Source organism: Bradyrhizobium sp. 1, from assembly GCF_023073315.1.
Taxonomy (GTDB): Bacteria; Pseudomonadota; Alphaproteobacteria; order Rhizobiales; family Xanthobacteraceae; genus Bradyrhizobium.
Genome location: NZ_JADPJH010000014.1, coordinates 226580 through 282249, shown reverse-complemented (window position 1 = coordinate 282249; position 55670 = coordinate 226580). Strand labels below are relative to the sequence as shown.

At 64.1% G+C, this 55670-nt stretch carries 54 protein-coding genes and 2 tRNA genes (2 of these 56 running past the window's edge); 28 read left to right on the top strand and 28 right to left on the bottom strand.

What is annotated here, in order from left to right:
* A protein-coding gene (locus tag IVB29_RS09945; RefSeq protein WP_247503217.1) for an acetamidase/formamidase family protein crosses the window boundary here: on the bottom strand, positions 1–827 show its 5' portion. Its footprint begins 115 nt before the window's first position; only the first 827 of its 942 coding nucleotides appear in the window; its start codon is at positions 825–827; its stop codon lies off the left edge, out of view.
* Between the two features lie 132 nt (positions 828–959).
* Between IVB29_RS09945 and IVB29_RS09940 the strand changes: the two genes are divergently transcribed.
* Genes IVB29_RS09940 through IVB29_RS09925 form a run of 4 tightly spaced genes read left to right on the top strand, consistent with a single transcriptional unit; the run spans position 960 to position 4984 of the window.
* Complete coding sequence (locus IVB29_RS09940; protein WP_247503525.1) at positions 960–1763, top strand: YdcF family protein; 804 nt, start codon at positions 960–962, stop codon at positions 1761–1763.
* Between the two features lie 60 nt (positions 1764–1823).
* On the top strand, positions 1824–2606 hold the full coding sequence (locus tag IVB29_RS09935; RefSeq protein WP_247503216.1) for a DUF169 domain-containing protein: 783 nt from the start codon (positions 1824–1826) through the stop codon (positions 2604–2606).
* A gap of 10 nt (positions 2607–2616) precedes the next feature.
* Positions 2617–3795, top strand: coding sequence for a saccharopine dehydrogenase NADP-binding domain-containing protein (locus IVB29_RS09930; RefSeq protein ID WP_247503215.1), 1179 nt, complete (start codon positions 2617–2619; stop codon positions 3793–3795).
* A 13-nt stretch (positions 3796–3808) separates the two neighbouring features.
* On the top strand, positions 3809–4984 hold the full coding sequence (locus IVB29_RS09925; protein WP_247503214.1) for a saccharopine dehydrogenase NADP-binding domain-containing protein: 1176 nt from the start codon (positions 3809–3811) through the stop codon (positions 4982–4984).
* A gap of 12 nt (positions 4985–4996) precedes the next feature.
* On the opposite strand, the gene IVB29_RS09920 is transcribed toward IVB29_RS09925, so the two are convergent.
* Together IVB29_RS09920 and IVB29_RS09915 are read right to left on the bottom strand one after the other, a co-directional pair.
* Positions 4997–5437 carry a hypothetical protein gene (locus IVB29_RS09920; RefSeq protein ID WP_247503213.1) on the bottom strand — a complete coding sequence of 147 codons (441 nt, stop codon included), beginning with the start codon at positions 5435–5437 and terminating at the stop codon, positions 4997–4999.
* Positions 5438–5588: 151 nt separating this feature from the next.
* Positions 5589–5957, bottom strand: coding sequence for an antibiotic biosynthesis monooxygenase family protein (locus IVB29_RS09915; RefSeq protein WP_247503212.1), 369 nt, complete (start codon positions 5955–5957; stop codon positions 5589–5591).
* Between the two features lie 103 nt (positions 5958–6060).
* Here IVB29_RS09915 and IVB29_RS09910 point away from each other — a divergent pair, with 103 nt between their 5' ends.
* Entirely contained in the window at positions 6061–6534 is a 474-nt protein-coding gene (locus IVB29_RS09910; RefSeq protein WP_247503211.1) for a MarR family winged helix-turn-helix transcriptional regulator, read from the top strand.
* Between the two features lie 67 nt (positions 6535–6601).
* On the opposite strand, the gene IVB29_RS09905 is transcribed toward IVB29_RS09910, so the two are convergent.
* From IVB29_RS09905 to IVB29_RS09895, 3 genes are all read right to left on the bottom strand, one after another.
* Positions 6602–7558 carry a zinc-binding alcohol dehydrogenase family protein gene (locus IVB29_RS09905; protein WP_247503210.1) on the bottom strand — a complete coding sequence of 319 codons (957 nt, stop codon included), beginning with the start codon at positions 7556–7558 and terminating at the stop codon, positions 6602–6604.
* Positions 7559–7562: 4 nt separating this feature from the next.
* On the bottom strand, positions 7563–8459 hold the full coding sequence (locus IVB29_RS09900) for an SDR family oxidoreductase (protein WP_247503209.1): 897 nt from the start codon (positions 8457–8459) through the stop codon (positions 7563–7565).
* Between the two features lie 151 nt (positions 8460–8610).
* Entirely contained in the window at positions 8611–9807 is a 1197-nt protein-coding gene (locus IVB29_RS09895; RefSeq protein ID WP_247503208.1) for an FAD-dependent monooxygenase, read from the bottom strand.
* 147 nt (positions 9808–9954) lie between these two features.
* Here IVB29_RS09895 and IVB29_RS09890 point away from each other — a divergent pair, with 147 nt between their 5' ends.
* Positions 9955–10431 carry a MarR family transcriptional regulator gene (locus IVB29_RS09890; RefSeq protein WP_247503207.1) on the top strand — a complete coding sequence of 159 codons (477 nt, stop codon included), beginning with the start codon at positions 9955–9957 and terminating at the stop codon, positions 10429–10431.
* Here the strand turns inward: IVB29_RS09890 and IVB29_RS09885 are convergent.
* The 3 genes from IVB29_RS09885 to IVB29_RS09875 all read right to left on the bottom strand — a co-directional run bounded on the left by IVB29_RS09885 (position 10400) and on the right by IVB29_RS09875 (position 14627).
* Entirely contained in the window at positions 10400–11656 is a 1257-nt protein-coding gene (locus tag IVB29_RS09885) for an O-antigen ligase family protein (protein ID WP_247503206.1), read from the bottom strand. The genes IVB29_RS09890 and IVB29_RS09885 overlap by 32 nt on opposite strands.
* 169 nt (positions 11657–11825) lie before the next feature.
* Positions 11826–13373: an undecaprenyl-phosphate glucose phosphotransferase gene (locus tag IVB29_RS09880; RefSeq protein WP_247503205.1), complete on the bottom strand. Its 1548-nt coding sequence runs from the start codon at positions 13371–13373 to the stop codon at positions 11826–11828.
* Between the two features lie 120 nt (positions 13374–13493).
* Positions 13494–14627 (bottom strand): glycosyltransferase family 4 protein, encoded by a 1134-nt coding sequence (locus IVB29_RS09875; protein WP_247503204.1) that lies wholly within the window; start codon positions 14625–14627, stop codon positions 13494–13496.
* 200 nt (positions 14628–14827) lie between these two features.
* On the opposite strand from IVB29_RS09875, the gene IVB29_RS09870 reads away from it, so the two are divergent.
* Positions 14828–17059 carry an exopolysaccharide transport family protein gene (locus tag IVB29_RS09870; RefSeq protein ID WP_247503203.1) on the top strand — a complete coding sequence of 744 codons (2232 nt, stop codon included), beginning with the start codon at positions 14828–14830 and terminating at the stop codon, positions 17057–17059.
* Between the two features lie 55 nt (positions 17060–17114).
* On the opposite strand, the gene IVB29_RS09865 is transcribed toward IVB29_RS09870, so the two are convergent.
* Positions 17115–18296: a GNAT family N-acetyltransferase gene (locus IVB29_RS09865; protein ID WP_247503202.1), complete on the bottom strand. Its 1182-nt coding sequence runs from the start codon at positions 18294–18296 to the stop codon at positions 17115–17117.
* 141 nt (positions 18297–18437) lie between these two features.
* On the opposite strand from IVB29_RS09865, the gene IVB29_RS09860 reads away from it, so the two are divergent.
* Positions 18438–19481: a polysaccharide deacetylase family protein gene (locus IVB29_RS09860; protein ID WP_247503201.1), complete on the top strand. Its 1044-nt coding sequence runs from the start codon at positions 18438–18440 to the stop codon at positions 19479–19481.
* Here IVB29_RS09860 and IVB29_RS09855 read toward each other — a convergent pair.
* Positions 19471–19692 carry a DUF2842 domain-containing protein gene (locus tag IVB29_RS09855; RefSeq protein WP_247503200.1) on the bottom strand — a complete coding sequence of 74 codons (222 nt, stop codon included), beginning with the start codon at positions 19690–19692 and terminating at the stop codon, positions 19471–19473. The two genes, IVB29_RS09860 and IVB29_RS09855, sit on opposite strands and share 11 nt — an antisense overlap.
* Positions 19693–19786: 94 nt before the next feature.
* Between IVB29_RS09855 and IVB29_RS09850 the strand changes: the two genes are divergently transcribed.
* Positions 19787–20869 carry a COX15/CtaA family protein gene (locus IVB29_RS09850; protein WP_247503199.1) on the top strand — a complete coding sequence of 361 codons (1083 nt, stop codon included), beginning with the start codon at positions 19787–19789 and terminating at the stop codon, positions 20867–20869.
* A gap of 5 nt (positions 20870–20874) precedes the next feature.
* Here the strand turns inward: IVB29_RS09850 and IVB29_RS09845 are convergent, their stop codons facing one another.
* The 4 genes from IVB29_RS09845 to IVB29_RS09830 form a co-directional block, all read right to left on the bottom strand.
* Positions 20875–21219 carry a hypothetical protein gene (locus IVB29_RS09845; protein WP_247503198.1) on the bottom strand — a complete coding sequence of 115 codons (345 nt, stop codon included), beginning with the start codon at positions 21217–21219 and terminating at the stop codon, positions 20875–20877.
* Positions 21220–21325: 106 nt separating this feature from the next.
* Complete coding sequence (locus IVB29_RS09840; protein ID WP_247503197.1) at positions 21326–22606, bottom strand: O-acetylhomoserine aminocarboxypropyltransferase; 1281 nt, start codon at positions 22604–22606, stop codon at positions 21326–21328.
* A 138-nt stretch (positions 22607–22744) separates the two neighbouring features.
* Entirely contained in the window at positions 22745–23329 is a 585-nt protein-coding gene (locus tag IVB29_RS09835) for a CoA-binding protein (protein ID WP_247503196.1), read from the bottom strand.
* 25 nt (positions 23330–23354) lie between these two features.
* Positions 23355–24179: an enoyl-CoA hydratase gene (locus tag IVB29_RS09830; RefSeq protein WP_247503195.1), complete on the bottom strand. Its 825-nt coding sequence runs from the start codon at positions 24177–24179 to the stop codon at positions 23355–23357.
* 86 nt (positions 24180–24265) lie between these two features.
* Between IVB29_RS09830 and IVB29_RS09825 the strand changes: the two genes are divergently transcribed.
* The 6 genes from IVB29_RS09825 (at position 24266) to IVB29_RS09800 (ending at position 27954) form a co-directional block, all read left to right on the top strand.
* Entirely contained in the window at positions 24266–24694 is a 429-nt protein-coding gene (locus IVB29_RS09825; protein ID WP_247503194.1) for a PaaI family thioesterase, read from the top strand.
* 158 nt (positions 24695–24852) lie between these two features.
* Positions 24853–25317 carry a 50S ribosomal protein L13 gene (gene rplM / locus IVB29_RS09820; protein ID WP_247503193.1) on the top strand — a complete coding sequence of 155 codons (465 nt, stop codon included), beginning with the start codon at positions 24853–24855 and terminating at the stop codon, positions 25315–25317.
* A 2-nt stretch (positions 25318–25319) separates the two neighbouring features.
* Positions 25320–25799, top strand: coding sequence for a 30S ribosomal protein S9 (gene rpsI / locus IVB29_RS09815; RefSeq protein WP_129272122.1), 480 nt, complete (start codon positions 25320–25322; stop codon positions 25797–25799).
* Between the two features lie 230 nt (positions 25800–26029).
* Entirely contained in the window at positions 26030–27262 is a 1233-nt protein-coding gene (locus IVB29_RS09810; protein ID WP_247503192.1) for a GGDEF domain-containing protein, read from the top strand.
* A gap of 57 nt (positions 27263–27319) precedes the next feature.
* Complete coding sequence (locus tag IVB29_RS09805) at positions 27320–27556, top strand: hypothetical protein (protein ID WP_247503191.1); 237 nt, start codon at positions 27320–27322, stop codon at positions 27554–27556.
* 101 nt (positions 27557–27657) lie between these two features.
* Positions 27658–27954, top strand: coding sequence for an antibiotic biosynthesis monooxygenase family protein (locus IVB29_RS09800; RefSeq protein WP_027529922.1), 297 nt, complete (start codon positions 27658–27660; stop codon positions 27952–27954).
* 16 nt (positions 27955–27970) lie between these two features.
* On the opposite strand, the gene IVB29_RS09795 is transcribed toward IVB29_RS09800, so the two are convergent.
* Positions 27971–29104 carry an AI-2E family transporter gene (locus tag IVB29_RS09795; protein WP_247503190.1) on the bottom strand — a complete coding sequence of 378 codons (1134 nt, stop codon included), beginning with the start codon at positions 29102–29104 and terminating at the stop codon, positions 27971–27973.
* Between the two features lie 138 nt (positions 29105–29242).
* On the opposite strand from IVB29_RS09795, the gene IVB29_RS09790 reads away from it, so the two are divergent.
* Together IVB29_RS09790 and IVB29_RS09785 are read left to right on the top strand one after the other, a co-directional pair.
* Complete coding sequence (locus tag IVB29_RS09790) at positions 29243–29947, top strand: hypothetical protein (RefSeq protein ID WP_247503189.1); 705 nt, start codon at positions 29243–29245, stop codon at positions 29945–29947.
* Positions 29948–30037: 90 nt separating this feature from the next.
* Complete coding sequence (locus tag IVB29_RS09785; RefSeq protein ID WP_247503188.1) at positions 30038–30811, top strand: gamma-glutamyl-gamma-aminobutyrate hydrolase family protein; 774 nt, start codon at positions 30038–30040, stop codon at positions 30809–30811.
* Positions 30812–30904: 93 nt separating this feature from the next.
* Here the strand turns inward: IVB29_RS09785 and IVB29_RS09780 are convergent, their stop codons facing one another.
* Both IVB29_RS09780 and IVB29_RS09775 read right to left on the bottom strand, forming a co-directional pair.
* Positions 30905–31072: an RNA polymerase sigma factor region1.1 domain-containing protein gene (locus tag IVB29_RS09780; RefSeq protein ID WP_247503187.1), complete on the bottom strand. Its 168-nt coding sequence runs from the start codon at positions 31070–31072 to the stop codon at positions 30905–30907.
* 107 nt (positions 31073–31179) lie between these two features.
* Positions 31180–32157, bottom strand: a complete 978-nt coding sequence (locus tag IVB29_RS09775) for a helix-turn-helix domain-containing protein (RefSeq protein WP_247503186.1) — start codon at positions 32155–32157, stop codon at positions 31180–31182.
* Positions 32158–32308: 151 nt separating this feature from the next.
* On the opposite strand from IVB29_RS09775, the gene IVB29_RS09770 reads away from it, so the two are divergent.
* A complete protein-coding gene (locus IVB29_RS09770) occupies positions 32309–32572 on the top strand; it encodes a tautomerase family protein (RefSeq protein ID WP_247503185.1) in 264 nt (87 codons plus the stop codon).
* Positions 32573–32819: 247 nt separating this feature from the next.
* On the opposite strand, the gene glnA is transcribed toward IVB29_RS09770, so the two are convergent.
* A complete protein-coding gene (gene glnA / locus IVB29_RS09765; protein ID WP_247503184.1) occupies positions 32820–34229 on the bottom strand; it encodes a type I glutamate--ammonia ligase in 1410 nt (469 codons plus the stop codon).
* A 153-nt stretch (positions 34230–34382) separates the two neighbouring features.
* The gene (locus tag IVB29_RS09760; RefSeq protein WP_007603495.1) at positions 34383–34721 is read right to left on the bottom strand and encodes a P-II family nitrogen regulator; all 339 of its coding nucleotides are present in this window, start codon (positions 34719–34721) and stop codon (positions 34383–34385) included.
* Positions 34722–35101: 380 nt separating this feature from the next.
* On the opposite strand from IVB29_RS09760, the gene IVB29_RS09755 reads away from it, so the two are divergent.
* Both IVB29_RS09755 and IVB29_RS09750 read left to right on the top strand, forming a co-directional pair.
* Complete coding sequence (locus tag IVB29_RS09755) at positions 35102–36601, top strand: NAD(P)H-hydrate dehydratase (protein ID WP_247503183.1); 1500 nt, start codon at positions 35102–35104, stop codon at positions 36599–36601.
* The gene (locus IVB29_RS09750; protein WP_247503182.1) at positions 36601–37044 is read left to right on the top strand and encodes a GNAT family N-acetyltransferase; all 444 of its coding nucleotides are present in this window, start codon (positions 36601–36603) and stop codon (positions 37042–37044) included. The genes IVB29_RS09755 and IVB29_RS09750 overlap by 1 nt, the downstream gene beginning before the upstream one ends.
* A 2-nt stretch (positions 37045–37046) precedes the next feature.
* Here the strand turns inward: IVB29_RS09750 and IVB29_RS09745 are convergent, their stop codons facing one another.
* A complete protein-coding gene (locus IVB29_RS09745; RefSeq protein WP_247503181.1) occupies positions 37047–38360 on the bottom strand; it encodes a multicopper oxidase domain-containing protein in 1314 nt (437 codons plus the stop codon).
* 153 nt (positions 38361–38513) lie between these two features.
* Between IVB29_RS09745 and IVB29_RS09740 the strand changes: the two genes are divergently transcribed.
* The 8 genes from IVB29_RS09740 to IVB29_RS09705 all read left to right on the top strand — a co-directional run bounded on the left by IVB29_RS09740 (position 38514) and on the right by IVB29_RS09705 (position 47106).
* Positions 38514–38598: transfer RNA gene (locus IVB29_RS09740), tRNA-Leu, on the top strand.
* A gap of 179 nt (positions 38599–38777) precedes the next feature.
* Complete coding sequence (tig, locus tag IVB29_RS09735; RefSeq protein ID WP_247503180.1) at positions 38778–40139, top strand: trigger factor; 1362 nt, start codon at positions 38778–38780, stop codon at positions 40137–40139.
* Positions 40140–40408: 269 nt separating this feature from the next.
* Complete coding sequence (locus tag IVB29_RS09730) at positions 40409–41041, top strand: ATP-dependent Clp protease proteolytic subunit (RefSeq protein WP_247503179.1); 633 nt, start codon at positions 40409–40411, stop codon at positions 41039–41041.
* A 457-nt stretch (positions 41042–41498) separates the two neighbouring features.
* Positions 41499–42770: an ATP-dependent Clp protease ATP-binding subunit ClpX gene (gene clpX, locus IVB29_RS09725; protein WP_247503178.1), complete on the top strand. Its 1272-nt coding sequence runs from the start codon at positions 41499–41501 to the stop codon at positions 42768–42770.
* Positions 42771–43095: 325 nt separating this feature from the next.
* Entirely contained in the window at positions 43096–45519 is a 2424-nt protein-coding gene (lon, locus tag IVB29_RS09720; protein ID WP_247503177.1) for an endopeptidase La, read from the top strand.
* Positions 45520–45584: 65 nt separating this feature from the next.
* The gene (locus tag IVB29_RS09715; RefSeq protein ID WP_247503176.1) at positions 45585–45989 is read left to right on the top strand and encodes a GFA family protein; all 405 of its coding nucleotides are present in this window, start codon (positions 45585–45587) and stop codon (positions 45987–45989) included.
* Between the two features lie 49 nt (positions 45990–46038).
* Positions 46039–46114, top strand: a tRNA-Val gene (locus IVB29_RS09710).
* Positions 46115–46245: 131 nt separating this feature from the next.
* Positions 46246–47106 (top strand): methyltransferase domain-containing protein, encoded by an 861-nt coding sequence (locus IVB29_RS09705; RefSeq protein ID WP_247503175.1) that lies wholly within the window; start codon positions 46246–46248, stop codon positions 47104–47106.
* 6 nt (positions 47107–47112) lie between these two features.
* On the opposite strand, the gene IVB29_RS09700 is transcribed toward IVB29_RS09705, so the two are convergent.
* The 7 genes from IVB29_RS09700 to IVB29_RS09670 form a co-directional block, all read right to left on the bottom strand.
* Entirely contained in the window at positions 47113–48090 is a 978-nt protein-coding gene (locus tag IVB29_RS09700; protein WP_247503174.1) for a cation diffusion facilitator family transporter, read from the bottom strand.
* A gap of 2 nt (positions 48091–48092) precedes the next feature.
* Entirely contained in the window at positions 48093–51305 is a 3213-nt protein-coding gene (locus IVB29_RS09695) for a CusA/CzcA family heavy metal efflux RND transporter (RefSeq protein ID WP_247503173.1), read from the bottom strand.
* The gene (gene ihpB, locus IVB29_RS09690; protein WP_247503172.1) at positions 51298–52275 is read right to left on the bottom strand and encodes a divalent metal ion exporter adaptor subunit IhpB; all 978 of its coding nucleotides are present in this window, start codon (positions 52273–52275) and stop codon (positions 51298–51300) included. The genes IVB29_RS09695 and ihpB overlap by 8 nt, the downstream gene beginning before the upstream one ends.
* Entirely contained in the window at positions 52272–53546 is a 1275-nt protein-coding gene (ihpA, locus tag IVB29_RS09685; protein ID WP_247503171.1) for a divalent metal ion exporter subunit IhpA, read from the bottom strand. Before ihpA ends, ihpB begins: the two co-directional genes overlap by 4 nt.
* Before the next feature lie 55 nt (positions 53547–53601).
* Positions 53602–53889, bottom strand: a complete 288-nt coding sequence (locus tag IVB29_RS09680; protein ID WP_247503524.1) for a hypothetical protein — start codon at positions 53887–53889, stop codon at positions 53602–53604.
* A gap of 321 nt (positions 53890–54210) precedes the next feature.
* Positions 54211–55461, bottom strand: a complete 1251-nt coding sequence (gene pepT / locus IVB29_RS09675) for a peptidase T (protein WP_247503170.1) — start codon at positions 55459–55461, stop codon at positions 54211–54213.
* A gap of 101 nt (positions 55462–55562) precedes the next feature.
* Positions 55563–55670 carry the end of an HU family DNA-binding protein gene (locus IVB29_RS09670; protein ID WP_247503169.1) on the bottom strand. It continues 207 nt past the right edge of the window, so 108 of the gene's 315 nt are visible here — the last part of the coding sequence; its start codon lies beyond the right edge, outside the window; the stop codon is at positions 55563–55565.

Here is a 55670-nt window from a genome sequence, read left to right as displayed (position 1 = left end):
GACAGGTTTCGCCTCTCGCCGAGCAGCACGATCATGTCACGGAGTGCACGCACCGCGCATTGGTCGAGGTCGGGGTCCATCGCCATGGTCATGTAATGCGTCGCCGTCTCGGCGCGGGGATAATCGAATCTGAGGTCCTTGCGCAGCGTCAGGCGGAAGCGGCCCTGGAGCGCGGTCTCGATCGCGGTGACGCAGACCTCGCCGTCGCCCTGCACGCCGTGCCCGTCGCCGCAGGAGAACATCGCGCCCGGCACGAACACCGGCAGGTACAGCGTCGCACCCGCGCCGAGCTCCTTGTTGTCGAGATTGCCGCCCATGGCGCGCGGGACCAGCGAGGAGATACGGCCCCAGGCCGGCGGCGGCGACACGCCCATCACGCCGAAGAACGGTTTGAGCGGCAGGTCGAGTCCCCAGGGCATTCGGCCGACCATGCGCGACCGGTCCAGCGGGATGTTGAGGATGCGCGTCTCGTGGAAATCGTCGGGCAGGGTGCCCGACAGCGGCCTGATCATGTTCCAGCCCCAATCCTGCCGGAGCTGGACGTCGAGGATCTCGACCGCGAGCACGTCGCCGGGCTCGGCGCCCTCGACCGCGATCGGGCCGGTGAGGATGTGACCGGGCAGCATGCGCTCGCTTTTGGCGTGAACCTCGTACATCTCCGGCGGAATATGGAATGTGTCGCGGTCGGGCAGCATGTCGGGACCGCCGCTGATGGTGTCGACCGTGACCTCGTCGCCGCTTTTGACGGTGAGGACGGGCTTGAGCGCGGCTTCGAAGAAGCCCCAATGGCAGGTCTCGGGGCTGGAATGCAGGTGGTGATGGGTCATTTGCCGCGTCCAATCAGTTTGACTTGTTATGCCCGGGCTTGACCGGGCGATCGATCCTCTTTCAAGAAGATTTCTGAAGATGGACGGGCCGGTCAAGCCCGGGTATCGCACGATCATCCCAGCGAGGCTCCCCTGTACTTCGTCCTTTCCAAGACCCTCGGGATTGCGCTGCTCCCGATCAATCTCCTGGTCGAGCTCGGAATCCTGTCGCTCGTGCTGATGGTGACGCGCTTTGCCGCGCTCGGCCGCAAGCTGGCCGTGACCACCCTGGTCCTGCTTGTGCTCGCCACGTTCTCGCCGCTCGGCAATCTCCTGCTTTATCCGCTGGAGTCGCGCTTTCCGGCATGGGACCGGTCGCGCGGGGCGCCCGACGGCATCATCGTGCTCGGCGGTTCCGTCGATACCGATTTGTCGGCGGCGCATCGCACGCCGGTGGTCTCGCACGCCGCCGATCGCATGCTGGCGCCGGCCGAGCTTGCGCGCCGCTATCCGAATGCGCGCATCGTCTTCACCGGAGGCACGGCGAACCTGATCTCGACCGAGGCGAGGGAAGCCGACTACTCCGCGCCGATCCTGGAGAGCCTGGGTATCCCGAAGGAGCGGCTGATCCTCGAGCGCGACTCCCGCAACACCTGGGAGAATGCGATCTTCACGAAACAGCTGGTGGCACCGAAACCGGGCGAGCGGTGGCTGCTGGTCACCTCCGCCTTCCACATGCCGCGCTCGATGGGGATTTTTCGCAAGGCCGGATTTGACGTCGAGGCCTATCCGGTCGACTGGCGGATGGGCGGGCGCGACGAGCTTTTCGCGTTCACGCGCAATGGCGCCGATGGGCTCGGCAAGACCGACGTCGCCGTGCGCGAATGGATCGGCCTTTTGGCGTATCGCGTCATGGGGCGCACCGGCGAGTTGCTTCCGGGACCGGGCAAGGACTAAAACGAGAGCCGTACAACAAGAACACAGACCGGCGCGTGACCGCCGGGCCGGGAGGACGTCATGCAGCAGCAGGCCGCTGAACCAATCGATCTTGCCGGCCTCGTCGCCGATCTCAACAGCCTGTTGCGGCTGAAGACGACGGTCATCGGCATGAAGCTGTTCGCGCAGGCTGCGGACATGGAAGCGATCCCGAAAATCCGTCGGCCGAATGCGGTCCACACCACCGACCAGATCGTCAGCATGGCTTCGCGGCTCGGCTGGACCGTCGGCATCACCGGCGACGATCTCGTCGGTGCGCAGTGCCGCGCGGTGATCGGTCTCGCACCGCAGGACGAAAAATGGCTTGCCGGCGAGAACTATGTCGGGGTCTGGCACGGCACGGCAGAAGACGCGCGCAAGCGCCAGGAGGCGCTGGACGTGGTTCCGTTCGGGCACTATCAGGCGCTCGCGGTCAGTCCGCTCGCCAGCGGAAGGCTCGATCCGCCCGACATCTGCCTCGTCTACGCGACGCCCGGGCAGATGATCATCCTGATCAACGGGCTGCAATATACCGGCTACAAGAAGTTCGAATGGGGCGTGGTCGGCGAAACCGCTTGCGCGGATTCCTGGGGACGGGCGCTCAAGAGCGGCGAGCCCAGCCTGTCCTTGCCATGCTATGCCGAACGGCGCTATGGCGGCGTGCCGGACGAGGAGATGCTGATGGCGCTGAAGCCTGCGCATCTCGCCAAGGCGGTCGAGGGCATGAAGGCGCTGGCGAAGAACGGCCTGCGCTATCCGATCCCGCCCTATGGTATTCAAAGCGACGTCCGTGCCGGCATGGGCGTGAGTTACGCAAAGAAATAAAAGGCCGACCATGAGCTCTGCGAAATTCGATATCGTTGTCTACGGCGCGACCGGTTTCACCGGTCAGCTCGTCGCCGAATATCTGACCCAGCATTACAAGGGCGACAAGCAGCTCAAATGGGCGATGGCAGGCCGTAGCCTCGGCAAGTTGAAGTCGGTTCGCGATGCGGTCGGTGCGCCCGGGAATACGCCGTTGATCGTCGCGGATGCGTCGGACGCCGCCTCGCTGAAGGCGATGGCGGAGCAGACGATGTCTGTCATCACCACCGTCGGTCCGTATCAGCTCTATGGCGAAGAATTGCTCGCGGCCTGCGTTGCCACCGGCACGGATTATTTCGATCTCTGCGGTGAGCCGATCTGGATGCGGCAGATGATCGACAAGTACGAGGCGGAAGCCAAGGAGAGCGGCGCGCGCATCGTGTTTTCCTGCGGCTTCGATTCCGTGCCGTTCGAGCTCGGTGCCTTTGTTGTACAGGAAGAGGCCAAGCGCGTATTCGGCGCGCCGGCATCGCGCGTGAAAGGCCGCGTGCGCGACATGCGCGGCACGCTGTCGGGCGGCACCGCGGCGAGCGCGAAGGCGACCTTCGATGCTGTTGCCAAAGACATCAGCCTGATCGCGATCCTGAACGACCCGTTCGCGCTGACGCCTGGATTCACCGGTCCGAAGCAGCCGAAGGGCAACAGGTCGCTGCTCGAGGAGGACCTGCAATCCTGGGCCGCGCCGTTCATGATGGCGCTGATCAATACCCGCAACGTCCATCGCTCCAACATGCTGATGGGCTTTCCCTACGGCCAGGATTTTGTTTACGACGAGATGGTTTTGACGGGGCCCGGCGAGAACGGTGAGGCCAATGCCAAGCGTGTCATGGCGGCCAACAGCGAAAAGACCGGCCCGAATGCGCCGAAGCCGGGCGAGGGACCGTCGAAGGAAGAGCGCGAGAACGGGCTCTTCAATTTGCTCTATGTCGCGATCGCGCCCGACGGCCGCATGGTTCGCGCAGGCGTCACCGGCGACCGCGATCCCGGCTACGGCTCGACCTCGAAGATGATCTCCGAATGCGCGATGTGCATGCTGCGTGAGGTGACAGATGTCCCGGCCGGCTTCTGGACGCCGGGCGCAGCGATGCAGCACAAGCTGATCAAGCGGCTGCGTGACAATGCGGGGCTGACTTTCGCAGTGGAAGCATAAGGCCGATCGATCCGTGTCCGCGAAGCTCGACATCGTCGTCTACGGCGCAACCGGTTACACCGGCCAGCTCGTTGCCGAGTACCTCGCCGCGCATTATGTCGGCGACGGCGCCCCGACATGGGCGATGGCGGGGCGCAGCAGAGGCAAGCTCGCCTCCGTTCGCGATGCGATCGGCGCGCCCGCGGAGACGCCGCTCATTGTTGCGGACGCAGCCGATCCCGCGTCGTTGCGCGCGATGGTCGATCAGGCGAGGCTGGTCGTCACCACTGTCGGTCCTTACCAGCTTTACGGATCCGATCTGCTCGCCGCCTGCGTCGCGTCGGGCACCGACTACATGGATCTCTGTGGCGAGCCGATCTGGCTGAAGCAGATGATCGACAAGCACGAGGCGGCCGCCAAGGCGAGCGGCGCGCGCATCATGTTCTCCTGCGGCTTCGATTCCATCCCGTTCGAGCTCGGTGCGTTCTTCGTTCAGGAAGAAGCAAGGCGCGTGTTCGGAGCGCCGGCACCGCGCGTCAAGGGGCGCGTCCGCGGCATCAGCTGGAAGTTCTCCGGCGGCACCTCGGCAAGTGCAAGGGTCACCTTCGAAGCGGTCGCGCAGGACCTCAGCCTGGTGTCGATCCTCAAGGACCCCTTTGCATTCACACCCGGCTTCGAAGGGCCGAAACAGCCGCGCGGCAACAAGCCCGTTTTCGAGGAGGATTTGCAATCCTGGTCCGCCCCGTTCGCGATGGCGATCCTCAACACGCGCAATGTCCATCGCTCCAACATGCTGATGGGATTCCCGTATGGCAGGGATTTTGTCTACGACGAGATGGTGCTGACGGGGGCAGGCGATGAGGGGCAGGTTAACGCGAAGCTCGTCATGGCGGCCAACAGCGAAAAGACCGGCCCGGAGGCGCTCAAGCCCGGCGAGGGACCGTCGAAGGAAGAGCGCGAGAACGGGCATTACGACCTGCTCTATGTCGCAATTGCGCCCGATGGCCGCCAGGTTCGCGCGGCGGTGAAGGGCGATCTCGATCCCGGCTATGCGTCAACGGCGAAGATGATTTCCGAATGCGCGATCTGCCTGTTGCGCGACACGCCTGATGTCCCGGCCGGTCTCTGGACGCCAGGCGCAGCGATGCAGCACAAGCTGATCAAGCGGCTGCGGGAGAATGCAGGGCTGAGGTTCGAGGTGGAGCGGTAGGCGCTTCGCTTCTCACGGGCGGCGGAACCGACGTTTCATTCTCAAGCCGTCCCGCATGTTGAGCACGAGCAAGGTGATGTTCACAGCTCCGGCGGCAAGCTCGAGAGCCTGCACCGCATAGAAGAGCGCATCAAGCTCGGCGGCGCTCGCCTTATGTGCGAGAAAAAGTGCGGCGGGGATGAGGACCAGGATGCCGTTGCCGGCGATAAACGGCATTCGCTTGACCTTCGCGCCGACCAGACCGGCTCTCCGACCCTGCGCCAGCGTAACGCCTGTGCCCCCCGTCACGGCCAGTGCCGGGACCAGCAAAAGAAAGCCCCATGGTATGGCGATCTTGACGGCAGTGATGACGGCTTGGGATGCGAAAAGCTCGCTGAACGCGGTTGCGAGCCAAAATGTCGAGATAGTCAGAAGCGCGATCACGCCTGCAATGGGATGAATCACCTTGGTCATTGCTTTGGTTCCTTCCACCGGATGACCGCCGGCATCCGAGCGCTGATACGACTGCGGTGAGCGCGATGCGGACGCCATGGATCGTGCGCCGGATCTCGGTGCGGCGAATTTGGTCAGCGGTTCATGACCTGCAATTGCCGATCCTGCCGTCTCATGCGACGCAGATGTCGGGCACCCCGACCTTCTGAAAAAGATGCGGGACAGCGACGGCTGAGTCCGGGTAAGCCGTGAGCTTTGTTCTGAATTCCGGATGTCCGAACGCAGCCCGAAAATCTGCCATCGATTCCCAGACCGCGTAGTTGAGATAGGTCGGGCTCGCGCCGATCGCGCGGTGCAGCTGGATCGAGATGCAGCCCCGCTGCCGCTTCATGAACTGTGCATCATCGGTCCAGGCACGCAGGAACGTCTGCTCGTCAGCGCTGTCGAGGGTAAAGACGTTCACCAACACGACGGGAGAAGCGTCAAGCTCCAGCTGGCGTTCGATGGGGAAGACAGCATCGAGTGAGCGCATAAGGGGCATGACAAACTCCGGCGTCTGGTTCAATGTGACATGATGGTGTCGGTGTCGATGCCACAGATAATCATTTTGACATCATGGTGTCAATCAAATTATATGGTGACATATGCGTGCTACGAAGCGATCTCCGGCCGGTGATGCCTTGACCGATCTCATTCTCGATCTGTTCAGGGTCAACAACCTGACCGTGACGTGGGGCGATCGGCTGGTGGCTCCGCTCGGCCTGACCAGCGCCCGCTGGCAGATTCTGGGGGCAATCGTAGCCGCAGACCGCGCGCAGCCGGTCGCGTGGCTTGCCCGCGACCTCGGAGCGAACCGCCAGAACGTTCAGCGCATCGTCAATGACCTGGCCCAGGAAGGGCTCGTTACGTTTGAACCCAATCCACATCACCGTCGCGCCCACCTTGTGGTGCTCACGGACAAGGGACAGAAGACTTACGACGCGGCCATCCGCCTGTATGCCCCCAGAATCAACTCCCTTGTGCAAGGTCTGCCGATGGAAGACGTCAGGACCGCCGGTCGCCTCATGAAGGCGCTGCGCAAGAAGCTCGAAGACGAAGAGAGTGCTACAGGGGTCTGAGCGAATCGTCGTGCCGACGTCAGCTCAGGTGCAGCCGAACGATCGGGGCTCCGAAGCTTGAGCCGGTCTACGGTCGGAAGACAATCCGATGATCATCCGCAGCGTCGTCCCAAGCCTCGGCTATCGCGGTTAGTGGCAACGTCTTCACAGGCGTGTCAAAACCGCCGGCCGGTAGAGCCGCCAGGAGTTCTCCGGCTCCCGAGATCAGTTCCGACATCGAGAGACTGCCGATCCCACTGCCACGAATCTCCAGACCAGAGCTGCGCAGCGCGTGCGCCGAAAGCGGGATTGTTTCTCCGGCGATTGAGCCAAGCTGGACGTAGCGAAGGGCAGGTTCTCCGCTACGAGATCCGCGTCCTTCCGTTGCTGCAGTGATTACTCTGGTTGCGGGCTCTCCCCAGAGATAGTCCAGGACCACATCGATCTTTTCGGAGAACGCGCGCCGCAGCGAAGCGTCCGCATTTTCGTCCAGCTGAATTGTCTCGACCGTCTTGGGGAACGCGGCGAGCTTGGTCGCATTTCGCCCGGTCACGATGATCCTGCTGGCGCCAAGATAGGAGGCGATCTGAACCGCCAGACTTCCCGCTGATCCGGTCGCACCGTTAATCAGCACGGCCTCGCTCCGCACGAACTTGGCGCGGCGCGTGAGCGCGACCCAGGAAGAGAGCCCGCCAGTTACGACGGCGGCCGCCCGCGCGTCGTCAATACCATCGGGCACAGGCACGGTCGCGCTCGATGCGACCAGCGACTTCTCAGCCATGGAGCCGAATGGTGGCTTGGGAAACATGAAATACACCCGCTCTCCGGCGGAATTCATCCCGACCCCATCTACGCCGGGGACAAAGCCAGCACCGCCCGAACTGGTGTTGCTCGTGTAGTGCTTGCCCGCGGCCAGGCTTTTCACGATCGGACTAAGGGGCGCGGCGAGAACGTTGATGACCGTCTCGCCAGCCCCCGCGCGAGGCTCTGCATACTCGCCAAAGCTCGGTGAAGAACCAAACGAATGAACAATCGCGGCCCGCATTTGACTATCCCTTCATGGCGACAGGCGGTGGCGCTTGGAAGGCCACCGCTGCAAGTGCATCGGAGACCGCTGCGCGCAGCGGCGTCGTGGGGCGACCAATAAGGTCGCTCAAGTTGCGGCGATCGTCGAACAGATCGCCCTTTGCCGCTGCGATGTCGAACCCGACGAGCATGCGCGCCACCGGCTCGGGCAGGCCCGCGCGAATGAGCGCCTCACCAAACCCTGCTTCTGACACGTTCCTGTAGACGATTGGTTTGTCCGTCTGGCGCGCAACTTCGGCCGCCAGTTCGGCAAGCGTGTAGGGCTCGTCGCCTGCCAATTCGTAAATCTTGCCCGATGGATCGGCCTGTGACGTCAGGACTGCGGCGGCGGCATCCGCGTAGTCCAGGCGGCTCGCCGATGTGATGCGTGCTTCGCCGGCGCAGCCGACAAACGCCCCGTGCGCAAGCGCCATTGGCAGCGCACCGAGATAGTTTTCGGTGTACCAGCCGTTGCGCAGCAACACATGTGGCACACCGCTCGCCTTCAGCAGCGTCTCGGTCGCTCGATGATCGGCGGCAAGCTCCAGTGTCGAAATGTCTGCATGCAGCAAGCTGGTATAGGCGATCAGCTCAACCCCAGCCTTTTTCGCCGCGGTGATCGCGTTCTCATGCTGGCGAACCCGCTTGCCAGGCTCGCCAGCCGAGATCAGCAACAGCTTCTTTACGCCGGCGAAAGCACATTCCAGCCCCGTGGGATCGTCGTAGTCGCCTGAGCGGACGGCAGCACCTTCAGCCTTGACGGCCTCTGCTTTGACTGGATCTCGGACGACGGCGGTAATCTGCTGTGCTGGCACAGCCTTCAACAAGGAATGGATGACAAGCCGGCCGAGTTGGCCGGTGGCACCGGTCACTGCAATCATGGGATGGTCTTTCCAAGACAGTTATGCAGCTTATGTTGTAAATGACACTATAATGTCAATATGATTTCGTGGTGACCGTGCTTCAACGCTCTGCGATTGGTCCTTCTTGCGCCGCCCATGACGAGGCCGGCTACGGTTCGACCTGATGCGCTTACACCGCCCGCGCGTCATACGCGTACATGAACTCCATGCTCTTCGAGCCCAGCGGCAACAGCCATTTCATCATTTGATTGCGCATCCATGCGCCGGTGGCGCTGAACTCGCGTTTGCTGTTGCCGTTGCGGCGCGCCATCGCGACGATCTTCTCCGTGCGCGGGCGGCGCTCGGCCTCAAATGCCCTAAAGGTGGCGCTGAGCTCCTGGCCCTCCTGCATCAGCCGCGCAAGCCGCATCGCGTCCTCCAGCGCAAGCGAGGCGCCCTGGCCGGCATGGGGGCTGGTCGCGTGCGCGGCGTCGCCGATCAGCAGCGAGCGTTTGCGCGACCAGGTCGGCAGGGTCGCGACATCGAGCGTGTCGGTGACGACGATGTCCTCGGCGGCCTCGATGATATCAGGGATCGGATCGTGCCAGCCGTGATGGAAGCCGCGCAGATGCTGCTTCAGCGTCGATGGGGCGAGCGCGCGGAACATCTCGGCATCCATGCCGTGCGCCGGCTGCGTGCTCCACCACATCACGCCGTCGTTCGGATCGGGGCTGCAATAGCCGTAGCCGAAGAAGCCGCTCTGGCCGAACGTGGTCTCGACGTGCCGGCCGATTGACCGACCGTCGAGCACGGCGTGCGGCACGAAGCCGCCGAAGCCGATCAGGCCGGTGTCGAAAGGCGTCGGCCCGTCCGGCACCACCTGGCGGCGCGCGATCGAGTGCACGCCGTCGGCGCCGATCAGGAAATCGCCTTCGGCCGTGGTGCCGTCGGCGAAATAGGCGATGATCGGCTGGTCGCCGCGATCCTCGATCTTGATCAGGCGCTTCTCGAAATGGAGCGAGACGCAGGCGCACCAGGCCTTGTCGATCAGGATTTCGTTGAGCGTGGCGCGGCAGACGTTGACCGCGGGCTGACCGAAGCGCCGCGCCATGTCGCGGTTGATCGAGCCCAGCCGTTCGCCACCTTGCGAATAGAAGTCGAAGGACTCCGCGATCGAGCCGCGGCTGATCAACTCGTTCCCAAGCCCGATCTCGTCCAGCACATGCATGCCGTTTGGTGCGATCTGAAGGCCGCCGCCGATGCCTTTCGAGTAGGGCCAGGCCTCGTAGATCGCGGATTCGATGCCGGCGCGGCGCAGCAGGATCGCTGCGACGGGCCCGGCGATGCCGGCGCCGATGATCAGGGCCTTGCGGGGACGATAGGACATGGCTTGCTCCCGACGTTTCCGTGGTGCTAGGAGGAATTACGGTCGCTAAATAACTTAGTGGCTAAGATATATATCGACTAAGATATGAGGTCGGTCTTGTCAAGGACGAAGGCGCGCACGGCGTTGTTGGGGCAATTGGAAGAGGCCATGCGGCGGTCGTCCGCCCAGGGCGTGCTCTATGGCCAAACGGTTGCCAACGTTGCGGGAATTGCAAACTCCGACCTCGAATGCATGGACATCCTGTATCTCGAGGGACGCGTTACCGCGGGCCGGCTTGCCGAGGTCACCGGGCTGACGACGGGCGCGATCACCGGCGTGATTGACCGGCTCGAGAAGGCCGGGCTCGTGCGCCGCGAGCGGGACGAGAAAGACCGCCGCAAGGTCTTCATTTCCGTCGTGCCGGAGCAGGCGATGAAGATCGGCCAGCTCTACATGCCGATGCAGCAGGCAATGGAAAAGGTGTTTGGCGCCTATTCCGATGAGGAACTGCGTCTGCTGCTGCGCTTCGCGACCGAGGGCTACAGGGGCGTGCTGGCTGCGACCGCGGCACTGAAGGGCTTGATCGATACGCCGCCGGAGAAGCGTCCCGAGCTCAAACTGAAGAAGCTTCGTCGCGAGATTTGACTTTGTAGATCTGCGCGGCCGCGATCATGCCCCACATCGCGCCCAGCATCATCCAGAAGTGGCGCCAGTGGTCGGTGTCGATCACAAAACTCTCGCCGACGGTCCCGATGAAGGCGGAGAACACCGCCAGATAAGCGCGCTGCCAGGGCAGGCGGACGAAGATGTGCCGGAAGCCCATGATCACGGTGGTGAAGACCAGCGCGGGATAGCACATGCCGGAGAGCCAGCCGCCGGACATGAAGGCGTTGAGATAGGAGTTGTGAGTGTCTTCGGGGAAGAACCGGTGGAATTGCAGGGGCCCGATGCCGAACGGCAGGTCGAGCGCCATTTCCGCACCCAGGATGTGCCGGCCGAAACGGCCGAAGCGGCCTTCGTCATAGCTCTGGTCGAAGCTCGCGCGCTGCTTGAACATCTCGGCGGTGGCGTCGAATGACAGCAGCACTGCGATCAGTGCGAGGCCCAGCACCGCGGCGACGATCGCCATGACGATGATGCGCGAGCGCTGCGCGTTGGTGCGGCTGGTCAGCACCATCAGCGCCAGCATGAAGGCCGAGGTCAGCACCAGCCCGCCCCAGGCGGCGCGGGAGAAGGCGAGCAAGATTGCCAGCGACATGATGCCGAACGCGAAGACGTTGCGGAATGCCTTGCGGAACTTGTCCAGGACCACGCTCTGGAGCGCGAACAGCGCCGGCAGGATCAGGAAGGCGCCGAGCACGTTCGGGTCCTTGAACGTGCCGCGCGCGCGCTCGTAGAGCGTCAGGAGATCGTGACCGCCGGGAACGAGGTTGAAATAGCCTGCGATAGCCGAGAGCGAGGCAATCATCGCGCCGACCACGAGGCCGCGGCGGAGCATGTCGAGCCGGGCCGCGGTGTCCTCAGACGTGACCATCGCGAAGAACATGACAGTGACCGCCATGTACCAGGATGTCGCGATCCAGCTCACCACCTCGGATTGCTCGAACAAGGGGATCGCGCTGACGGTGTAGCCGACATTGAGCAGCACCAGCATCAGGATCAGCGGCATCAGCACGAGCCGCAGGCGCAGGCCGGTGGCGAAGAAGGTGACGGTGGCGAGCAGCGTCACGATCTCGTAGGGGCTGGGCTCGATGAAGACGATGGCGCCGGAGGCGCCGACCAGCCACACCAGCGCGCGCTGGAGGGCCAGCACGCCGGGCGCAGCGCGAACCGCTGCATTCATCTCCCCGGCTGTCGCCGCATACGCCATCACACGCTCACGCTTTTACTCAACTCGCACGCCACGACTTCCACTGTCATGCCCCGCGGAGGCGGGGCATCCAGTACGCCGAGCCATTCGTGGCAGTTTCCGCTGCCGGCGATTACTGGATCGCCCGGTCAAGCCGGGCGATGACAGCGGGGCTCGGGCACAACAGATCTCAATACGCGTTCTCGTTCTTGGTCAGCAGCGCGACCGGCGTTTTCAGGAGAATGACGAGGTCGAACAGTACCGACCAGTTCTCGATGTAATAGAGGTCGAACTCGACGCGCTTCTGGATCTTCTCTTGGTTGTCGATCTCGCCGCGCCAGCCGTTGATCTGGGCCCAGCCGGTGATGCCGGGCTTGACGCGGTGGCGGGCGAAATAGCCGTCGACGGCTTCGTCGAACAGGCGGCTCTGAAGCTTGCCCTGCACCGCATGAGGACGCGGGCCGACCAGGGAGAGATTGCCGGAGAACACCACGTTGAACAGTTGCGGCAGCTCGTCGAGGCTGGTCTTGCGGATGAAGCGGCCGACACGGGTGACGCGCGGATCGTTCTTGGTCACGACCTTCGACGCCGTCGGGTCGGCCTGGTGGTGATGCATTGAGCGGAATTTGTAGACGTCGATGCGCTCGTTGTTGAAGCCGAAGCGCTTTTGGCGGAACAGCACGGGGCCGGGGCTGTCGAGCTTCACCGCCAGCGCCACCAGTCCCATCACCGGCAGAGCTGCGAGCAGCGCGACGCTGCCGACGACGCGGTCGAACAGCCATTTCATCACCAGATCCCAATCGGTGATCGGGGCCTCGAACACGTCGAGCGTCGGCACTTCGCCGAGATAGGAATAGGAGCGGGGACGGAAACGCAGCTTGTTAGTGTGGGCGGAGAGGCGGATGTCGACCGGCAGCACCCAGAGCTTCTTCAGCATTTCCAGGATGCGCGTTTCCGCCGAGATCGGCAGCGCGAACAGCACGAGATCGACGCGGGTGCGGCGGGCGAACTCGACGATGTCGTCGACCTTGCCGAGCTTGCGCGCCCCGGCGCAGGTGTCGAGCGCGCGGCTGTCGTTGCGGTCGTCGAACACGCCGAGCACGTGAATGTCGGAATCCTCCTGCGCGTTCAGCGCCTCGACCAGCTGCTCGCCGTTGCTGTCGGAGCCGACGATGATGGTGCGGCGGTCGAGCCGGCCCTCGCGCGCCCAGCCGCGCACCAGCGAGCGCAGCACCAGCCGCTCGATAATGAGCGCGGCGAGTCCCAGGAAGTAGAAGGCGGCAAGCCACAGCCGCGACATTTCGCTGCCGAACTTGGCGAAGAAGGAGATGCCGATGAACAGCAGGAAGACGAACGACCAGGATGAGATCATCCGCGTCATCTGCCGCAGCTGACCGCGGAACAATTGCACCTGATAGATGTCGGCGGCCTGAAAGCAGACGACGGCGGCGATCGCGACGGCGACGATCTCTGCCGGATAATCCCAGCTGAAGCCGGAGAGCGGCATGACGTAGCCGACATAGACCACGACACCGACAAAGCTCAGCAGCACGAAATCGGCCGTGCGCACGATGCCGGTGATGACGATCGGCGAATAGGCGCGGGCGACCTTCTGGTTGACGACTTCGAGCGCGGCCGGCGTCAGGCGGCGGCGACGCTCCACAAAGGGCTGGTCAGCGGGCTTCGCTGCGGCGGTCGTCGCGGCATCGAGCATCGAGCGTGCGTTGAGCGGTTCCACGGGCGTCCACGTCCATTCCAAAAACCCGCAGGACGCGACTTTGCGCCCCGGGCGAGCATCCCCTGGCACCTGGATTATCGGATAAATCGGAAGATTCTCTAAAGCGGGCCTTAAGGATGGTTAGTGATTGGTAAATGCATCGCGGTAGCCCGCGAGCACGCCGTCAACCATCGCGGCTTGCGAGAAATGCGCGGAGATGCGCTCGCGCAAGACGACGGCGCGCTGCGCGGTCCCTTGCGGATCGTCGAGCGCGGCGGCAATCGCCTCCGCCATCGCCTCGGCGTTGCTCGCCGCGAACAGCGCCGGGCTTTCGGGCCCGAAAATTTCGGGGATGCCGCCGACGCGGGCCCCGATCATGGGAATGCCGGCGGCTCCCGCCTCGATCACGACATAGGGCATGGAATCGCCGCGCGAGGGCACGACGAGCAGTTTGCCCTTGGAGAAGCCGTAGCGCGCCTTGACGTGGCCGATGAAGCGGATCGCGCCGGAGAGGCCGAGCCTCTCGACCTGCGCCTTCAGCGCCGCCGTCTCCTCGCCATCGCCGCCGAGCGTGAGCGTGACCTTCTTACCCCCCTCGTGCAGCCGCGCGACTGCGTCGACCAGCAGATCCGCACCCTTGATGTGCCTGAACTCGCCGACATAGGCGAGGTCGGTGGCATCCTCGGTGATGACAACGGGCTCGAATTCCCCCGGTGTCACGCCGTTGAACACGCAATGCACCACGCCCTTGGGCGTGCCGACGATGCGCTGATAGGTATTGCGGGCAAACGCGCTCTCGAACAGGAACAGATCCGTCGCGTCCATCAGCGTGCGCTCGAGCCGCGCGTAAAACTCGCCCTTCAACGTGTTGAGCGGATAATGCAGCGAGCCGCCATGCGGCGTGTAGATACGGATGGTGTCGTCCGAGCGACGGCGCATCCGGACGAAGGCGCCGGCCTTGGCGCCGTGGCCGTGCATGACATCGGGCTTGAGCTCGCTGATCAGGCGTCGCATCCGCAGCCACACCAGGACATCGTCAGGGGACGGTTCACGGCGGATCGCGATCCTGTGGACACCGAGCTTCAGCCGTGGCGCGAGTTCGGCCAGCGCCTTGTCCGCGCGCTCGCCGCCGGTGAGACTGTCGGCGAGGATCCCGACATGATGGCCGCGATCGACCTGGCCGTTGGCGAGGTCGAGGATGTGGCGGATGATGCCGCCCACGGGAGCGCGCACGGCGTGCAGGATGCGAAGCGGCTGGTCGGGAGAGGGGGGCATGATCAAAACCAGCGCTCGACGGCGAATGCCGAACAATTCTCGAAATATCGAGATGGATTAAGAGCCCTCGTGGTTAACAAAAGGTGACGAGCGCGCGTGTGCCGTTCGCGGGACATTGCGATTAACCCAGCAGCAACCTTAATGGAGTGTAATCGCCCCGGTTGAGGTAGAGTCGCAGCATTGCCCTGCGGGAGTGTTCGATGCGTTTAGCGTTCTGGCGTGCCGGCAAGGACAAGGCTGTGGTCGAGCGGGCTATTGCGAAGCCCAAAACCAAGCCGAGGGTTGAAGCAAGGCCTGCGTCTGTTGTCGCGAAGCAGGCACAAGTCGAAGCCGGCGACATCGATCTGCATGCGCTTGGTTCTGCGCTCGCGCGCAAGCGTGGCTGGATCATCGTGCCGACGGTGCTTGCGCTCGTCGCCTCCATCGCAATCGTCAATCTCATCACGCCGCGCTACAAATCGGAATCGCGCATCCTGATCGACGGTCGCGAGAACGTGTTCCTGCGTCCCAGCAGCGACCGCAGCACCGAGGAGCGGCAGGCGCTCGATGCCGAGGCCGTCACCAGCCAGGTGCAGCTCGTGCTGTCGCGCGATCTCGCGCGCGAGATCATCAGGAAGAACAAGCTTGCGGAACGCCCTGAATTCGATCCGGTGCTGCAAGGCATTTCGCCGCTGAAGTCGCTTGCGGCGCTGGTCGGAATCGGCCGTGACCCGTTCTCGATGACGCCGGAAGAGCGCGTGCTCGATGCCTATTACGACCGGCTTCAGGCCTTCGCCGTCGACAAGTCGCGCGTGATCGTGGTCGAGTTCCAGTCCGCCGATCCCGATCTTGCCGCGCGCGTCGCCAATTCGATCGCCGACGGCTATCTCGTGCTCCAGCAGAATGCGCGCCAGGACCAGGCGCGCAATGCCAGCCAGTGGCTCTCGGGCGAGATCGAAAGCCTGCGCAAGAAGGTCTCCGACGCGGAAGCCAAGGTCGAGGACTTCCGTTCCAAATCGTCGCTCTTCGTCGGCACCAACAACACCACGCTGTCGAACCAGCAGATGGGCGAGGTCAACACCCAGCTCAACAACGCGCGCTCGATGAGGGCGGATGCGGAATCCAGGGCCCGGCTGATCAAGGAGATGCTCCAGAGCGGCAAGCCGATCGAAGCATCCGAAGTGGTGAATTCCGAACTGATGCGACGACTGTCCGAGCAGCGGGTCACGCTACGTGCGCAGCTCGCCGAACAATCATCCACGCTGCTCGGCAATCACCCGCGGATCAAGGAGCTGAAGGCCCAGCTCGGCGACCTCGATGGTCAAATTCGCGACGAAGCGGCGAAGATCTCGCGCTCGCTCGAAAGCGATGCGCGGATCGCCGCCGGCAGGGTCGACGGCCTGACCGCGAGCCTCGAGCAACTCAAGAAGCAGGCGACCTCGACCAACGGCCAAGACGTGCAACTCCGCGCGCTCGAGCGTGAGGCGAAGGCGCAGCGCGATCTGCTGGAGACGTATCTTGGCAAGTACCGCGAGGCCAGCACCCGCGAGAGCATCGACACCGCACCCACCGAGGGCCGCATCATCTCGCGCGCCATCGTCTCGAATATGCCGGCCTATCCGAAGAAGCTGCCGATCGTACTGATCGCGACGATCGCGACGCTGCTGCTCTCGTCAGGCGTCGTCGTCACCGGCGAGCTGCTGCGCCAGACCGCGCCGCGCGCTGTGGCCGTCTTGACGCCGTCGCGGACGGCGGTCAGGCATGAACCGGAGGTCGATCCGATCGTCGAGCCGGTGATCAGCGATCCCGCGCCGCTTCAGCCGGATATCGCGGCCGATGCCGACGTCACCGAATTCGCCGAGATCGAGCGTCTCGCTGACAGCCTGCGCGCCGCGGGAGCGGCGGCGAAGAAGGTCACGGTGCTCGGCACCGCCTCGGGTGAGGCCATCACGCTGTCGGCGTTGACACTGGCCCGCCACCTCGCGCGCGATGCGCGCGTGGTCGTGGTTGATCTCGCCGCGTCCTCGCCGACGATTGCCGCGGTGTCCGTCGATGCCTCCGGGCCCGGCCTTGCCGAACTGATGCAGGGGCAGGCCTCCTTCGCGCAGATCATCACAAGGGATAAGCTGTCGCGGCTGCATCTGGTCATGGCCGGTCGTCCCGGCTTCGACCGCAGCCTCCTGCAGTCGCCGCGCGTGACGCTCGCGATCGACGCGCTGCTCCGCGCCTACGACCACGTGCTGCTGGACGCCGGCAGCGCTTCGGACCTGCCGGCAGAACTGCTGACGGCGAATGCCCGCGCCGTCGTGGTGCCCGATGCGTCGATGGAGCCCGATGCGCGCACGCTGATGTGCGAGCAGCTCAGTGCCGTCGGCTTCAGTGAGGTGACGATGCTGAGCAAGCCGGTGCAGGCGTCGAATGGGGCAGAGACGCTGCGCGTGGTGGCGGCATAAGTTCTTTTTCCCTCCCACAAGGGGAGAAGGAAAACACTGTGCGAGTGGCCAGTTCTTATCCGAACGCCTGCCGCAGCCTGCGCGCCAGGTCGAACAGCATCTGGTTCTGCTTCACCAGCCGCTTGCCGTGGCTGAGCGAGGACATCGCCATCGCCGCAAGCTTTCCGCGCGAGGTCAGCGGAACAAAGCTGTCAAAGATGTCCTCGTCGTCCTTGCAGAACATCCGCTTGTACTCATCCGAGCCGATGCCGAGGTCGAGCGAGCGGTAGCCGCGCTCGGCGTAGCGATCGATGATATAGCGCATCAGGATCAGGCCGGGGCTGTAGCGGGCGTGCTCGGACATCGTGTAGGTGTTGAACATCATCGAGAAGCGCTGGCCGTCGGCGACGCCGGCGAAGATCGCGATCACCTCCTCGTCGCATTCGAGCGCGTGGACGTCGATGACGCGGCCTTCGCCCCGCGGCGACAGGCAGGCGCTGCGGATGAACTGCTCGACGCCCGGTTCGGCGAAGACGTTCGGCAGTTTCTGTTCGGCCATCCGCGCCGGCTTGATGCGGAAGAACCAGTCGAGCAGGCGGGTGATGTCCGCGTCCGTGGTGGCGAGGTGGTAGCGATAGCCGGCGAGCGCCTGGAGCTTCTTTTCCTTGCTCTTGAGGCGGCGGCGGAAGGAATTGCTGATCCGCGATGCGGGCGGACCGCCGGGCTCCATCACCAGCAGCGGACAGCCGTTGATCGCGCTCTGGCGCGGGAGAGCCGCGAACGGGTTCTGCTGATCGTTCCAGCGCAAGGGCTGCTGCGTCAGCGAGAGCACGTCGGCATGTTCGCGCAGCGGCGCAAGCAATGCGTCGAGATCTGCCGCACCGAGCTGTGCCGCGAACTCGGCGTTCCACAGGCCCATGTTGAAGGTCGTGTGCTTGCCGCCCATGAAGCAGGCCGTGCGCACCCCATGGGCTTGGCGGAGCGAGAGCGGGAGCAGCAGCAGCGGCCTGTGCTCGGCGTCGCGGGCGATCACGATGAAAGGGCGCGCGCCCTCGCAGCCGCCGACCAGCTGTTGCCAGGGGCTGAGCAGGTCGAAGCGCTGATACGGCGTCGAGAGGTGGCCGGGCTCCTCGAAAGCGCGCCAGACCGCCTCGACCTCGCTGGGGTCCCGGACGATATCGACATGCGCGATCCGGCTCGCTTTTGACCGCGCGGGCGATTCTGCCGTCCGGCTTTGCATCGCCGCAGCCATGGTCATTCGCGAAACCTGTCGAGAAAACGAAAAATACGTATTTCGGCCTGTGGCCGACCTTTGCAAAGAAATGTCAACAAAGGGTAATGACTATAGGCAAGTACTTGAGCAAGGGAAGAGACCGCCGGCGAGCGCGAAGGTGGGATATTGGTATCCGACGACAGATGGCTGGAACGGCTGCGCCTTGAGCTGACCTGGTTCACTGGTCAGGCCGCGCTGCGCAGCCGTGGGGCCGGCGCCATATTGCGTTTTGCCCATGTGCGGCCGCGACGGCGCGGCGCGTTTCAGCCGCTGCGCGAGCACGAGATCACCCCGCAATTCCTCGACCGCGCCATTCGGGCGCTGAAGCGCTGGAAGTACGACATCATCGGCATGGACGAGGTCTGCCGGCGCGCGGTGACGCTGCCGGAGACGCGGCGCTTCGTGGCGCTCACCTTCGACGGTGCGAACAAGGACCTCATCAGCTTCGCCTATCCGGTGCTGGCCCGCCATGCGGTACCCTTCACGATCTATGTGCCCACCGCGTTTCCCGACGGCGTTGGCGATGCCTGGTGGCTCGGGCTCGAGCAGGTGATCGCGCGCGAGAGCCGCATCAGCCTGATGATGGGCGAGAAGGAGCAGCGCTTCACCGTCACTGATCATGCCGAGAAGCAGGCGCTGTTCGCGTTCGTCGAGACCTGGCTGCGCTCGCTGTCGCCGGCGGATCTGTCGGCGGCGATCGCCGATCTCTGCACGCGCTACCGCGTCGATCTTGCCGCGCTCTCGCGCGAGGCCTCGATGAACTGGGAGGATCTGGCGAAGCTCGCGGCCGATCCGCTCGTCACGATCGGCAGTGCGACCGTGAACTATCCGGTTCTCGCCAACATGAAGGACGCGGCCGCGCTGCGCGAAATGACCATGGGCAAGGCGGTGGCGGAATCGGCGTTCCACCGCCAGATCAGGCATCTCGCCTTTCCGTTCGGCGATCGCTCGTCCTTTCGGCGCAACCACGTCGTGATGGTTGAGGAGGCCGGCTTTGCCAGCGCGGTGTCGACCATCCCGGGCATCGTGGACGCGGAAGGGCGCACCAATCTGCGTGCGCTGCCGCGGATTTCCTGGGACGGGCGCGTGCGCTCGCTGCGCATGTTGCGCGTGCTGGTCTCGGGTGTGGCCTTTGCGCCGGTGAAACCGACGGGTGGCGCTACGAGCTAGATTTGACGCGATCGGGCCGCTGCATCCAGCTCACGATCGGCATCGCCGGCAAGACCCAGCCCATGCCGACGACCACGTAATAGATCGCCTGCCGCCAGCCGGACTCGGCGATCCAGGGCATCTGCGCGGCCGCCATGCCGAGCAGGGCCCAGACGGTGCAAAGCACCAGGAGCAGGATGGCGCCGAGGAACTTGCGGGTGCGGATCGTCATGGCGGAATATCGAGGCTTTCGCGTAACTTGCGCTGCGGAAGCGGGGGACTATAAGGGGCACGCAGTCCGGTTCAAGCCCCTGGTTTCGCCCCGAATGACGCCAATTTCCGCACCGATCAAGCCGCATCGCGCCGTGCGCTGGTGGCTGATTTCCGTGGCCGCTTTGATCGCTCTGATGGTGCTGGTCGGCGGCGCGACCCGGCTGACGGAATCCGGCCTTTCGATCGTCGAGTGGAAGCCGGTCACGGGCAGCGTTCCGCCGCTGTCGGAGGCGGCGTGGACCGAAGCGTTCGAAGCCTACAAGCGGATCCCGCAATATCGCGAACTCAATACCGGGATGTCGCTCTCCGAGTTCAAGGAGATTTTCTGGTGGGAGTGGAGCCACCGGCTGCTCGGCCGGTTCATCGGCGTCGCCTATTTGCTTCCGTTCCTGTTCTTCCTGTGGCGCGGTGGACTGTCGGGTGAGCTGAAGCGGCGGCTGTGGCTGCTGTTCGGGCTCGGCGGCCTCCAGGGCGCGGTCGGCTGGTGGATGGTGGCCTCGGGCCTGACGGAGCGCGTCGAGGTCTCGCAGTATCGACTGGCGACGCATCTGGTGCTTGCACTGTTGATCTTCGCCGGCATCGTCTGGACGGTGCGGCGGCTCGCCGAGTGGCCGCAGATCGCTAGCCCAGCACGGCTGCGCTTCACCAGCGCGCTGCTGCTCGTGGTGACGTTCGTGCAGATCTATTTCGGTGCGCTGGTCGCGGGTCTGCGCGCCGGGCGCGCCTATAACACCTGGCCGCAGATCGACGGCGCGTTCATTCCCTCGGGCGAGCGGCTGTGGTTCGAGACGCCGTGGTGGCGCAACATGTTCGACAACGTGCTGACGGTGCAGTTCGAGCACCGCATGACGGCCTATGCGCTGTTCGCGCTGGCGGCGCTGCATGCGTTCGACGCGGTGCGTTCGCGGGCGGGTTCCGCTGCGAGCGGTGCGCTGTGGCTGTTCGCGGCGGTGAGCCTGCAGGCGGTGCTCGGCATCCTCACGCTGCTCAATCAGGTGCCGATCGACCTTGCGCTGTCGCACCAGGCGGTGGCGATCGCAGTGCTCACGCTTGCGGTGATGCAGGTGGAACGGCTTGCCTCACGGCAGCCTGCCGAGGCGCAGCCGCGCGCGGTTCCGCTTGGTCAGGCCGGCTGATCAGATCAGCAATAGCCGTAGATGCCGCACGAGTAGGGCAGGCGCCAGAAATAATCGACCTGCTTCCCGCCGTAATACGAGCCCTGATAATCGTAATCCCACGGACGGCCGTAATAGCCCGGCAGCGTATGGGCGCCCGGCAGCAGCGGCGTACCCGGCAGGTTGCGGACGTAGCTGCCGATGCCATAGGCCGGCGAGATCAACGCATCCGGATCGGTCTCGACATAGACTTTTGGCGGCTCTTGCTGCGGCGCCACGGCCCGCCGCTTCGGCGTGGCCGGCAGATCGGCGGCAACGGCAGCGGACACCGTCAGCATCGCCGCAAGGGCAGGCACCATCCAGCGCAGCATCGTCGGCTCCGAATCAAAGGGGCGATCCAGTGACGATGTATGCGGCAGATATGGTTAATGACTGTTAACCGGGGCGCATTTTCTGCGCCCCGGAACGATCAGGCGACTAAGCGCCCAGCGCCTGCTCCAGATCGGCGATCAAGTCTTCCTTGTCCTCGATGCCGATCGAGAGCCTGACCACGTCGGGGCCGGCGCCGGACTTCACCTTCGCGGCGTCATCGAGCTGGCTGTGCGTGGTCGAGGCGGGGTGAATGACGAGCGAGCGGGTGTCGCCGACATTGGCCAGATGCGAGAACAGCTGCAGTTTCGACACCAGGCTGACGCCTGCGTCATAACCGCCCTTCAGGCCGAAGGTGAACACGGCGCCCGCACCCTTCGGCGCGTATTTGCGTGCGAGCTGGTTGTACTTGTCGCTCGCCAGGCCCGCGTAGCTGACCGAGGCCACCGCCGGATGGCCGGCGAGGAATTCGGCGACCGCTTTCGCGTTGTCGCAGTGCTTCTGCATGCGTAGCGGCAGCGTCTCGATGCCGGTGAGGATCATGAAGGCATTGAACGGCGACAGCGCGGGCCCGAGGTCGCGCAGGCCGAGCACGCGGCAGGCAATCGCGAAGGCGAAATTGCCAAAGGTCTCCTGCAGGCGGATGCCGTGATATTCCGGCCGCGGCTCCGACAGCATCGGATATTTGCCGCCGGTGGACCAATCAAACGTGCCGGCATCGACGATGATGCCGCCAAGCGAATTGCCGTGGCCGCCGAGAAACTTCGTCAGCGAGTGCACGACGATGTCGGCGCCGTGATCGATCGGGCGGATCAGATAGGGCGAGGCCAGCGTGTTGTCGACGATCAGCGGCACGCCCGCCTTGCGCGCCACCGTCGAGATCGCCTCGATGTCGGTGATGCTGCCGCCGGGATTGGCGATGGATTCGATGAAGATCGCCTTCGTGCGCGGCGTCACCGCGCGCTCGAAGCTTGCGATGTCATCGGGGTCGGCCCACACCACGTTCCAGCCAAAGCTCTTGAACGCGTGCGTGAACTGGTTGATCGAGCCGCCATAGAGTTTTCGCGCGGCGATGAACTCGTCGCCCGGCTGGAGCAATTGCTGCAACACCACGACCTGCGCGGCATGACCCGAGGCGACCGCAAGCGCGGCCGTGCCGCCTTCGAGCGCGGCGACGCGCTCTTCAAGCACCGCATTGGTGGGATTGCCGATGCGGGTGTAGATGTTGCCGAACGCCTGCAGGCCGAACAGCGATGCCGCATGGTCGGCGTCGTTGAAGACGAACGATGTCGTTTGATAAATCGGGGTCGCGCGCGCACCGGTGGTGGGATCGGGCTGTGCACCGGCATGCACGGCGAGGGTTGAAAATCCCGGAAGGCGATCGCTCATTGGGGCGTCCTATTTCTTGTGGCTTGAAATCGCGCGGCATGCTGATCGGCGTCACGGCTGCCGTCAAGCCGCCGCTTCACATCGAAATGATCTTGCTACGCATTGTCGCGTTCGCGAAATGAATGCTTCGCGATTGCGTCAGCTTTGCTCGGTCTTGTTTTTCGCAGCGCGGTCAGAGGCCGCGGTATCGCCGCCGCCGACGCTCATTCGATTGAGGGATAGACGCATGCCTTGCGTCGGTGCCGGCGCGCGCTTGGAACTCAATGTGCGCGAATTCACGCCCATCCAGGAGATCTCGGACGACAAACGGCCATATTCGATCTTGGGGCAGCGGTTCATCACGACCTTGATACCGACCGATTCCGCTTTCAGGGCTGCCGCGTCGTCACGTCCACCAAGCTGCATCCAGATCACCTTCGGCAGCGGATCGAGCGTCAACGCTTCCTCGACCACGGGCATGATGTGGCTGGAATTGCGGAAAATATCGATCATGTCGATCGGGCGGCCGATGTCGGACAGCGAGGCGATAAAGGGTTTGCCGAGCAGCTCCTTGCCGACATGGCCGGGATTGACCGGGATCATGTCGTAGCCGCGCTGCGCCAGGTACTTGAACGCAAAATAACTCGGCCGCACGTTGACCGGCGAGGCCCCGACCATCGCGATCGACTTCACGCTGTTGAGGATGGCGCGGATGTAATTGTCGGGATAGGCGTCGTGGTTCATGTGTCGTCTTTTCTTGTTGACGAAATTACTCATCCCGCCATGTCGGCTGTCGCTTTTCGATGAAGGCGCCGATGCCTTCCTCGGCGTCGCGCGCCATCATGTTCTCTGTCATCACCTCTGCCGCATAGCGATAGGCGTCGGCAAGGCTCATCTCGGCCTGGCGGTAGAACGCCTCCTTGCCGAGTTTGACGGTGTAGGCTGATTTCAGCGCGACCTGTTCGGCGAGCGCAATCGCCGCGTCGCGCTCGGTGCCGGCGGCGACGACGCGGTTGATCAGCCCGATCTCGCGGGCGCGTGCGGCCGTGACAGGTTCGCCCGTGAGCAACATCTCCATCGCCTGCTTGCGCGGGACGTTGCGCGACAGCGCCACCATCGGCGTCGAGCAGAACAGGCCGATGTCGACGCCGGGCGTGGCAAAGCTCGCCGCTTCCGAGGCAATCGCGAGATCGCAGCTCGCGACGAGCTGGCAGCCTGCGGCGGTCGCGATGCCCTGGACGGCAGCGACCACTGGCTTGGGCAGATGCACGATCGCCTGCATCATCGCGCTGCAGGCGGTCATCATCTCGGCGAAGAAGGCACGGCCGCGATCCTGGTCGGCGCGACGCGCGGTCAGCTCCTTCATGTCGTGGCCGGCGGAGAAGGCGGGACCGTTGGCTGCGATCACGACGCCGCGGATCGCCTTGTCGTCGCGGATAGCATTGAGCTCCGCATGCAGGCCGGCGATCATGGCTTCCGACAGGCTGTTGCGGGCGGCCGGGCGGTTCAGCGTCAGGACCGCGATGGAGCCGACCATTTCGCGCAGCAGAATTGGCGGTTGCGGGGAGGGGGCGCGGGCGGCCTGGGCGGACATCGAAGCGTTTCCGATTGTATTATTGCGTTTGGATGACGCAGATAACTTAATGTAACAGGGGATGTGAAGCGAGGGTGAGGCGAAGCATGGCGTTAGCGAAAATGAGCGTGGCGGAGGTCGAGCAGTTTCTTCGCAACGAGTTTCCCCAGGCCTTCAGCGGCGACGACATTACGATCGAAAGCGCGGACGGCCAGACTTGCCTTTTGCGCCAGCGCTACAGCGAACGGATGCTGCGACCGGGCGGAACCGTGTCCGGTCCGACGCTGATGACGCTGGCCGATTTCGCGATGTATGTGGTGCTGCTGTCCGCAATCGGGCCGATCGGGCTCGCGGTCACCACCAACCTCAACATTAATTTCCTGCGCAAGGGCCAGCCGGGGCAGGACGTGCTGGCGGAGGCGCGGCTTCTCAAGCTCGGCAAGCGCCTGGCGGTTGGGGAGGTGAAGCTCTTGTCCGGCAGCTCGCCCGATCCGATCGCTCATGTCACCTCGACTTATTCCATTCCAAATGTTTGAGCTTTTTGCAGGTAATATAGCACCATAATTTTAAGTCATTGATTTTTATCGATTAATTTATGTCCTCGGGCATTGACCGTTGCGGGTCTCTTCTCTAGAAAACCGCTCAGTCCGGTGCGGTGTTCGCGCCGATGCTCCCCGTCCACGGAAACTCTGACATGAAAACCTTTTCGGCAAAGCCGGCTGAGGTGACGAAGAAGTGGGTGCTGATCGACGCCAAGGGTCTGGTCGTCGGCCGCCTCGCCACCATCGTCGCCATGCGCCTGCGCGGCAAGCACCTCCCAATCTACACCCCGCATGTTGATTGCGGCGACAACGTCATCATCATCAACGCGCAGCATGCGGTCCTCACCGGTCGCAAGCGCGAGCAGAAGACCTACTACAAGCACACCGGTTATGTCGGCCACATCAAGGAGCGCACCGCGCGCCAGATCCTTGAAGGTAAGCATCCCGAGCGCGTGCTGGAGAAGGCCGTCGAGCGCATGATCCCGCGTGGTCCGCTCGGTCGCGTGCAGATGGGCAACCTCCGTGTCTACGGCGGCGCCGATCATCCGCACGAGGCTCAGACGCCCGAGAAGCTCGACATCGCGAAGTTGAACCGCAAGAACACGAGGGCCGCATAATCATGGCCGAATCCATTCAGTCGCTCGACCAGCTTTCGCAGCTCAAGACGGCGGTCGCGCCCGACGCGCCCAAGCACGAGAAGAAGGTCGACAAGTTCAACCGCGCCTACGCCACCGGCAAGCGCAAGGACGCGGTCGCCCGCGTCTGGATCAAGCCGGGCGCCGGCAAGGTCACCGTCAACGCGCGCGAGGTCGAGGTCTATTTCGCCCGTCCGGTGCTGCGCATGATGATCGAGCAGCCGTTCTCGGTGGCCGCCCGTTCCGGCCAGTACGACGTGATCTGCACCGTCGCCGGCGGCGGTCTGTCCGGTCAGGCTGGCGCTGTTCGTCATGGTATCTCCAAGGCGCTCACCTATTTCGAGCCCGAGCTGCGTACCGTGCTCAAGAAGGGCGGCTTCCTGACCCGCGACTCCCGCGTGGTCGAGCGCAAGAAGTACGGCAAGGCCAAGGCCCGCCGGTCCTTCCAGTTCTCGAAGCGTTAATCGCTTCGGTCACATTCGCCGCGAAAGCGGCTTCAATGAGATGCAAAAGGGCGCTGATTTCAGCGCCCTTTTTGTCGTTCGTTTGTGTGCAAATTGAAGACGAGTTTCCCGAAAACTTGCTCTTGCATGAAAACCTGAATGGAACTTGGCGGACATAGCGTCGCATCTGGAAGGGCGCGCAAATCGGATGTGCCGGTCGCGTAACTGCTATTTTCTTAGAGGGGGCCGACATGATGTCGCTCGATAGCATCACGCTCTATTTGGTTGCCACCATGGTTGCCGCACTGCTCGGCGCCATGATGGTGTTCTTTGGCAGGCAGGAGAACAGTCCCGCGCTGAAATGGTGGGGCACCGCGTATCTCCTCGGCGCCGCTTCTGTTGCGTTGTGGACTGCGGCCGGCGACAAGCTCGGTCCGCATCTTTACCTTGCGCTGAACGCGGTCGGCTTCGTCGCCTGCGGCATGGTGTGGAATGCGGCACGCGTCTTCCATGGCCGCAAGCCGAACTGGCCGGGCCTCCTCGTCGGCGCGCTCGCCTGGGCTGCGGCCGCCACGCTGCTTGATCCCACGGCGTCCATGCTGCGCATGATCGTCGGCGCCGGCATCGTTTCGGTCTATGCGGCGCTCACCGCGAGCGAGCTCTGGGTCGAACGGCGCAAGAGCCTGCAACGGCGCTGGCCGGCCTTCGTCGTGCCGGTGATGCACGGCTGCGTCTTGATGCTGCCGATCCTGCTCGGCAGCTTCCTGCGCCCGCATGATGCCGGTTTCGCCACGAGCATCTGGGTCACGGTGTTCGCGGTCGAGCTGGTGCTCTATGCCGTCGGCACCGTGTTCGTGATCTTCATGCTGGTATCCGAGCGCACGGTGACCGCGCACCGGACCGCCGCGTCGACCGATCCCCTGACCGGCATGCTCAACCGCCGCGGTTTCTCGGAAGCCTGCGGCCGCGTGATCGAGCGCGAGGCCAAGGCCGGGCGTCCCGTCACCGTGATGATCTTCGACATCGACCATTTCAAGTCGATCAACGATCGCTTCGGCCATCCCGCCGGCGACGAGATGCTGAAACTGTTCTCGACCGTCGTTGTCAGTAATCTGCGCATGACCGACATGTCGGGCCGGATTGGCGGCGAGGAGTTCGCGGCGCTCTTGCCGTGCTCGCTGGAGGAAGGCGTGCTGGTTGCCGAGCGCGTGCGCGAGGCTTTCGAGACCTCCGGCGTCGTGGTCGATGAAGGCCCGGTCGACACCACCGTCAGCATCGGCGTCGCCGGCGGTCCGGCCGGTACCGAGCTCGAGGTGTTGCTGGCTTCGGCCGACACCGCGCTCTACCAGGCGAAGCGCGGCGGCCGTAACCGCGTCGAGGCGGCGGAGGAGCTGCCGTTGTCGCTGGAGAACTGGCGCCGCCAGAGCGCGGCGCGCATCGGTGTACCCAAGGGACAATCCAACACACAGCCGGCGACGGCCTGATACGCGGGGGCCTCGCGGTAATCTCCTGTTTACCGTTCGATCCCTACCATTGCGGTCATGGAATCGATCCGTCGACAGAACCCGCAGGCTGCCCTGATGTCGCTCGAAGCTCACGCTGCTTCGGCGCGTGGTGGCTTCGCCTGTCTGTTCTCGACCGCGGACGAGTACGAGACGGCGCTCATCGCCGAGCGCCGCGCCCAGGGGCGCTACACGCAGAGCCGCAGCTATTGGCCGATCGCGCTGTTTCTCGCTTGCTTGCTCGTCGTTACCGGGACCGTGCTGCTGTTGGCCTGATAGCGGCGCATTTTCGGCCGGGCAGGGCGCCGTTTCGGCGCCTTTTTCTTTGCTCGCGGCTGCGGTAGACACGCCCATCGAATAAAAATGGGTGGAAACCGATGATCACCGAGATCGCGCAAATCGACGTCAAGCCGGGCAGCGAGAAGGACTTTGAGGCCGCCGTCGCCAAGGCCAAGGCCGCCTTCGGCCGCTCCAAGGGCTTTCACAGTTTTGAGCTGCACAAGTCAATCGAGAAGCCGCAGCGTTACCGGCTGATGGTGAAATGGGCGACGCTGGAAAACCACACGGTGGATTTCCGTGGCTCCGAGAATTTCACCGAATGGCGCGGCCTCGTCGGCCAGTATTTTGCGTCGCCGCCCGAGGTCGAGCACACCGAGACCGTGCTGACGACCTGATCCACTTCACGACGCCTTACGCCGCCTCCGCCAGAGGCGGCGCCTCATACGTCTTGAAATGGTCGATCATGACCTTGGCGATGGCGACGAGGGGCAGCGCCAGCGCGAGGCCCCAGATTCCGAACACGACGCCGAGCAGTATCTGGAACGCGAACAGCGTGGCCGGCGGGATGTCGAGCGCCTGCCGCTGCAGGATCGGCGTCAGCACGTAGCTCTCCATGGCGTGGACGCCCATGAAGAGGATGAAGGCCGACAGCGCCGGGATCCAGCCTGAGGCGAGGCTGGCCAGCACCACGACCACGCCGGCGATGATGGCGCCGACGGTCGGGATGAAGGCGAGCAGGCCGGCCTGAATCCCCAGGATGAACGAGCCGGGAATGCCGATGATGGCGAGCCCGATCCAGGTCACGATTCCGACCGCGATCATCACCACGATCTGCGCGATCAGCCAGCGCTCCAGCGTCTCGCCGATGTGGTCGATGATCAGGGCTACGCGGGTGCGATGCTTCGCCGGCGCAAGGAATAACAAGCCATCGTGATAGACGCTGGGCTGCGCTGCGAAGGCGAGCCCCAGAAACAGCACGATGAAGATGTTACCGACGGCGCTGATCGCGCCGAACAGCAGCTTAAAGGTCTGGCTCACGATCGCCCCGCCGCTCGAGGCGAGCGCGCCGGCACCGCTCGGTAATCCATGCGGGGCGGAACTCGGGGCGGGTGTCGATGCCGCGTCAGTGGAGGCGGCTGGCGCGGCACTGCCGAGATCGAACACGCTGGTGTCGATGCCGTGGTTGTCGAGGAAGGACTTCACGTTGGTGATCTGCGACTTGATGGTCTTGCTCAGCACCGAGGCCTGATCGGCGATGGTGGCGCCGCCGAGATAGCCCACGCCCGCGAGCAGCACTGCAAGCACGGCGCAGACGATCGCGAGCCGCACCGTATGGGGCAGATTCACGCGCCGCCCGAGCGCATTGGTCAGCGCATTGAGACCGACGCCGAGCAGCATGCCGGTGAAGATCAGCAGCACCGTGGCGGCGAAATACCAGGTGAAAACGAGCGCGGCCGTGAACAGCACGACGCCGATGCCGCCGACCGAGATCGCCCAGGCAAGATCGTTGCGGGTCCGGGGCCGTTCATCTCTGGAAATGCTCACATCGGGTCCTTTTTCGGTGGCGGCGGGCCGGGCACTCTTTCGACAAACGCGCTTCCGATCAAGGCCGCGTCAACGCGCTGGTTTGACGCTGCCGCGCGAACGGTGCAGAGCGGTGATGAAAGAACAGGTGGGGGGCGCTTGAGTTTCATCGGCAAATGGGCGGGTCTGCTCGGGCTGCTGGCCGTGCTCGTGATCGGCGACCAGATCCGGGTCAACCGGCCCGGCCACAAATTTCGCCTCACGGTCGAGGTAACGACGCCTGACGGGATCAAGCGCGCATCAGGCATTCTGGCCGTCGTGCCCGACCGCAACTACAACCGCGGCGGCCGCACCACGATGCGCGGCGAGGCGGTGTTCGTCGACCTCGGCCAGGGAAAGAACCTGGTGGTATTGCTGGCGCATCAGCAGGGCGAAAAGCTCGACCTCGACGACATCAACTACGTCGCGCTCCGCGCCTATGGCGCCGCGCACGGCAACCGCGTCTCGTTCAGTGATATCAACCGGCAGACCGGCATTGTCCCGCTGCAGGGGGATTTGATCCCTGTGCTCGTGAGCTTTGGCGATCCCAAGGACCCTCGCACCGCGCGCCTTGTCGCCCCTGACCATGCGGAAGCGGTTCTGGGCGAGGGCTATGCCATCCGCGGCCTCACCGCCGAGGTGGTGCCCAACGGGTTCTGGCCGATCGATTTCGGCGGTGTGCTCGGGGAGCCCGTCACGCGCGGAATCGTGGCAAAACTGCCCTGGCTGGCTGCGCCGGGCGAGGCGGCGGCAACCGCACTGAAGGCCGCAAGCCTGCCTGTCGGGGGCGGGATTGAGGCCCGGGATGCATTTGCGCGAAAATAGCATTGCCGTCCCGCGATCCCTTCTGTTGAATTTGTTCCATCCCAAGGGCATGTTTGGAGAATCTTTTTCGGCGAGAGGTCGGAACGGGAGATGAGAAAGCCGGTCGTCGGCGTGATCGGGAATGCCCACCGCGTCGAGAATCGATTTCAGGTCCAGATGGTCGGCGAGCGAAACCTGCGCGCCGTCGCCGAGGTGTCCGGCGGCCTGCCTGTGATGTTCGCTGGAGCGCCTGATATCACTGATATCGGTGCGCTGCTCGACGTGGTCGACGGGATCGTGCTCACCGGCGCCCGTGCCAATGTGCATCCCACCCGTTTCAACGTCGATCCATGCGAGGCGCACGAGCCCTACGACATCCACCGCGACGAGGTCGCGCTGGCGCTCTCGGTCGCCTGCGTCGCCCGCGGCATTCCGCTGTTCGGCATCTGCCGCGGCCTCCAGGAGATGAACGTTGCTTTCGGCGGCTCGCTGCATCCCGAGATCCGCGAAATCCCGGGCCGCATGAATCACCGCATGCCCCGCCTCGAGAACGGCGAGATCCATCCCGACCCGACAGTGGTGTTCGCCGACCGTCACGACGTCGACCTGACGCCGGGGGGCGCGTTCGCAAGACTGCTCGGCTGCGAGAAGATCAGGGTCAATTCGCTGCACGGCCAGGGCATCTTGGACCCCGGCAAGCGCGTGCTGATCGAAGGCATCGCCGAGGACGGCACCATCGAGGCGATCCGCATCGCGGAAGCCCCGACCTTCGCGCTCGGCGTACAGTGGCACGCCGAATACGACCCGCAACGCAATCCCATCAACCGGAAGCTGTTCGAGGCTTTTGGCGAGGCGATGGTCGAACGGCAGAAGGCAGCGGCGTAGCGCGGCCGGCTCCGAGCGCAGCGACGCAATCCAGAATCCCTCCGCGGAAAGACGCTGGATTGCTTCGCTGCGCTCGCAATGACGAGGCCGAGGCTACTCTTCTGCGATCCAAATTCCCGCGTCGCTCAAAGCGTTGAAAATGCGCTCGATATGTTCGGGCTCTATCCCGTTGCCGCACAGTTCATTCAATTCGTCGAAGGTGATCTTGCCCTCTCGTTCACCGATTTCGATGGCCCGTCGAATGATCTCCGGTACGCTCATGTTCTCTCCTGGGGCGGCCTCTACTCTATGGCGAGAGAGTCGGGTTCCCGAGAGGGATGCCTCTAGCGCTTGCCTTGGCCCCACAGCCGGCGCGGCGCTCCGCTCTGTTACGCCGCCCGCTCCATCCGTCGCGCGCGATAGGCTTGCGGCGACATCAGGGTGAGCTTGCGGAACGCCTTGCGGAAGCTGCTCTCGTCTTCGTAGCCGGCAGCGCGCGCGATGGTCTTGACCGGCTGGGTCGTCGTCTCCAGCAACGTGCGCGCATGCTCGACGCGGCGGCGCATGATGAAGGCTTGCGGCGGCTCGTGCGTGAGCTCCTGGAACTTGCGGTTCAGCGTGCGCTCGCTGAGGCCGAGCGCGCTTGCAAGGCGCTTGACCGTCATCGGGCTCTTGCCGGTGCGGCGAACCAATAGGTCTGCCTTGGTCAGCATCGGGTCCTGCGAGAGCAGATATCCGACCGGCATGAAGATCGATTGGGTGCGCTGCGCGGTATCGATGACGACATAGTCCGCGCAGAGTTTCGCGATCGCCTTGCCGTCGACCATCTCGATCAGGCGGAGCAGGAGGTCGACCCACGACATCGGTCCGGCCGCGCAGACGATGCGGTCGGCCACGGTGACGACGGCGTCGCCGGCAAGGTCGACGGTGGGGTGACGCTGCCGCAGCTCGCCTTGCAGCCACCAGGTAATGGTGGCGCGGCGGTTGTCGAGCAGGCCGGCGCCGGCAAGCAGGAACACGCCGCTGCAAAATGCGCCGATCAGCCGGCCGTTCGCATGCTGCTGCCGCAGCCAGGCGCCGGCGCGCGCATATTGCGGTTGCAGCCGCTCGGCCGTGACGTGATCGACGAGGTTGCCGGGGACGAGGATCGCATCGAAACTGGCGCGCTTGCCGATCGCGCCATCGACCGCGACCATCTGGCCGCCGCCGGCGCGCACCACCTTGCCGTCGAGCGAGAGTGTCTGCCAGGTGAAGCGGGGTTTTGCGCCGCTCTGCTGCATCACGTGATTGGCGATCGACAGCATGTCGGCGACGCCGGCGATCGCCGAGTGCATGCAACCTTCGAGCGCGAGAATTGCGAGCTTCATGGGACCTCCGGGCCGTCGCTTCGATCCTAGCTGATCGGCGCGGGATGCGCGTGGCGGAAATTGCCCGATCTCTGTCTTATCCGCCACTGCCTGACCGGGCTCGCCAGGTCCAAATTCGCTCCGTCGTCACACGACATCATTGGAGAGAGACATGCCTTACATCACCATTTCAACCGTCCGCGGCATTCTGGACGCCGCGCAGAAGAAGACGCTGCTCGAACGCGTCACCGACCTCGTGGTCGAGGTCGAAGGGCACGGCAGCCCGGAGTTTCGCAAAAATATCTGGGTCCGGATCGAGGAGCAGGAGCCCTCGCACTGGTCGCTCGGCGGCATGCAGCCGACCAGCGAGATCATCGCGAGTACATTCGGAGCGATCGGAGCCGATGGGGTGCGGGTCGCAAGGCCGAAGGCGTAGAGCGGCAGCATGGGTCGACCCTTGCGAAACCCGTCCTGCGAACCGCGCTCGCAATATCCCGAACGGAATAAACCAATCGGCAAGAATTGGTGCGTGCCGGTTTTCGCGATTCCGATTCGTTCTTTGAGAACGAAGTGGAGTCAGATGCAGAACGAAAGTTGATGGCTTTCAATCTTCGCATCCTGCGCCCAAAACAAAAAGGCGCCCCGAGGGGCGCCTTTCGTGTGTCGTGTCCTGTTCAGGCGGCTTAGCCCGAATAGTACATGTCGAACTCGACCGGATGCGGGGTCATTTCGAAGCGGGCGACTTCGGTCATCTTCAGCTCGATGTAAGCGTCGATGAAGTCGTCGTCGAACACGCCGCCGGCCTTGAGGAAGCCGCGGTCCTTGTCGAGGTTTTCCAGCGCCTCGCGGAGCGAGCCGCACACCGTCGGGATCTGCTTCAGCTCTTCCTTCGGCAGATCGTAGAGGTCCTTGTCCATCGCCGGACCCGGATCGATCTTGTTCTTGATGCCGTCGAGGCCGGCCATCAGCATCGAGGCGAAGCCGAGATAGGGATTGGCGAGCGGATCGGGGAAGCGGACCTCGACGCGCTTGGCCTTCGGGTTCGCCGTGTAGGGGATGCGGCAGGAGGCCGAGCGGTTGCGCGCGGAATAGGCGAGCAGCACGGGGGCCTCATAGCCCGGGACCAGACGCTTGTAGGAGTTGGTCGACGGGTTGGTGAAGGCGTTGATCGCCTTGGCGTGCTTGATGATGCCGCCGATATAGTGGAGGCAAGTCTCCGACAGGTCGGCGTATTTGTTGCCGGCGAACACCGGCTTGCCGTCCTTCCAGATCGACTGATGCACATGCATGCCCGAGCCGTTGTCGCCATAGACCGGCTTCGGCATGAAGGTGGCGGTCTTGCCGTAGATGTGCGCGACCTGGTGGATGCAGTATTTGTAGATCTGCATGTGGTCGGCCATCAGTGTCAGCGTGTCGAACTTCATGCCGAGCTCGTGCTGGGCGGAAGCGACTTCGTGATGGTGCTTCTCGACCTTGACGCCCATCTTGGCCATGGCGCCGAGCATTTCCGAGCGCATGTCCTGCACCGAGTCCTGCGGCGGGACCGGGAAGTAGCCACCCTTGGTGCGGACGCGGTGGCCGAGATTGCCGCCTTCATATTCGGTGTCGGAGTTGGTCGGCAGCTCCGAGGAATCGAGGCGGAAGCCGGTGTTGTAGGGGGTGGCGGAGAAGCGCACGTCGTCGAACACGAAGAACTCGGCTTCGGGGCCGACGAACACGCTGTCGCCCACGCCCATCGACTTCACCATGGCTTCCGCCTTCTTGGCGATGCCGCGGGGGTCGCGGTTGTAGGGCTCGCCGGTGGTCGGCTCGAGCACGTCGCAGGTGATGACCATGGTGGTCTCGGCGAAGAACGGATCGATCGTCGCGGTCACCGGGTCCGGCATCAGGCACATGTCGGACTCGTTGATCGCCTTCCAGCCGGCGATCGAGGAGCCGTCGAACATCGTGCCTTCGGCGAAGATATCTTCATCGATCATGCTGATGTCGAACGTCACATGCTGCCACTTGCCACGCGGATCGGTGAAGCGCAGGTCGACGTATTTGACGTCGTTGTCCTTGATCGATTTCAGGACGTCTTTGGCGGTCTTCATGCATACCCCTTTTGGCTCTGCGGGTCGGTTTCCAGGTGAGCAGGATTGTTCTCGCTTTTGGCGAGTTCGCGCACGATCGCACAAACAAAATCAGGCCGCCGAAGCAGCCTTATTTCTTGTCAGAGTGTCGCAAAATGCGGGATAGCACCCGGCTCAGATAGCGTCCAGCCCGGATTCGCCGGTTCGGATGCGGATCGCCTCTTCGATATTGGAGACGAAGATCTTGCCGTCGCCGATGCGCCCGGTTTGCGCGGCGCGTCGGATCGCGTCGATGGCGCGCTCGACCAGATCGTCGCCGATCACGATCTCGATCTTCACCTTGGGCAGGAAGTCGACGATGTATTCTGCGCCGCGGTAGAGCTCGGCATGACCCTTCTGGCGGCCAAAACCCTTGGCCTCGGTCACGGTGATGCCCTGAAGGCCGACTTCCTGAAGCGCTTCCTTCACCTCGTCGAGCTTGAACGGCTTGATGATGGCTTCGATTTTCTTCACTGCGCGCCTCCCGGCCTTATCGAACAAATAGCAACGTCTTCGTCAGGATGCGCTTTTCTTAACGCACGATCTTGTCTTCGCTATGCCGGGATGCCTGACCAGCCCAGCGGCGGCCGGTCACACCCTGATGAATGCCAGTGAGCACGACGAACCGAAGCGGCTTCCTCGAAAGCAGGGTCTATGCCAAGTTGCAAATGCCCTGATTATTGGAGCGTTATCAGCCTTTTAACGAGCATCCCTGATAGGTAGACCCGACCGGCTTAAAATACCTCAGACTACGAAATAGGCAAACGGTTCAATTCCTATGCAGATCATTGTTCCGGTGTATGGATCGGCACGGAACGTGCCTGTTGTAAAGGCGTTTGGACCAGGGAAGTGGCATGGAAGTTCTGACCAACGCTGAAATGCAGCGGGCCGACCAGCTCTCGATTGCGGCCGGCACGCCCGGCTTCAAGCTGATGCTGAGCGCGGGCCAGGCGGTCGCTGAGGCCGCCAATGCGCTGGTGGAGGAGGGGCCGATCCTGATCGTGGCCGGCCCCGGCAACAATGGCGGCGACGGTTTTGTCGCAGCCGCCGAGCTCGCCGCCCAGGGGCGGGAGGTCTCGATCATCCTGATGTGCGAGCGCGACCAGCTCCAGGGCGATGCGGCCTCCGCAGCGCGCGGCTGGAAGCACCCGGTGCTCCCGTTCAATCCGCAGGCGATCGGCAAGCCGGCGCTGATCATCGATGCGCTGTTCGGCGCGGGCCTCAGCCGTCCCGTCGAGGGCGAGGCGCGCGCAATGATCGAGGCGATCAACACCAATGGCGCGCCGGTCCTTGCGGTCGACCTGCCGAGCGGCATCAACGGCACCAGCGCCGCCGTGCTCGGCGTTGCGGTCAACGCGACCGAGACCGTCACCTTCTTCCGCAAGAAGCCGGCGCATCTCTTGCTGCCGGGCCGGATGCATTGCGGGCATGTACGCGTCGCCGACATCGGCATCGACGCGCAGGTGCTGGACGAGATCAGGCCTGAGATCTTCGAGAACGATCCGGATTTCTGGGGCGCGGCCTTTCCGGTGCCACGTATCGACGGCCATAAATACGCGCGAGGGCATGTACTCGCGGTATCAGGTGATATGGCCGCGACCGGAGCTGCGCGGCTTGCCGCGCGCGGGGCGTTGCGTGCGGGCGCGGGCCTGGTGACGCTCGCGAGTCCGCGCGATGCGCTTGCCATCAATGCGGCTGCGCTCACCGCGGTGATGGTACGCCCCGTCGATACCGCGATCGAGTTCGGCGAGCTGCTCGGCGACAAGCGTTACAACACCTGCATCATCGGCCCCGGTGCAGGCGTCGGTGATCGCACCTGCGACATGGTCCATACCGCGCTTAACGCGCAGCGGCATCTGGTGCTGGACGCGGATGCGCTGACGAGCTTTGCCGCGAATCCCGAGCGGCTGTTTGAGTCGATCAAATCCTCTGGCGACAGTGCTGTGGTGCTGACGCCGCATGAGGGCGAGTTTCCGCGCCTGTTCTCCGATCTCAGCAACAAGAATCCGGGCCGCTCCAAGCTCGAGCGCGTCCGCGCCGCCGCCGAGCGCTGTGGCGCGGTGGTGCTGCTGAAGGGCCCGGACACCACCATCGCCGCGCCCGACGGCCGCGCCACCATCGCCGCCAACGCGCCGCCATGGCTGGCCACGGGCGGCGCCGGCGACGTGCTCGCCGGCATCATTGCAGGCCTCCTGGCGCAAGGCGTGCCGGCCTTCGAGGCCGCCAGCATCGGTGTATGGATGCATGGCGAGGCGGGAAGTGAAGCAGGCCCGGGACTGATCGCGGAGGATCTGACCGAGACGCTGCCGGCCGTGCACCGGCGGATCTATGGTGCGCTCGGGGTGGAGTATTAGTGCTCAGACAGCTCGCGCTCGCCGACATGGGCGCAGCCGCGCAGGTCCACCGGACGGCGTTCGACCATGCGATGCCGTGGCTCGTCGGGCTGCATACGCCGGAAGAGGACCGCTGGTTCTATCGCGAGCGTGTCTTTCCGGCGTGCCGCGTGTGGGGACGTTTCGATGATGACGCCCTGAGCGGGATCATCGCCTTCCGCGACGACTGGGTCGAGCAGCTCTACGTGCGTCCGGCGGCCCAAGGCCGCGGCGTCGGCACCGAACTCCTCAACGTCGCCAAAGACGCCTGCGAACGGTTGGAGCTCTGGACCTTCCAGCGCAATGCGCCGGCACGGCGCTTCTATGAAGGGCGCGGATTTGCGCTGGTCGAGCAGACCGACGGGGCGCTGAACGAGGAGAAAGAGCCTGACGCCCGCTACCTCTGGACGCGTGCCAATCGATAGCGTCACTCCACCCCGTACCAGCGCACCAGCCGGGGCGCGGCCCAGTCGGTCACGACTGATTCGAGCAGCCATCGTCCGGGGGAGGTCGCCGCGAACGCGATGCGCTGGGTCTGGCCGGGCTCGATCGCGAGCGTATCGAGCCAATAAGGCTTCCAGCCATCGTCGAGCTTGTCGAGCAGGCGGAAATGGTGGCCGTGAAGATGGAAGACGGTCGCGACCGGGCCGGGGTTCTTGAGGGCCAGCACCACGGTGCGGCCGGCCTTGGCGCGGAACGTCGGGGCGGAGGCGGTCGAGACGTTCGCTGGCCGCGTCCAGCCGGCCTCGGGCACCCCGAGCGCGACGTCGAACCGCAGGGCGCCTCTCAGATCGAGCTTCTCGGGCATGTCGTTCAAAGGGAGGGGCTGAGGAGGCAACAGCGGCAGGCGCTCCAGCTTGCCTGATATCGTGAGGCTTCCGATCTGGTATGCCTTCTTGCCGTCATGGAGCAGGAATGGGGCCGACGTGGTCGCATCCACAAAGGCATCGGCACGCGCGCCGGGGGCCAGCACCAAGGCGCCGTTGCGCGCCGGGAATGGCTCTGCCGGTTGTCCGTCAAGGGCCATCATCTGGACCTCGTGGTTCTCCAATTTGATCGCCAGAACAGAGCGTTGGGAGCCATTGATAAAGCGCAGCCGCAGCCGCTCGCCGGCCGAAGCTGAAAGTTCGAATGAAGTCTTGCCGTTGATTGTATAGAGCGCCGTCGTGTCCTTCGGGTCTCGCCCCGGAGGAAGCGCGGTCCCATCCGGCCGCAGGCGCCATTCCTCGATCAGGAGGATCACGTCACGATCGACGGCGACCCGGCTGGACTCGGCGACGATGATCGGAAGCGGTCGCGCGGGCGCCTTCTGGCCGTCCTCGAAGAGCCGGAAGTCAGCCAGCAGGGTCCCTGCGTTTGGCGTTGAAATCATTGATGTTTCAGTCTTGTCCGGGGCCACCGGCGCGCGGCCCCGGAACTGGTCGGTCACGGCCGGAGCATTCAGGCCGTACCAGACTGGCGCAAGCGGCACAGGCAACTCGTTCCGGAAGACCAATTGGTAGCTGTCAAAACGCTTGAGACGGACGTCTCCAAGGTGGCTTACGGCGGCCAGCTCCCAGATTGGTGTAGCCGGCTGACCCGGCCTCAGATCCAGGGTCGCCGCCCTTGCCTGAAGCGCAAGCTGGGCGGTCACGAGCGGGCCCGCGCCGCCGGCCATCAGCCCGGCCGACGAGGCTCCAACGGAGGCTCCGAGCCCGGCTAAAACCTCACGTCTCGTCGGGGCAAAAATCCGCGTTTTCATGCGGCAATGCGGACCATGTGGCGCTGGATAAGTCCAGCCGCGATGCTTACCTCGAGCAGGCGTCCACACGGCCATTTTTTTGCTGCGAACAGGCGGGCACATGCTATAAGCCCGCCGCCCGCGGCATCGCGGCCGGTCTTGATGCAAATTTACGCGGGCGTGGCGGAACTGGTAGACGCGCTGGATTTAGGTTCCAGTGACGAAAGTTGTGGGGGTTCGAGTCCCTCCGCCCGCACCAAGCGCTTTCAGCGTTTGCACGGATTACTGAGGGGCCTCGCTCCGCGCGGATGTTTGTCCGCCTGGGGCCGGGTTCGATGAGCCACCGTCGTTGAGGCGTTTGCTTCGCGCCGGATCGATTAATGACAGCGTCCCGACGCGATAGCGTGCCGGGACCGAACGAGAAGAAGATTGGACGCCATGCAGGTCACAGAAACCCTCTCGGAAGGTTTGAAGCACGAGTTCAAGATCAGCGTTTCCGCGTCTGATCTCGACGCCAAGGCCGGCGCCAAGCTCGTCGACCTCAAGGACAAGGTCAAAATCAACGGCTTCCGTCCCGGCAAGGTGCCGGTCGCGCATCTCAAGAAGGTCTATGGCCGTTCGGTGATGGCCGAGACCATCGACCAGACCATTCGCGACACCAACACGCAGCTGTTCTCCGAGCGCGGCTTCAAGCTCGCGACCGAGCCGAAGATCACCATGCCGAGCGAGCAGGCCGAGGTCGAGGAGCTGCTGAACGGCAAAACCGATCTGACCTACACGGTCGCGATCGAGGTGGTGCCCGCGATCGCGCTCGCCGACTTCAAGGCCTTCCAGGTCGAGAAGCCCGTCGCTGATGTCTCCGACACCGACGTCGACGAGGCGATCAAGCGCATCGCCGACACCAACCGCGGCTATGCCGCGAAGGCAGAAGGCGCGAAGGCCGAATCGGGTGACCGCGTCACCATCAACTTCAAGGGCTCCATCAACGGCGAGCTCTTCGAGGGCGGCACCGGCGAAGGCATCCAGGTTGCGATCGGATCCAACACCTTCATCCCGGGTTTCGAGGAGCAACTCGTCGGCATCGGCGTCAACGAGACGCGCACGCTGAAAGTGTCGTTCCCCAAGAATTACATGAACGACAAGCTCGCCGGCCAGCCGGCCGAGTTCGAGACCACCGCGACCCTGATCGAATCGCCGCAGGACGTCGCGATCGACGACGAGTTCGCCAAGACCCTCGGCCTCGAATCGCTGGACAAGCTGAAGGAAGCCGCACGCGAGCGTCTCTCGGCCGAGTTCGCGGGTACAACGCGCCAGCGCGTCAAGCGCGCGCTGCTCGACCAACTCGACGAGGCCCATCGCTTCGAGGCGCCGCCCTCGCTCGTCGACGAAGAGTTCAACCTGATGTGGAACTCGGTCAAGGCCGAGATGGACTCCGCCGGCAAGACCTTTGCCGACGAGGACACCACTGAGGACAAGGCCAAGGAAGAGTACCGCAAGATCGCCGACCGCCGCGTCCGCCTCGGCCTCGTGCTCTCCGAGATCGGCGAGAAGAACAAGATCACCGTGACCGACGACGAGGTCGGCCGCGCCGTGATCGAACGCGCGCGCTCGATGCCCGGCCGCGAGAAGGAAGTCTGGGACTACTATCGCAGCAACGCCCAGGCGCTGGCCCAGCTTCGTGCACCGATCTACGAGGACAAGGTCGTCGACTTCATCCTCGAGCTCGCCAACGTGACCGAGAAGAAGGTTTCGCGCGAGGATCTTTACAAGGACGACGAGGCGGAAAAGACCGCTGCCTGAAGGCTTTGAACAAGCCTTCCATTAAGGATGATCAGCGGAAGGGCCCGGCTAGCCATGTGGTTGGCTGGGCCTTTTCGCGAGAATCAGCTTCAAGTGCCCGGTCGATTAAGCCTTAATTCGTTCCGCACTTGTCTGGCGTGAATTGGGCTATATCTGTCGGTACCTAATGCGTTCTGCCTCTACCAACTTCCTGCATCACGGGACGTCCATCCGCCTTCCGGCAAATCCAGCCAGACTGGCGATGTCCGCCTCTAAACCCTAGGTGATTCATGCGCGATCCGGTTGAAACCTACATGAACCTGGTGCCCATGGTGGTCGAGCAGACCAACCGTGGCGAGCGCGCCTACGACATTTTCTCGCGCCTTCTGAAAGAGCGCATCATCTTCCTGACCGGTCCGGTCGAGGACGGCATGTCGACGCTGATCGTCGCGCAGCTGTTGTTCCTTGAGGCGGAAAATCCGAAGAAGGAAATCTCGATGTACATCAACTCGCCGGGTGGCGTGGTGACGTCGGGCCTTGCGATCTACGACACCATGCAGTTCATCCGCCCGCCGGTCTCGACCCTGTGCACGGGCCAGGCCGCGTCGATGGGCTCGCTGCTGCTTTGCGCCGGCGAGAAGGACATGCGCTTCTCGCTGCCGAACGCGCGCATCATGGTGCACCAGCCCTCCGGCGGCTTCCAGGGCCAGGCCACCGACATCATGCTGCACGCCCAGGAAATCCTGAACCTGAAGAAGCGGCTCAACGAGATCTACGTGAAGCATACCGGCCAGACCTACAAGACGATCGAGGACGCGCTGGAACGCGACAAGTTCCTGACCGCGAACGACGCCAAGGAGTTCGGCCTGGTCGACAAGGTCATCGACAAGCGCATCGAAGAGCCTGCGGCGAAGGCCCCGTAGCACTACTGGTCTGTTACGGCGATCCCTCCTGAAAACTTTTGGGGATCCCGTAAGAGACCGTCAGGGGCGCGTTCACGTTAGGTACGTGTGCGCGCATTGCAAAACGGAGTTTTGCGCCCTGCGACAGGCAGAAAGTTCCGCTTTCGTGCTTGTTTTTCGTGGCAATCCAGCAACGTCGGGGTGATTTCGATCACTTCGCCCGTGCCAAGACCGGAAATCACGGTATTGTCACGGGTAGCCGGCGACCCCCGATTAGCGAATTCTTGATAGTCGGGTGACAGCATGGTTGGCTACGAATGATCGGCTATGATCGCGGGAGAATAAGTGACCGTGATTCGCACGGGATGTAACGCGTAGGGTCTTTTTTGGTACGGAATTTGCTCTATTTGAATCCCTTGCCCGCCGACGTATCGGGACGGGACGATCGAGCGGGATCGAACCGCGGACGGAGACATGAATGAGTAAGGTCGGCACGAGCGACTCCAAGAACACGCTATATTGCTCGTTCTGCGGCAAGAGCCAGCACGAAGTCCGCAAACTGATCGCGGGTCCCACGGTCTTCATTTGCGACGAGTGCGTTGAGCTCTGCATGGACATCATCCGTGAGGAAAACAAATCCTCGCTGGTGAAGTCGCGCGACGGCATTCCGACGCCGAAGGAAATCTGCAAGGTGCTGGACGATTACGTGATCGGACAGAGCCATGCGAAGAAGGTCCTGTCGGTCGCGGTGCACAACCACTACAAGCGCCTCAACCACCAGACCAAGCACAACGACGTCGAGCTTGCGAAGTCGAACATCCTGCTGATCGGTCCGACCGGTTCGGGCAAGACGCTGCTCGCGCAGACGCTCGCCCGAATCCTGGACGTTCCGTTCACGATGGCGGATGCGACGACGCTGACCGAAGCCGGCTATGTCGGTGAGGACGTCGAGAACATCATCCTGAAGCTGCTCCAGGCCGCCGACTACAATGTCGAGCGTGCCCAGCGCGGCATCGTCTATATCGACGAAATCGACAAGATCAGCCGCAAGTCTGACAATCCCTCGATCACGCGCGACGTGTCGGGTGAGGGCGTGCAGCAGGCGCTGCTCAAGATCATGGAAGGCACGGTGGCTTCGGTCCCGCCGCAGGGCGGCCGCAAGCATCCACAGCAGGAATTCCTGCAGGTGGACACCACCAACATCCTGTTCATCTGCGGTGGTGCGTTCTCTGGCCTGGAAAAGATCATCTCGGCACGCGGACGCTCGACCTCGATCGGGTTCGCAGCCCAGGTGCTCGCGCCGGAAGACCGCCGCACCGGCGAGATCTTCCGCCACGTCGAGCCCGAGGATCTGCTGAAGTACGGCCTGATCCCGGAGTTCGTCGGCCGTCTGCCGGTGGTCGCGACGCTCGAGGATCTCGATGAGGCCTCGCTGAAGAAGATCCTGGTCGAACCGAAGAACGCGCTGGTGAAACAGTACCAGCGGCTGTTCGAGATGGAGAACATCGAGCTGACCTTCGCCGACGAGGCGCTTGGCGCGGTCGCCCGCAAGGCGATCGAACGCAAGACCGGCGCGCGTGGTCTGCGTTCGATCCTCGAGGCGATCCTGCTCGAGACCATGTTCGACCTGCCGGGTCTGGAAGGTGTGGAAGAAGTCGTGATTTCCCGCGAAGTCGTGGAAGGAACGGCGCGTCCGCTCTACATCTACGCCGATCGGTCCGATCGCGCCGTCGAGAACGCCAGCGCCTGATTTCTCGGCGCTGGAACGCTCCAATCGTCTTTGATAGTAGCGGCTGCGGAAAGGTTCTCCGCAGCCGGTGTTGCGTCGCTTGTTCGCGTGCGTAAGCGCCTGATGGCGCGCGTCTTTCAATGACTTGACACCCCCCCGGTCGATAGCCACCTAATGTCGGTGGCGAGCGAGAATTCTGTTCAAGATTCGCCTCAGTTCCGATCTGGCAAGCTTGGTCCAACCTGCGAATGGTAGACCGGTCTTTTAGATCACCTCGGCACCTTGTGGCGGTTGCGCATGAGCATGGCGGGCTGCGTGCAAGGGGGCAAAGCAAAAGGAAAAGGCCATGACCAATCCAAAACCGCGGCCGACCATCGTTCATGGCGAAACGCACGCCTATCCCGTGCTGCCCCTGCGCGACATCGTCGTCTTCCCGCACATGATCGTTCCGCTCTTCGTCGGCCGCGAGAAGTCGATCCGCGCGCTCGAAGAGGTGATGAAGAACGACGCGCTGATCATGCTCGCGACGCAGAAGAACGCGTCCGACGACGATCCGGCGCCCGATTCCATTTACGAGACCGGTACGCTTGCCAGCGTGCTCCAGCTCTTGAAGCTTCCCGACGGCACCGTGAAGGTGCTGGTCGAAGGCCTCGAGCGTGCGCGCGTGCAGAAGTATACCGATCGCGCCGAATATTATGAAGCAACAGCCGTTGCGCTCGCCGACACCGATGGCAAGTCGGTCGAGGCGGAAGCCATGTCGCGCTCTGTCGTGTCCGACTTCGAGAGCTATGTGAAGCTCAACAAGAAGATCTCGGCCGAGGTCGTCGGTGTCGTGCAGGCGATCACCGATTTTGCCAAGCTCGCCGACACCGTCGCTTCGCATCTCGCCGTCAAGATCGCGGATCGCCAGCAGATCCTGGAGACGCTGTCCGTCACCACGCGCCTGGAGAAGGTGCTGGGCCTGATGGAGAGCGAGATCTCGGTGCTGCAGGTCGAGAAGCGCATCCGCTCGCGCGTCAAGCGCCAGATGGAGAAGACCCAGCGCGAGTACTATCTCAACGAGCAGATGAAGGCGATCCAGAAGGAACTCGGCGACGACGAAGGTCGCGACGAGCTCGCCGATCTCGAAGAGAAGATTTCGAAGACCAAGCTCTCCAAGGAAGCCCGCGAAAAAGCGCAGCACGAGTTGAAGAAGCTGCGCCAGATGTCGCCGATGTCCGCGGAAGCGACCGTCGTGCGCAACTATCTGGACTGGCTGCTGTCGATCCCGTGGAACAAGAAGTCCAAGGTCAAGAAGGACCTGGAATCGGCACAGGCGACCCTCGACTCCGATCACTACGGGCTGGAGAAGGTCAAGGAACGCATCGTCGAGTATCTCGCGGTGCAGTCGCGCGCCAACAAGTTGACCGGCCCGATCCTGTGCCTCGTTGGGCCTCCCGGCGTCGGCAAGACCTCGCTCGGCAAGTCGATCGCGAAGGCGACGGGGCGCGAATTCGTGCGCGTCTCGCTCGGCGGCGTGCGCGACGAGGCCGAGATCCGCGGTCACCGCCGCACCTATATCGGCTCGATGCCCGGCAAGATCATCCAGTCGATGCGGAAGGCGAAGTCGTCCAATCCGCTGTTCCTGCTGGACGAGATCGACAAGATGGGCGCCGATTTCCGCGGCGATCCGTCCTCGGCTTTGCTCGAGGTCCTCGACCCCGAGCAGAACGCGACGTTCAACGACCATTATCTCGAGGTCGACTACGATCTGTCCAACGTGATGTTCATCACGACCGCGAATACGCTCAATATTCCGGGACCGCTGATGGACCGCATGGAGATCATCCGGATCGCGGGCTACACCGAGAACGAGAAGGTCGAGATCGCGCGCAAGCATCTGATCCCGACCGCGGTGTCCAAGCATGGCCTGGACTCCAAGGAGTTCTCGATCGACGACGACGCGCTGCTGCTGTTGATCCGCCGCTACACCCGCGAAGCGGGCGTGCGTAATCTGGAGCGTGAGCTTTCGACACTCGCCCGCAAGGCGGTGAAGGAGCTGATGATTTCCAAGAAGAAGACGGTCAAGGTCACCGAGAAGACTCTGGAAGAGTTGCTCGGCGTGCCGAAGTACCGCTACGGCGAGATCGAGAGCGAGCCGCAGATCGGCATCGTCACCGGTTTGGCCTGGACCGATGTCGGCGGCGAGCTCCTGACCATCGAAGGCGTCATGATGCCCGGCAAGGGCAAAATGACGGTCACGGGAAACTTGCGCGACGTCATGAAGGAATCGATCTCCGCGGCGGCGTCCTATGTCCGCTCGCGCGCGATCGTCTACGGCATCGAGCCGCCGCTGTTCGACCGGCGCGACATCCACGTGCACGTGCCCGAAGGCGCGACGCCGAAGGACGGTCCGTCTGCGGGCGTGGCCATGGCCACCGCGATCATCTCGGTCATGACCGGCATCCCGGTCCGGCACGATGTCGCGATGACCGGCGAGATCACGCTGCGCGGTCGCGTGCTGCCGATCGGCGGTCTGAAGGAGAAGCTGCTGGCTGCGGCCCGCGGCGGCATCAAGACGGTGCTGATCCCCGAGGACAACGCCAAGGATCTCACGGAGATTTCCGATGCGATCAAGGGCGGCATGGAGATCATTCCGGTCTCCAGACTGGACGACGTCGTCGCCAAGGCGCTGGTCAAGAAGCCCGTGCCGATCGTCTGGGAAGAGGACACCAAGGTGACGGTGAAGCCGGACGGCGACGAAGCCGCCGGCGGCCTGACCGCTCACTGAGATCGCAATCGGAAAAGATGATAAAACGGCGCCTTCGGGCGCCGTTTTTGTTTTGAGGGCTAGCGATGCAGATCGACGGGCAATGCCATTGCGGGCAGATCACCTTCGAGGCCGAGGTCGATCCCGAGGCGGTCTCGGTGTGCCATTGCACCGACTGCCAGAGCCTGACCGGATCGCCGTTCCGGGTCACCGCGATCTGCACCGAGGCCGACGTCAGGCTGACCGCCGGCACGCCAAAAGTCTACGGCAAGCGCGGCGACAACGGCCGGACGCGCTTCCAGCATTTTTGCGCCGATTGCGGTTCCCCGCTGTTCACCAGCGGTGAGGGCGACCAGGCCGACGATTGGGGTATCCGTTGGGGATCGATCCGCCAGCGCGACACATTGCGCCCCGTGAGGCAGATCTGGTGCCAGTCGGCCGCGGTGTGGATCGACGCAGTGCCGTTGCTGCCGGGCCGGCCGGGGGATTGATGTTCCGGACTTGCCGACCAAGGGCGGGTGGGGATAAAGAGGCGCCGTGGGGCGATTAGCTCAGCGGTTAGAGCATCTCGTTTACACCGAGAGGGTCCGCGGTTCGAATCCGTGATCGCCCACCAGCCCGCGCTCGCGAAGCGGAGCAGGCTGCCACGCCGGAGCCCAACGGGCGGAGGCGGGCTTCCCGCCGCAAGCTCCGGCGCGGCAAGCCAGCCTTCGCGATGAGTGTCGACTTCGAGCGAGGGAAGCCCCAATGGAACAGCCAAGCGGACACGAGCAGAACGCCGACCAGATCGCTTACTGGAACGGACCGAGCGGGCAGCGCTGGGCTGATCGTGCGACGGCGCAGGAAAGTCTGCTTGGGCCGATCGCGGACGCCCTTATCGCGCGCGCGAAACCAAGGCCGGGCGAGCGCGTGATCGACGTCGGCTGCGGCTCTGGTGCGACGACGTTCGCGTTCGCGAAGGCGGTCGCGCCTGATGGATTCGCACTGGGCCTCGACGTCTTCGAGCCGATGTTGTCGCAGGCGCGCGCGTTTGCGCCAAAAGGGCTGCCGCTGGATTTCGCGCTGGCGGATGCAACGGTGCATCCGTTCGAGCCGGCGAGCTTTGACTTGCTTGCCTCGCGCTTCGGCGTGATGTTCTTCGCCGATCCGATCGCGTCCTTCACCAATCTCCGCCGGGCACTGAAGCCGACCGGACGACTCGCCTTCGCCTGCTGGCGCGAGCCGAAGGAAAATCCGTGGATGATGGCGCCGCTGATGGCGGTCTACAAACACGTGCCGAAAATGCCGCCGGTCGGGCCGGAGGAGCCGGGCCCGTTCGCTTTCGCCTCGGAAGAGCGCGTGACGCGCATTTTGAAAGGCGCTGGTTTCGTCGACGTGGCGATGGAGCCGCAGAATCTTCCGATGGATGTCGCCATCGGCGGCGGCCTCGACGCTGCCGTCGAAGGCTCGCTACAGATCGGCCCCGCCAGCCGCGCGCTGCAGGGCCATCCGCCGGAGACGTACGCAGCGGCAAAGGCCTCGATCCGCGAGATGCTCGCGCCGTTTCTGAAGGGACAGTCGGTGGCGCTCCAGGGCGCGATCTGGATCGTGACGGCGAAGGCGGGGTAGCTCCCCTCACACCACATCATCCGGCGCCAGCGCGCAGCCATTGTCGGGATGGGTCTCAACCTGAAGCGTAGTGTGGCCGATGCGGAAGGACGTCTTCAGCAGCTGCGCGGTTTCCATCAGGAAAGCATCGCCGCCACCTGCGGGGATCACGAGATGGCAGGTCAGCGCCGTCTCGGTGGTCGAGATCGGCCAGACGTGGAGATCGTGGATCGCGCTCACACCGGGACGCGCGAGCAAAAACGCCTTGATCGCGGCAAGATCGGTGCCCTTGGGGGCGGCTGCCATCGACATGTCGATGGAGCCGCGCAGCAGGCTGGTGGTGCTCCAGAGGATGGTGACGCAGATGACGAGGCTGGTGACGGGATCGAGCCAGAGCCAGCCGGTCCAGATGATCAGCGCCGCCGAGACCGCGACACCAAGCGAGACCGCAGCGTCAGCGGCCATGTGCAGATAAGCGCCTTCGATGTTGATGTCGTCCTTGCGTCCGCTCGCGAACAGCATGGCGGTAAAACCGTTGATGAGGATGCCGATGCCGGCCACCACCATCACGGTCACGCCGGCGACCGGCTCCGGTTCGCGCAGGCGCAGGATTGCCTCCCAGCCGATCGCGCCGGTAGCGACCAGCAGGAACACGGCATTCGCAAGCGCCGCCAGGATCGTGGAGGCGCGCAGTCCATAGGTGAAGCGGCCGCTCGGCGCGCGCCTCGCCGCGATCGATGCGCACCAGGCTACGATCAGCCCGAGCACGTCGGACAGATTATGGCCGGCATCTGCCAGCAGCGCGGTGGAGTTGCCGAGATAGCCGTAGACGGCTTCCGCCACGACCAGCGCGGTGTTGAGGGCAATGCCGATCGCAAAGGCCTTGCCGAAATTGGCCGGCGTATGGACATGCCCGTGGCCAGGACCAAGAGCATGGCTGTGGTCGTGACCATGATCATGCCTGTGGCCGGCATGCTCATGGCTGTGGTGGTCGTGGCTGCCCAAACCTAGCGCTCCCCGGAAGCCGCCAAATCAGCCGCCATTGTAGGCGTTTCGTTTGCGACGTCACGGCGGAACAGCACGTAGAGCGCCGGCAGCACCAGCAGCGTCAGCACGGTCGAGGAGATGATGCCGCCGATCACCACGGTCGCGAGCGGCCGCTGCACCTCGGCGCCGGCGCCGGTGGCGAGCGCCATCGGCACGAAGCCGAGCGAGGCCACCAGCGCCGTCATCAGCACCGGCCGCAGCCGTGTCAGCGCACCCTCGCGCACGGCCTCGGCGACCGGCCGCCCCTCGCTGCGCAGCCGCTCGATGAAGGCGATGATGACGAGCCCGTTGAGCACGGCGACGCCCGACAGCGCGATAAAGCCGACCCCGGCGCTGATCGACAGGGGGATGCCGCGCAGCAGCAGCGCCGCAACGCCCCCGGTCAGCGCCAGCGGCACGCCGGAGAATACCAGCGCCGCATCGGCCGCCGATCCCATGCCCATGAACAGCAGCAAAAACACCAGCAGCAACGCGACCGGCACGACAATGGTCAACCGCTTGGTCGCCGAGACCAGTTGCTCGAACTGTCCGCCCCAGCCGATCCAATAGCCGGGCGGGAGCTTGACCTTCTCGGCGACGGCGGCTTCCGCCTCGCTCACGAACGAGCCGAGATCGCGCGCGCGGACATTGGCGGTGACGACGATCCGCCGCTTGCCGTTTTCGCGGCTGATCTGGTTCGGGCCGGGCGTCGCATCGACGGTGGCGACCGACGACAGCGGCACATAGCGCATCTGGGCGAGGGGAGAGGCAGGCAATGCCGTTCGAATCGGAGCGCTCGCGTCCTCGCTCGGCGGCAGCGGGATCGGGATGGCCCTGATGGCATCGAGATTGCCACGCAGATGCTCCGGCAGGCGCACGACGATATCGAAACGGCGATCGCCTTCGAACAGCTTTCCGGCCGACTTGCCGCCCACCGCGATTTCGACGATGCCCTGCACCTCGCCGATGCTGAGGCCATAGCGGGCAAGCGCCTGGCGATCGAGGCGCACGGTGAGGATCGGCAGGCCCGAGACCTGCTCGATCTTGATGTCGCTGGCACCGCGGATGCCGCGGATCGCGGCCTCGACCTGCTTGGCCGCGCCTTGCAGGATGTCGAGGTCGTCGCCGAAGACTTTTATGCCGACATCGCTGCGCACGCCGGAGATCAGCTCGTTGACGCGAAACTGGACCGGTTGGGAGATTTCATAGGCGCTACCGGGAATGTCGTCGGCGGCCTTGTCGATGGCGTCGATCACCTCCGATTTCGGCTTGTCGGGGTCGGGCCATTCGGCGCGCGGCTTCAGCATGACGTAGCCATCGGTCTGCGCCGGTGACATCGGATCGGTGGCGACCTCCGCGGTGCCGATGCGGGTGAAGAACTCCTTTACCTCCGGAATCTGCATGATGCGCTTTTCCAGCGCCTTCTGGAGGTCCAGCGACTGGGTGAGGCTGGTGCCGGGAATCCGGATCGAGGCCAGCGCCACGTCGCCTTCGTCCAGGCTCGGAATGAACTCGCCGCCCATGCGCGAGGCGGCGACACCGCTCGCAACCACGATGAGTGCGGCCATGATGGCGACCGCGCCGCGGTTATCGATGGCAAAGCGGAGCAGGGGAAGATAGGCGCGCTTCGCCACCCGCATGAACAGGTTCTCGTGTTCCGACACCTTGCCGGTGACGAAGATGGCGACTGCCGCCGGCACGAAGGTGATGGAGAACAAAGCGGCGGCGCCGAGCGCCATCAGCACGGTCAGCGCCATCGGCGTGAACATCTTGCCCTCGACGCCGGTCAGCGTCAGCACGGGCAAATAGACCACCGCGATGATCAGCGTTCCGAACAGGCTCGGCTTGATGACCTCGCGCGACCCGCGCAGGATCGTGCGCAGCCGTTCGGGGGTGGAGAGCAGGCCGCCTTTCTCGCGCTGGGCCACGGCCAGCATCCGCAGGCAGTTCTCGACGATGATCACGGCGCCGTCGACGATGATGCCGAAGTCGATCGCACCCAGGCTCATCAGGTTGGCGCTGACTTTTGTCTCCACCATGCCGGTGATGGTCATGGCCATCGAGAGTGGAATGACGCAGGCCACCACGAGCGCGGCCCGGATGTTGCCGAGGATCAGGAACAGCACTGCCACGACGAGGGCCGCGCCTTCCAGCAGGTTGTTTTCGACGGTGCGGACCGTGGCCTCGACCAGATGCGTGCGGTCGTAGACGGTTCGCGTCACGACGCCGTCGGGCAGCGATTTGGCGATGTCTTCCAGCCGGGCCGCGACACGGCGCGCCACCGTGCGGCTGTTCTCGCCGATCAGCAGCATGGCGGTGCCGAGCACGGTTTCCTCGCCGTCGCGGGTCGCTGCGCCCGTGCGCAGGTCGCGGCCTTCGGTGACGTCTGCAACATCCCTGATCCTGACGGGATTGCCGCCGCGCGAGCCGATCACGATGTCCTGGATCTCGCTGATATTGCCGACCTGGCCTGGCGAGCGGACCAGATATTGCTCGCCATTGCGCTCGATATAGCCGGCGCCGACATTGGCGTTGTTGGCGGCCAGCGCCGTCATGACGTCGCGGAAGCCGAGCCGGTAGGCCATCAGCTTGCCGGTGTCAGGCAGCACGTGGAATTGCCGCTCGAAGCCGCCGATGGTGTTGACCTCGATCACCCCCGGTACGTTGCGGAGCTGCGGCCGGATGATCCAGTCCTGCACGGTGCGGAGCTCCGTCAGCGAATAGTCGTGGCCGGCTTGCGTCTTCGCGCCCGCCTTCGCTTCGACGGTGTACATGAAGATTTCGCCAAGCCCGGTCGAGAGCGGGCCCATCGCGACCTCGATGCCGGCCGGAAGCTGGTCTTTCACCTGCTGGATGCGTTCGCCCACGAGCTGGCGGGCGAAGTAGATGTCGGTGCCGTCCTTGAACACGACCGTCACCTGGCTGAGGCCATAGCGCGACAGCGACCGCGTGTAGTCGAGTTTTGGCAGGCCGCCCATCGCGGTCTCGACGGGGAAGGTGATGCGCTGCTCGGTCTCCAGCGGGGAATAGCCGGGGGCGCGGGTGTTGATCTGGACCTGGACATTGGTGATGTCAGGCACGGCGTCGATCGGAAGGCGCTGGAAATTCCAGGCCCCGAACGCGACGGCGCCGAGCGCGAGCAGCAGGACCAGCCAGCGCTGTTGCAGCGAGACCGCGATGAGACGCTCAATCATGCTCGGCCTCGCCCTTGCCCATCTCCGCCTTCACGACAAAGCTGTTTTCCGCGACGTAATGCTCGCCGGCCGAAAGGCCCGCCTTGATCTCGACATGGCGCGGATCGGAATCGCCAAGCTCGACCGGGCGCGCCTCGATCTTGTCGCCGTCCTCGCGGACAAACACGATGGTCCGGTTCTCCAGCGTCTGGATTGCGCTTTTGCGCACGGCGACCGCGACGTTGCGGGCGGCCAGGATCAGCCGTGCCGTGACGAACAGGCCGGGCCGCAGCCGGCCGTCGGGATTTGGAAGCACGACGCGCGCGAGCGCGGTCTGGGTGTCGCTCGAGCCGATCGGCGCGATATAAGAGATCGTGCCCTTGATCTCGCCGCGGCCGTCGTCGGGATCGATCAGCACCTCGTCGTTAAGGCGAACGCGCCTGAGATCCTGCCGGTAGATGGAGAGGTCGACCCAGATGGAGGAGAGGTCGGCGACGACGAAGGCTGGCTTCTGCTCGGAGGCGTATTCGCCGAGCGAGATCTGGCGCTCGATGACGGTGCCCGCGATCGGCGCCTTCAGCTCATAGACGGTCAGGCTCTGGTTGCTCTCGATGGTGGCGAGCAGATCGTCCTTGCCAACCCTGTCGCCGATGCGCTTCTGGATCGATTTTGCAATTCCGGGAAAGCGCGGCGTGACCTGAACGACTGCCTCCTGGTTGGCGCGCAAGATGCCGTTGAAGGACAGCGTATCAGTCAGCGTCGCGCTCGCGGCCTCCGCCAGCACAACGCCGGCGGCGGCGAGCTTGACGTCGGAGATGCGGATGCGGTCGGCGCCGTGCTCGTCCTGCTCGACGTGGTCGTTCGGCTTCTCCGGCTTCTTCTCCTCGGCGTGCTCGGTGTGCGTCACCTTGGCCGGAGCGAGCAGGGAAGTGCCGTAAGCGCCGAGCGCGGCGGCAACGATAGCGACGAGGATGGTGGAGGATGTCTTCATCGTGCGCCCTCCCGGGCCAGCGCAAAGGGATTGCCGACGAGGCCTTCGATGGTGGCGACGCCCGCGTGGAAGTTCTGGAGCGCCTCCTGCTCGCGCAGCCGCGCCTGGGTCACGCTGGCCTGGGCGTCGAGCACTTCGAGCAGGGTGAAGCGGCCCTGTCCGTAGCCCTGCGCGATTGCGTCCGAAGCTTCCGTGGCCTTGGGAATTGCAGTCTCGCGCAGCACCGCGAGCTCGCGTAGCGAGCCTTGCAGCGAGTCGTAGGCGCGGCCTGCCACCACGATCAGCGTGTTGCGGTTGGCCTCGCGCTCGGCTTTGGTTTTCGCGAGGCTCTCCTGGGCCGAGAGGATGTTGCCCTGGTTCTGATCGAATACAGGAATCGGCACCGAGACGGTGAGGCGCATCGCGTCGCCATTGGTCTCGTTGAAATGGCGCCAGCCGGCCGCGATCCGCACGTCGGGATAGGGCCTGAGCCTTGCCATCAGCAGCTCGGCATTGCGCTGGGCATAGACGGCAGTCCAGCGCACAAGCTGCGGATTGGCGTCGATGGCGGCGACGACCGACTGGAATGTCGGCGTCTTACCCATGATGTCGAGCCGGCCGGAGACCTCGCCGAATTTCGCGGCGGGATCGCCCATCAGCACCGCAAGCTCGCGCCGGGCGCTCGCCAGCGTCGCCTTGAAGCGTTCGCGATCGGCTTTCACCAGCGCGGACGCCACCTCGGCGCGACCGGTCTCGGCCGGTGAGGAGGCGCCGGCTTCGACGCGGCGGCGCAGCAGCGGCGTCAACCGGTCGATCGCGGTGATCTGCTCGTCGAGGATCTGGATCCGCCGCTGTGCGCCGAGCACGCTGAGGAAGGCGATCGCGGTTTCCGACAGCACCTCAAGCCTGACGGCCTTGCGCTGGATCGCGGCAACCTCGATGCCGGCCGCGCCCGCGGCAATCCGCGCGTCGCGCTTGCCGAACAACTCAAAGGCCTGGCTGATCTGGAGCGTGGTCTCGGCCGATCTGGTGCCGCGATAGTTGCCCGAGCCGAACGAATTATCCTGCTCATAGGACAGTTCCGGATTGAGCAGGGCGCCCGCCTGGATGCGCTGGCCCGTCGCGATGCCGACATCGCGCTCCGCCGCCGTCAGGCGCGGGCTTGCGGCCAGTGCGCGCGACAGCGCCGCGCGCATCGTCAGGGTCTGGGCGTGCGCGTGCCGCGTCAGCCAGGGGCCAACGAAAATCGCCATCGCGCACGCAAGGCGCGCGGCAGTCCGTCTGCAAGACATGAAGATGACCTGTGAACAAAAGCATCGTGGGCGCGCGAGCGCCCGGCTGATCGTTTCAGGTCAGATCTTTGGGAGGCGGGGACGTCGTGTCGGCCGCGATGCCGACGAGCGTCGGCTGCTGCTGCGCGACCGGTGCGGCAATGATATCGGCCGCGGCGCCCGCGTAAAGCGGCTGCACAACGGCGATTGAGAAGCAACCATGGCAGTGATGCCCGCCGATCGCCCCGTGATCGCCATGGCCGGCTGCGCCCTCATCGAGGATCGAGGCGATCTCCGAGCCGCCGGAGGGGCTGGTGACATCGATGTCGTGCGCACCGTGCAGCACGCCCGACAGCAGATACATGACCGCGGCGAGCACAGCCAGCAGCCCGCGCCAATGGCGCAGGGTGCGAATGCTGTAGGGGCGGCGGGTCGAAGTCACGAGGTCACTCGGTTCCTGATCCGCCTGCGGTAGCATGGCGGCCGGAACGGTGTCGACCTGCAATAGTGTTACGTATGGGGAACTCGATGTCGCACGCGCCAGACACGAAAAGGCCCCAGCCGGGGGCTGACCGGCTGAGGCCTTTTGTGCTCACAATCTCAATCCTTGGGACTTGAACTAGGAACGCGCCGACTACCGGATCGTTCCGTCGATCGCCGGAATTATTTACGTGACGCCGCAGCCCTAAGCCTTCTCCTCCCAGATCATCGCCAGATGCACAATCGTCTGCACCGCCTTCTCCATGTCCTGCCGGCTCACCCATTCGAGCCGCGAATGGAACGCATGCTCGCCGGCAAAAATGTTGGGGCAGGGCAGGCCCATGAAGGACAGGCGCGAGCCGTCGGTGCCGCCGCGGATCGCGGTGCGCATCGGGCGCAGGCCGGCGCGGCGGATCGCCTCGATGGCGTATTCGAGGATGTGCGGGTGACGGTCGATCACCTGCTTCATGTTGCGGTACTGTTCGCGCACCTCGAAGGTGTAGGTCGAGCGCGGGTAGTCCTTCATCACGTCCTTGACGATACCTTCGAGCAGATCCTCCTTCTCCTTCAGCCCTTCCTCGGTGAAGTCGCGCACGATGAAGGACAGCTTTGCCTGCTCCAGCGCGCCCTCGATGCCGATCGGATGCAGAAAACCCTGCTTGCCTGACGTCGTCTCCGGCGAGCAGCCTTCCTTGGGCAACCGCTCGACGATCGCAGCCGCGATCTTGATCGCGTGCTCCATCTTGCCCTTGGCGTAGCCCGGATGGGCGCTGACGCCGTTGATGGTGATGGTGGCCCCGTCGGCCGAGAACGTCTCGTCCTCGATGCAGCCCGCGCTCTCGCCGTCCATGGTGTAGCCGAACTCGGCGCCCAGCTTCTTGATGTCGACATTGTCGACGCCGCGGCCGATCTCTTCGTCGGGCGTGAACAGGATCTTGATGGTGCCGTGCATCACGTCGGGATTGTTGATGAAGAAATACGCGGCATCCATGATCTCGGCGACGCCGGCCTTGTTGTCGGCCCCCAAGAGCGTAGTGCCGTCGGTGGTGACGATGTCGTTGCCGATCTGGTTCTTCAGCGCGGGATGCTCGGCGAAGCGGATCACCTGGCTGGTGTCGCCCGGCAGCGTGATATCGCCGCCGCGATAGTTCTTCACCATCTGCGGCTTGACGTCCTTGCCGGTGACGTCGGGCGAGGTGTCCATGTGCGAGCAGAAGCAGATCACCGGCACCTTCTTGGGTGTGTTGGCCGGGATCGTTCCGTAGACATAGCCGTAATCGTCGAGATGGGCGTCCGCGACGCCCATGGCCTTCAGCTCCGCCGCGAGCACGCGGCCGAGGTCTTTCTGCTTCTCGGTCGAGGGCGAGCGAGGGGATGCCGGATCGGACTGGGTGTCGATGGTGACGTAGCGCAGGAAGCGCTCGGTCACGGTGTGCGTGAAAGTGAGAGAGGACATTTCTGGTCAAACCGCCGGGGTCAGGGAAGCTGGCGGTATACCAGAAAAGCGGGCCAGGATGCGGCCGGAACGACGCGGATCAAGCTTAACGAAAAGTCACCTCAGATCGCCTCTTTCAGTTCCTTGACCGGGCGGAAGGCGACCTTCTTGCTGGCCTTGATGTGGATGGCTTCGCCGGTGGCGGGATTACGGCCGGTACGGGCGGCGCG

Bases quoted from the DNA above. Each gene is read 5' to 3' on its own strand.
- rplM (WP_247503193.1), top strand. From the start codon at position 24,853: ATGAAAACCTTTTCGGCAAAGCCGGCTGAGGTGACGAAGAAGTGGGTG.
- IVB29_RS09680 (WP_247503524.1), bottom strand. From the start codon at position 53,889: ATGTATCTGCTGTCGGGCGTGCTGCACGGTGCGCACGACATCGATGTC.
- IVB29_RS09770 (WP_247503185.1), top strand. From the start codon at position 32,309: ATGCCTTACATCACCATTTCAACCGTCCGCGGCATTCTGGACGCCGCG.
- lon (WP_247503177.1), top strand. From the start codon at position 43,096: ATGACCAATCCAAAACCGCGGCCGACCATCGTTCATGGCGAAACGCAC.
- ihpB (WP_247503172.1), bottom strand. From the start codon at position 52,275: ATGAAGACATCCTCCACCATCCTCGTCGCTATCGTTGCCGCCGCGCTC.
- IVB29_RS09835 (WP_247503196.1), bottom strand. From the start codon at position 23,329: ATGAACCACGACGCCTATCCCGACAATTACATCCGCGCCATCCTCAAC.
- IVB29_RS09910 (WP_247503211.1), top strand. From the start codon at position 6,061: ATGCGTGCTACGAAGCGATCTCCGGCCGGTGATGCCTTGACCGATCTC.
- IVB29_RS09865 (WP_247503202.1), bottom strand. From the start codon at position 18,296: ATGACCATGGCTGCGGCGATGCAAAGCCGGACGGCAGAATCGCCCGCG.
- IVB29_RS09730 (WP_247503179.1), top strand. From the start codon at position 40,409: ATGCGCGATCCGGTTGAAACCTACATGAACCTGGTGCCCATGGTGGTC.
- IVB29_RS09840 (WP_247503197.1), bottom strand. From the start codon at position 22,606: ATGAGCGATCGCCTTCCGGGATTTTCAACCCTCGCCGTGCATGCCGGT.
- IVB29_RS09850 (WP_247503199.1), top strand. From the start codon at position 19,787: ATGACGCCAATTTCCGCACCGATCAAGCCGCATCGCGCCGTGCGCTGG.
- IVB29_RS09930 (WP_247503215.1), top strand. From the start codon at position 2,617: ATGAGCTCTGCGAAATTCGATATCGTTGTCTACGGCGCGACCGGTTTC.
- glnA (WP_247503184.1), bottom strand. From the start codon at position 34,229: ATGAAGACCGCCAAAGACGTCCTGAAATCGATCAAGGACAACGACGTC.
- IVB29_RS09825 (WP_247503194.1), top strand. From the start codon at position 24,266: ATGGCGTTAGCGAAAATGAGCGTGGCGGAGGTCGAGCAGTTTCTTCGC.
- rpsI (WP_129272122.1), top strand. From the start codon at position 25,320: ATGGCCGAATCCATTCAGTCGCTCGACCAGCTTTCGCAGCTCAAGACG.
- IVB29_RS09805 (WP_247503191.1), top strand. From the start codon at position 27,320: ATGGAATCGATCCGTCGACAGAACCCGCAGGCTGCCCTGATGTCGCTC.
- IVB29_RS09810 (WP_247503192.1), top strand. From the start codon at position 26,030: ATGATGTCGCTCGATAGCATCACGCTCTATTTGGTTGCCACCATGGTT.
- IVB29_RS09900 (WP_247503209.1), bottom strand. From the start codon at position 8,459: ATGATTGCAGTGACCGGTGCCACCGGCCAACTCGGCCGGCTTGTCATC.
- IVB29_RS09935 (WP_247503216.1), top strand. From the start codon at position 1,824: ATGCAGCAGCAGGCCGCTGAACCAATCGATCTTGCCGGCCTCGTCGCC.
- ihpA (WP_247503171.1), bottom strand. From the start codon at position 53,546: ATGTCTTGCAGACGGACTGCCGCGCGCCTTGCGTGCGCGATGGCGATT.
- IVB29_RS09920 (WP_247503213.1), bottom strand. From the start codon at position 5,437: ATGACCAAGGTGATTCATCCCATTGCAGGCGTGATCGCGCTTCTGACT.
- IVB29_RS09875 (WP_247503204.1), bottom strand. From the start codon at position 14,627: ATGCCCCCCTCTCCCGACCAGCCGCTTCGCATCCTGCACGCCGTGCGC.
- IVB29_RS09845 (WP_247503198.1), bottom strand. From the start codon at position 21,219: ATGCTGCGCTGGATGGTGCCTGCCCTTGCGGCGATGCTGACGGTGTCC.
- IVB29_RS09830 (WP_247503195.1), bottom strand. From the start codon at position 24,179: ATGTCCGCCCAGGCCGCCCGCGCCCCCTCCCCGCAACCGCCAATTCTG.
- IVB29_RS09715 (WP_247503176.1), top strand. From the start codon at position 45,585: ATGCAGATCGACGGGCAATGCCATTGCGGGCAGATCACCTTCGAGGCC.
- IVB29_RS09885 (WP_247503206.1), bottom strand. From the start codon at position 11,656: ATGGCGTATGCGGCGACAGCCGGGGAGATGAATGCAGCGGTTCGCGCT.
- tig (WP_247503180.1), top strand. From the start codon at position 38,778: ATGCAGGTCACAGAAACCCTCTCGGAAGGTTTGAAGCACGAGTTCAAG.
- IVB29_RS09780 (WP_247503187.1), bottom strand. From the start codon at position 31,072: ATGAGCGTACCGGAGATCATTCGACGGGCCATCGAAATCGGTGAACGA.
- IVB29_RS09785 (WP_247503188.1), top strand. From the start codon at position 30,038: ATGAGAAAGCCGGTCGTCGGCGTGATCGGGAATGCCCACCGCGTCGAG.
- pepT (WP_247503170.1), bottom strand. From the start codon at position 55,461: ATGTCCTCTCTCACTTTCACGCACACCGTGACCGAGCGCTTCCTGCGC.
- IVB29_RS09905 (WP_247503210.1), bottom strand. From the start codon at position 7,558: ATGCGGGCCGCGATTGTTCATTCGTTTGGTTCTTCACCGAGCTTTGGC.
- IVB29_RS09895 (WP_247503208.1), bottom strand. From the start codon at position 9,807: ATGTCCTATCGTCCCCGCAAGGCCCTGATCATCGGCGCCGGCATCGCC.
- IVB29_RS09775 (WP_247503186.1), bottom strand. From the start codon at position 32,157: ATGAAGCTCGCAATTCTCGCGCTCGAAGGTTGCATGCACTCGGCGATC.
- IVB29_RS09745 (WP_247503181.1), bottom strand. From the start codon at position 38,360: ATGAAAACGCGGATTTTTGCCCCGACGAGACGTGAGGTTTTAGCCGGG.
- IVB29_RS09705 (WP_247503175.1), top strand. From the start codon at position 46,246: ATGGAACAGCCAAGCGGACACGAGCAGAACGCCGACCAGATCGCTTAC.
- IVB29_RS09870 (WP_247503203.1), top strand. From the start codon at position 14,828: ATGCGTTTAGCGTTCTGGCGTGCCGGCAAGGACAAGGCTGTGGTCGAG.
- IVB29_RS09800 (WP_027529922.1), top strand. From the start codon at position 27,658: ATGATCACCGAGATCGCGCAAATCGACGTCAAGCCGGGCAGCGAGAAG.
- clpX (WP_247503178.1), top strand. From the start codon at position 41,499: ATGAGTAAGGTCGGCACGAGCGACTCCAAGAACACGCTATATTGCTCG.
- IVB29_RS09695 (WP_247503173.1), bottom strand. From the start codon at position 51,305: ATGATTGAGCGTCTCATCGCGGTCTCGCTGCAACAGCGCTGGCTGGTC.
- IVB29_RS09890 (WP_247503207.1), top strand. From the start codon at position 9,955: ATGCGGCGGTCGTCCGCCCAGGGCGTGCTCTATGGCCAAACGGTTGCC.
- IVB29_RS09855 (WP_247503200.1), bottom strand. From the start codon at position 19,692: ATGACGATCCGCACCCGCAAGTTCCTCGGCGCCATCCTGCTCCTGGTG.
- IVB29_RS09915 (WP_247503212.1), bottom strand. From the start codon at position 5,957: ATGCCCCTTATGCGCTCACTCGATGCTGTCTTCCCCATCGAACGCCAG.
- IVB29_RS09755 (WP_247503183.1), top strand. From the start codon at position 35,102: ATGGAAGTTCTGACCAACGCTGAAATGCAGCGGGCCGACCAGCTCTCG.